A 56,091-nucleotide genomic window follows, 5' to 3' on the forward strand; every position below is an offset into this window, starting at 1 on the left:
ACCGGTCCTGCACCTCGAGGATGCTCTCCGGGGTGGCCTCGCCGAGGCGGATGCGCTGGAGGTGGCGGAAGTACTCGAAGCGCTCGATGCCCGGGGTGAAGACGATGAGGATGTCCGCGGTGGCCTCCGGGACGGCGGCGAAGGCGTGCGGCTTTTCCGGCGGGACGATGACGAGATCGCCGCGCTCGGCGGTGACGATGTCGTCGCCGGAGAGGATCTCTGCGCACCCGTCGAGCAGGTAGAACATCTCTGCCCCGTTGTGGTGGAGGTGGGGCCGTGCGCCGTCGGCACCCTCCGCCAGGGTGACGCGCACGGTGGACAACGCCCCTCCGGTCGCGCTGTGGTCGGCCAGCAGCTGGACGCCGACGGGGGTGCTCCCGACCACCTCGGCCTCGGCGCCGCGGACGATCACGGAGTCGTCGAACTTCGGCACGAACAGTGACATGGCTTCTCCCTCTGTGGTGTCGTCAGACCGCGAAGAGCAGTCCGGCGCTGATCAGGACGACGACTGCCGTGGCGAAGTGAATCCCGAAGGCCACGGCCTTGGCGCCACCGTGACGCAGCACTATCAACGTGTCTCCGAGCGGTACGAGTGCCACGGCGAGCATGAACCACGCCTCGGCCTGCGCCCCGGCGAAGGCCAGCAGCGCCAGACCTATAAGGCCGAGGGTGCCGTCGCGCACCCCCTTGATGGACAGATAGGCGCCGGCGTCGCCGCCGGGGTCGGCGGGGACGCCGTAGCCGGCCGCAGCGGGGCCGGGCTGGAACCAGAACCGGTAGCCGAGGAACACGCACAACAAGTCGAGCAGGACGGCGAGCGTGTACGCGGTGACAGTCATGCCGAGAACTCCTTGCTAGCAGCGCTAGTGACAAGAGCGAAGCTAGCAGAGCATCGACAAGACGTCTAGCACTGCTAGGATTTCGAGCATGTCGATCCAGAGGCGCCGGGAGCGCGAACGGGCGGAACGCGAGCGGCTGATCGTCACGGCCGCACGTGAGCTGGCCGAGGCGGAGGGCTGGGACGCGGTGACCACGCGCCGGCTGGCCGCCGAGATCGAGTACAGCCAGCCGGTCCTGTACAGCCACTTCAAGGGCAAGGGCGCGATCATGGCGGCGGTCGCGATCGAGGGCTGCGCCGAGCTGGCGGCCGAGCTGCGCGTGGCGCGCACGTCGGCACGGGGAACGCGGGAGGCCCTGGCGGCGGTGGGCGAGGCGTATACGGTCTTCGCGCGGCGCAGGCCCGCCCTGTACGACGCGGTGTTCACCCACCCGGTGGACCTGCCGTTCGCCACGCCGGAGGCTCCGGCGCCCCTGCGCGAGGCGTTCGGCGAGCTGTTCCAGGCGGTCGAGCCGATCGCGGCCGAGGACGACGACCCGGGGCTCCTCACCGAGACCTACTGGGCCGGCCTGCACGGCCTGGTCACCCTGCTGCGCAGCGGCCGCCTCCCGGAACACGCCCACGAAACCCGCCTGGCCCTGCTGATCGACCACTTCACGGCGGACACAACCTGAGCCGAGCACAGCCGCAGCCGCCAACGGTGATCAGCCCCCACGAGAAACGCCACGCAACAGACGGCCCGCAGCCGCCGACGACGAACAGCCCCCACGGCAAAGGGCCACCACTCGGCGGAGTCGCACGGGCGGGCCGGTGGGAAAGCGCCGCGCGACAGACGACCCGCAGCCGCCGACGGTGAACACCCCCCACGGGAAACGTCCACCCTCCAGCGGAGCCGCACGGGCGGGCGGGTGGGAAAGCTGATCGGCGGCAGACTTACTCGGCGGCCGGAAGCGCGGCCCGCGGCCGCTGCCACCCGCGCGACCCCCGCGCCGCCAGCCACGCCGTCGTCTCCTCGGGCGGCATCGCGGCGGCCACCAGCCACCCCTGCACCGCGTCGCACCCGAGATCCCGCAGCCGCTCCCAGGTCTCGTCGTCCTCCACACCCTCGGCGACGACCACCAGCCCCAGCGAGTGCGCCAGATCCACGGTGCACCGCACGATCTCCGCGTCCTCGGCGTCCACCGCCAGCCGCGCCACGAAGGACCGGTCGATCTTCAGCTCGCTCACCGGCAGCCGCCGCAGGTGCACCAGGGACGAGTAGCCCGTGCCGAAGTCGTCCAGGGACATCTTCACGCCGTGCCCGGTGAGCCCGGCGAGTGTGTCGGCGGCCCGCTGCGGGTCCTCCAGGAGCACGTGCTCGGTTATCTCCAGTTGGAGCGCTCCCGCGGGAACTCCGTGCCGGGCCAGCCGCGCGGCGACGGAGCCCGCGAAACCGGGCGTGTGGACGTCGCGCGGGGAGACGTTGACGGCCACCGGCACCCGCAGCCCCTGGGCCCGCCACCGGGCGACCTGCCCGAGCGCGGTCTCCAGCACGTACTCCGTCAGATGGGGCATCAGCCCCGAGGACTCGGCTATCGCTATGAACTCGTCCGGCGGCACCTTCCCCCGCTCGGGATGCACCCACCGCACCAGCGCCTCGAGCCCGGCCACCTGCCCGTCGAAGCGGACCTTCGGCTGGTAGTGCAGCTGCACCTCGTGCGCGTCCAGCGCCCGCCGCAGGTCGCCCAGCAGGCCCAGCCGGTCCGGGGTGTTGGAGTCCCGCTTGGACTCGTAGACCTCCACGCCCGTACGGTCCCGCTTGGCCTGGTACATCGCCACGTCCGCGCGCCGCAGCAGCCCCTCGGCGTCCAGGGCGTGGTCCGGGAAGACGGCGACGCCCGCGCTGGCCTCCAGGACGAGGGTGAGCCCGTCGAGGTCGAGCGGGGAGCTGAGGGCGGCGACGAGGCCGCGGGCGACCCGCGTGGCCGACGTGGTGGAGTCGGCGACGGGCAGTAAGACGGCGAACTCGTCACCGCCGAGCCGGGCGGCCTCCGCTCCGCGCGGCAGGGCGAGCCGGAGCCGGTCGGCGATCTGCAGCAGTAGCCGGTCACCGGCGAGATGACCGAGGGTGTCGTTCACCGACCGGAAGCGGTCGAGGTCGATCAGCATGAGGGCGGAGCGCGCGCCGATGCGCTCGGCGTCGTCGAGGGCGGTCCAGATCCGCTCCAGCAGCCACTGCCGGTTGGGCAGTCCGGTCAGCGGGTCGCGCAGCTGCTCCTCCGCGCGGGCCCGGGCCATCCACAGGGTGGAGTCGAGGGCGACCAGCGGGACGGCGAACAGCGGGAGCAGGACCGGCTGGGCGTCGGCGACCACGCACACCAGGGGCGCGATGCCGAGCAGCGCCGCGGCGACCAGGCCCTGTCGGACCAGGGCGGTGCGGGCGACGGTGGGCAGTCCGCCGGCGCGCGGCGCATGCAGGTACCACAGCAGGCCGCGGCTGACCGCGAGATAGGCGCCCGCGGCGAACACCACGGCGGGCGCGGTGCCGATGCTCCACGTGTCGGGCCGCCAGGGCTCCTCGACGCTCGGTACGCGGCCGAAGGCGCCGAGGACCAGCGCGCCGGCGCCGATGCCGAGGATGTCCACCGCGCCGTGCAGCACTCCTTGGCGCCAGCGGTGGCGCCTGGCTATGCCGACCAGGACGACGACGGTGAGGCTGACCATGCCGGCCGGCACCCACCCGTACAGCAGCAGCACGGCGAGGGTGAGGGCGGCGCCGGAGCCGGTGCCGCCCCACCAGCGGGCGCGGCCGAGCATGACGAGGTGGCCGACGATGACGCCGGTGAGCAGGGCCAGTGACCAGCCGACCGTGCCGGAGGGGAAGAGCGCGTGGTCGCCGGCGAAGGCGCGGTAGAAGCCGACCCCGAGGGCCAGTCCGGCGGCGGCCACGACGCCCGCGGGCAGGGCGGGCCAGGACAGGTTCCGTTCGGGCTCGGTGCCGGGCAGACCGCGGGCGGGCTCGATGGCCAGGGGGACGGTGGTGGGTGCCTCGGTCGCGGTGCCCGGTGCGGCCTGACGGGCGTGGAGGCCTGTGAGTTCGGCCACCCGGCCGGTCCACCGGTTCCCCCGCCACGCGACCGTGCGGCGGCGCAGACGCAGCCGTGAGTCCGGGGGGGGCGCTCTCGGTCGGTTCCATTCCCGTCCCTCTCACAGCCGGCGGTGCCCGCGCCACGCGGCCCGATGCCCGACAACCATCAGCGGCTCCGCGTCGATTTGCCCTTCCCCGCCCCGTTTTGCGGGCACGGGGATGCCCCAGCCGCAGCTGGGCACGGCAGGTGCACACCTCAACAGTAGGCCGCGGAAGGCTTCCTCGGGCAGCGGTCGTCGACGGTTGCCCGAATACGCCCGGGCCACCCCTATGCAACTGATATGCGCCGATCGGGTGGCCTTCAACCGCTACTCCCCGGTCGGAAGCGCGACTTCGGCCGCCGCCTCGGGGCCCTGCTCCAGGAGGACGCCGAATCCGTCCTCGTTCAGCACCGGAACCTTGAGTTGCATCGCCTTGTCGTACTTCGATCCGGGGTTTTCACCCACGACCACGAACGAGGTCTTCTTCGACACCGAACCGGTCACCTTGGCACCCCGGCTCTGGAGCGCCTCCTTGGCGCCGTCCCGGGTGTGGTTCTCCAGGGTGCCGGTGACGACGACGGTGAGCCCCTCCAGCGGGCGCGGGCCCTCGTCCTCGCCGGTCGACTCCTCCTCCAGCGGGACTCCGGCCGCCTTCCACTTGGCGACGATCTCGCGGTGCCACTCCTCGGCGAACCAGTCCTTGAGCGCGGCGGCGATGATGGGCCCCACGCCGTCGGTGTTCGACAGCTCTTCCTGACTGGCCTGTTCGATGCGGTCGATCGAGCGGAACTCGCGCGCGAGGGCCTGCGCCGCGACCGGGCCGACGTGCCGGATGGACAGGCCGTTGAGGAACCGGGCGAGCGGGCGCCGCTTGGCCGCCTCGATGTTCTCCAGCAGGGCGAGGGTGTTCTTCTTCGGCTCGCCCTTCTGGTTGGCGAAGACCGTGACGACCTTCTCCTCGCCGGTCTTCGGGTCCCGCTTGGGCAGACCGCTGTCCGGGTCGAGGACGTAGGCCTTGATGGGCAGCAGCTTCTCCACCGTCAGGTCGAACAGGTCGCCCTCGTCCACCAGCGGCGGGTCGGCCGGCTCCAGCGGGCGGGTGAGCGCGGCGGCGGCCACCGCGCCGAAGTGCTCGATGTCCAGGCACTCGCGCCCGGCGAGGTAGGAGACACGCTCCCGCAACTGGGCCGGGCAGGTGCGCGCGTTCGGGCAGCGGAGGTCGATGTCGCCCTCCTTCATGGGCCGCAGCGGCGTCCCGCACTCGGGGCACTCGCTCGGCATCACGAACTCCCGCTCGGTGCCGTCGCGCAGGTCGACCACCGCGCCGAGGATCTCCGGGATGACGTCACCGGCCTTGCGGATGACCACGGTGTCGCCGATGAGCACGCCCTTGGCCTTGACGACCTCCTGGTTGTGCAGGGTGGCGAACTCGACCTCGCTGCCCGCGACCGTGACCGGCTCGACCTGGGCGTACGGCGTGACACGGCCGGTGCGGCCGACGCCCACCTTGATGTCGATGAGCTTGGTGTTGACCTCTTCCGGCGCGTACTTGTAGGCGATCGCCCAGCGCGGGGCACGGGCGGTGGAACCGAGGCGGCCCTGCAGGCGGATCTCGTCCAGCTTGACCACGACGCCGTCGATCTCGTGCTCCACGGAGTGGCGGTTCTCGCCGAAGTGGGCGATGAACGCGCGCACGCCGTCGAGGTCGTCGACCACCTTGTTGTGCCGGGAGGTGGGCAGGCCCCAGGTCTTGAGCAGGTCGTACGCCTGGGAGAGGCGGGTCATGCCCTTGTAGCCCTCCAGGGCGCCGATGCCGTGGACGACCATGTGCAGGGGGCGGGTGGCGGTGACGCGCGGGTCCTTCTGGCGCAGCGAGCCGGCGGCGGCGTTGCGGGGGTTGGCGAAGGGCTTGTCGCCGGCCGCGACCAGACGGGCGTTCAGCTCCTCGAACTTCTCCATCGGGAAGTAGACCTCGCCGCGGATCTCCACGAGGTCGGGGACGCCGTCGCCCTGGAGGCGGTCCGGGATCTCCGCGATCGTACGGACGTTCGGAGTGATGTCCTCGCCGGTGCGGCCGTCGCCCCGGGTCGCCGCGCGCGTGAGGCGACCGCGTTCGTAGGTGAGGTTGACGGCCAGGCCGTCCACCTTCAGCTCGCAGAGGAAGTGGTACTCCTGGTCGCCCAGTTCGCGCGCGATGCGGTCGGCCCAGGCGGCGAGTTCGTCGTCGTTGAAGGTGTTGTCCAGGGACATCATCCGCTGACGGTGCTCGACCGCCGTGAACTCCGTCTCGTACGACCCCGCGACCTTCTGGGTCGGCGAGTCCGGGGTGCGCAGCTCCGGATACTGCTCCTCCAGCGCCTCCAGCGACTTCAGGAGCTTGTCGAACTCCGCGTCACTGATGACCGGAGCGTCCTTCACGTAGTACCGGAAGCGGTGCTCCTCGACCTGCTCCGCCAGCCGGGCGTGCTTCTCCCGTGCCTCGGCGGGCACCGCCGTCTGTGCCTGCTGCTTGTCGCCGGCCACCGTGTCGTCCTCCCGTTACTCTGGGTTGTCCGCGAGGGATCTCGCCGCCCGGACGCAGTGGGCGAGCACCTGGCGTGCGTAGGCGGGGGAAGCGCCCGCGAGACCGCACGCCGGGGTGACCGTGACCGCCTCCGCGAGCAGTCCGGGATGCAGCCCCAGCCTGCGCCACAGCGTCCTGACACCCATGACGCTACCGGCAGGGTCTGACAATGGGCCGTCCGTGCCCGGCACGACACCGGCGAACAGGCGGGTGCCGCCCTCGACGGCCTCGCCGAGGGTGTCGTCGTCACGTTCGGTGAGGAGCGAGAAGTCGAAGGAGACGGCCGCGGCGCCGGCTCGGCGCAGCAGGGCGAAGGGGACGTCGGGGGCGCAGGAGTGGACCACGACGGGTCCGCCGCCGTGCACCCCGATGACGTCCCGCAGGGTGGCCTCCACGGCCTGCCGGTCCACGGCGCGGTGCGTGCGGTAGCCGCTGGCGGTCTTCACCTGGCCGCGGAGCACGGCGGTGAGGGAGGGCTCGTCGAGCTGCAGGACGAGCCGGGCGCCCGGGGTCCGGCGCCGTACCTCGGCGAGGTGCAGGCGCAGCCCCTCCCCCAGCGAGGCGGCGAGGTCGCGGCGGGCACCGGGGTCCGAGAGGGCGGCCTCGCCGTTCTTCAGCTCCAGGGCGGCGGCCAGCGTCCACGGCCCGACCGCCTGCACCTTCAGATCGCCCTCGTACCCCTGGGTGAACTCCTCGAGGGCGTCGAGGTCCTCCCCCAGCCAGGACCGCGCCCGTCGGGTGTCCCGGCCGGGCCGGTCGCCGATCCGCCAGCCGCTGGGCTCCACGCGCGCGTACAGCTCGACGAGCATCCCCGCGGTGCGGCCGATCATGTCGGCGCCGGGCCCGCGAGCGGGCAGCTCGGCGAGGTACGGGAAGTCCTCGAAACTCCCGGTGACGGTCTTGGCGGCCTCCCGGGCGTCCGTACCCGGCATGGACCCGACCCCGGTGGCCCCCGGAAACCTGAACACGCTGATTTCGCTCACTCAGGCAGGGTACGGAACGCCGGCGGACGCCCTCACAACCAGTGGGCGCCGTACTGGTGCAGGAGGGCACACAGGCCCTCCGGGTCAGCCACCGCGAGGTTGTTGCGGAAACGGCCACGTTCCCAGGCGACGTCGGTACGGCCGTGGAGGCTGCCGGCGCCGGTGAACTCGCCGTCGACGTCCAGCAGGGCCACCGTCAGGCCGCCGTGGCATCGGCAGATGTCGCCGGTGAACTCGCCGGAGGTGGTGAGCGCGCGCAGCCGCGTGAGGTCGGCCGGGGCGAACAGCTCGCCGAGGACGGGCCGGTCGGCGAGCGGGCCGCCCGCGTCCCCGCCCGCCAGGATCAGCGCGGCCTCGGTGCGGGACCAGACCTCCTCGAGCCAGGCGCGGATCTCGTCGCCGCTCGCCCCGTTCCTGCCGAGTGTCACCGGCCCGGCCGGACCGTCAGGTCGTTGATCTCGGCGTCTCGCGGGAGGTCGAGGGCCGTGAGGATGGTCGTGGCGACCGACTCCGGGTCGATCCACCGCGCGGGGTCGTAGTCCTTGCCCTCCTGCTGGTGGACCTTGGCCTGCATGGGGCTGGCGGTGCGGCCGGGGTAGACGGAGGTGACGCGGACGCCGTTGCCGTGTTCCTCCTGGCGGAGGGCGTCGGCGAGGGCCTTCAGCCCGTGCTTGGAGGCGGCGTACGCGGCCCAGCCGGCGTGCGCGCTGAGCCCCGCCCCGGAGTTGACGAAGATCACGTGCCCGCGCGCCGCACGCAGCTGGGGCAGGAAGTGCCGGGTCAGCTCGGCGGGCGCGATCAGGTTGACGTTGAGCTGGTGGTGCCAGGACTTGGGGGTCAGCTCGCCGACCTCGCCGAGGTCCACCACACCGGCGATGTGCAGCAGGGAGTCGACCCGGTCCGGCAGCGTCTGGTGGGAGAACGCCCAGGACAGCCGGTCGGGGTCGGCGAGGTCGCCCACCAGCGTCCGCGCCCCGGGGAACTCGGCCGCCAGCTCCTTCGCCCGGCCCGCGTCGCGCGCGTGCAGCACGACTTCGTCCCCGCGCGCGTGCAGACGGCGGGCGACGGCCGCGCCGATGCCGGAACCGGCCCCGGTGATCACATGAGTAGCCATGCCCGCCATGCTCGCATCACCGTGCGCGCAGTGAGTCCTCCAGGTAGGCCAGTGCGCCGACCGGCTCGTCGGCGAAGAACACCAGCTCGGACAGCGGACGCGGCAGGAAGCCCTCCGCCTCCATGCGGCGGAACTGCTCCTTGAGGCCGTCGTAGAAGCCGGCCGTGTTCAGCAGCACCACCGGCTTCTCGGTGCGCCCGTGCTTCTTGAGCTCCAGGATCTCGGTGGCCTCGTCGAGCGTGCCGGTGCCGCCCACCATGATCACCACGGCGTCGGCCTTCTCCAGCAGCAGCTTCTTGCGCTCGGCGAGGTCGGCCGCGACGAGCATCTCGTCGGCCCCGGGCCGCGCCTTCAGCGCGAGGAACTCCACGGAGACGCCCAGCAGCCTGCCGCCCGCCTCCGCCACCCCGTCGGCGACCACCTTCATCAGACCGACGTCGGAGCCGCCCCACACCAGGGTGTGCCCTCCCTTGCCGATCAGTTCCGCGAACTCGCGCGCGGGGCGCGTGTAACGCTCGTCGAGGTCGGCGGCGGAGAGGAAGACGCAGATGTTCATCCCCCCACCGTACGCGGGAAGAATCACGCGCCATCGAGTGCTGTCCCGGTATGAGCGACGGACACACGATCACCATCGAGAAGAGCGAGCGGCACGTGCGCGTGGTCCGCGGCGACCAGGTGCTCGCGGAGAGCGACCGTTCCCTGGTGCTGCGGGAGACGGGCTGTCCCCCGCGCTACTACATCCCCGCCGAGGACGTGCGCCTCGACCTGCTCACGCCCTCGGACACGCACACCGTCTGCCCCTTCAAGGGCACCGCGTCCTACTGGTCGCTGCCGGACGCGCCCGATCTGGTCTGGGCGTACCCGGACCCGAAGCCGGGCGTGGCGGAGATCAAGGACCACTACTGCTTCTACGACACCGACGTGTCGTAGAACGAGACGTGTCGTAGAACGATGACTCCGCCGACGTGCGGCAGTCTGCACGGACATGGACAAGAAGACGACTTCCCGTGACGGCACGTCTCTGGCTTACCAAGTGACCGGCCAGGGGCCGACGGTGATCCTGGTCTGCGGCGCCATGTCCACCGGCGGCACCGTGGCGCCCCTGGCGCAGCGGCTCGCGGACCGCTGCACGGCCGTCGTCTACGACCGCCGGGGGCGCGGCGCGAGCGGTGACACGCCGCCGTACGCGGTGGAGCGCGAGGTCGAGGATCTGGCGGCGCTGATCGACGCGGTGGGCGGCGACGCGGCGCTCTTCGGGGTGTCCTCGGGCGGCGCGCTGGTGCTGGAGGCGGCGGCGAGCGGGCTGCCGATCCGTCAGGTGGCCGTTTACGAGGTCCCGTTCGCCGACTTCCTGGAGGGCGGCGCCGCGCGCGAGGCCGCGTACAAGGAGAACCTGAACAAGGCGCTCGCGGAGGGCCGCCGCGGGGACGCCGTCGAGCTGTTCCTGCGGCTGGCGGGTCTCGGCGAGCAGACGATCCAGGCCGCCCGCGAGTCCCCGATGTGGGCCGGCATGGAGGCCGTCGCACCGAGTCTCGCGTACGACGACGCGGTCATGGGCGACGGCCTGCTGCCCCGGGAGCGGCTGGCCGCCATCACCGTGCCCGTGCTGAGCGTCGCGGGCGGGGCGAGCCCGGAGTGGATGCACCGGGCGGGCCAGGCGGTCGCGGAGGCGGCACCGCAGGGCATCTACCGCGTCCTGGAGGGGCAGACGCACATGGTCGAGCCCGACGTGCTCGGCCCCGTGCTCGTCGAGTTCCTCACCGGGTGACCCCGGCTCGGCCGGTCAGACCGCCGCGGCCGCCGCGCGCGTGGTGGACGCGATGGTGGCCGAGCCGACCACGCGCGTGCCGTCGTACAGCACGATCGCCTGGCCGGGGGCGACCCCGCGGACCGGCTCGGTGAAGGTGACGCGCAGTTCGCCGTCGACCGGTTCGGCGGTCACCTCGGTCTCGCCGCCGTGGGCGCGCAGCTGCGCGGTGTAGGTGCCGGGGCCGGTGGGGGCGGTGCCGCACCAGCGGGGCTTGATCGCGGTCAGCGCGGTGACGTCGAGGGAGGCGGCGGGGCCGACGGTCACCGTGTTGGTCACCGGGGAGATGTCGAGGACGTAGCGCGGCTTGCCGTCGGCGGCCGGGGTGCCGATCCGCAGGCCCTTGCGCTGGCCGATGGTGAAGCCGTAGGCGCCCTCGTGGGTGCCCACCTTGGCGCCGTCCTCGTCGACGATGTCGCCCTCGGCCTTGCCCAGCCGCTGGGCCAGGAAGCCCTGGGTGTCGCCGTCGGCGATGAAGCAGATGTCGTGCGAGTCGGGCTTCTTGGCGACGGCCAGGCCCCGGCGCTCGGCCTCCGCGCGGATCTCGTCCTTGGTGGTGACCGTGTCGCCGAGCGGGAACATGGCGTGGGCGAGCTGCTTCTCGTCCAGGACGCCGAGCACGTACGACTGGTCCTTGGCCATGTCGGAGGCGCGGTGCAGCTCGCGGGTGCCGTCCTCGCTCACGATCACCTTCGCGTAGTGACCGGTGCAGACCGCGTCGAAGCCGAGGGCCAGCGCCTTGTCGAGCAGCGCGGCGAACTTGATCTTCTCGTTGCAGCGCAGGCAGGGGTTCGGGGTGCGGCCGGCCTCGTACTCGGCGATGAAGTCCTCGACGACGTCCTCGCGGAACCGGTCGGCGAGGTCCCAGACGTAGAACGGGATGCCGATGACGTCGGCGGCGCGGCGGGCGTCGCGCGAGTCCTCGATGGTGCAACAGCCCCGTGCGCCGGTGCGGAAGGACTGCGGGTTCGCGGAGAGCGCGAGGTGGACGCCGGTCACGTCGTGCCCGGCTTCCGCGGCGCGCGCGGCGGCGACGGCGGAGTCGACGCCGCCGGACATGGCGGCGAGGACACGGAGGGGGCGCTGCGGGGTCTCAGTCATAGCCCTTCCAGAGTACGGGGCGGCGGGAACCGGAGCCGCCGGATATGCGTTGACGATCACGAAGGGCGGGCGCGGGGGGCGGGGTGGGGTGAGCATGAGCGACTCGGATCGGCGGCTGGGGCGGCGGGCGCTGCTCGTCGGCGGGGCCGCGGCCGCCGTGGGCACGGCGGCGCTGGCCCGGGAGGAGCTGTCCCATCTGTGGTGGCGGCTGCCCGGGGTGGAGAAGTCGCGGGTGGCGGGGGCGGTGGACTTCCGGGGCGCGCGCTGGGTGGCGGCGTCGCCCGCGAACTACCGGCGGGCGGACCGGCCGGACGACTATGCGGTGGACCGGATCGTCATCCATGTCACGCAGGGCGACTACGCGTCGGCGGTGAAGGTCTTCCAGGACCCGGCGCACCGGGCGGCGGCCCACTACATCGTGCGCAGGGACGGGCGGATCACCCAGCTGATCCGGGAGCTGGACGTGGCCTTCCACGCGGGCGACCGGGGGTACAACGAGCGCAGTGTCGGCATCGAGCACGAGGGGTTCGTGGAGGACGCCGACTCCTTCACGGACGCCATGTACACGGCCTCGGCGCGGCTGACGGCCGCGATCTGCGGGCGGTACGGCATACCCGCCGACCGGCGGCATGTCATCGGGCATGTGGAGGTCCCCGGCACGGACCACACGGACCCGGGGCCGCACTGGGACTGGGAGCGGTACATGGGGCTGGTGCGGCGGGCGCGGACGGTCAGCGAGAATCCGTCCAAAGAATCATGAATAGGGGGTTGTGTCCCATATGAGGTGTTCTATCCTAGTAATAGGCCTACGAGGCGAGTGAGGGAGTCCGAGCGGAGTAGCCGACTTCAGCGAGACGCGCAAGCATCCGCTGATGCCGACGTCGACGGTCGGACTGAGAGGTCAGAAGGTTGCAAGTACTGGACCTGATGACGACCCCTAGTCACCTGATCCGGGTCATACCGGCGAAGGGAACCCGTCTCGTAGGTCGCTTTCGTGCCCGCGCCAGGTCGTCGCGGCTCAGGTGAGCCCGGCCGCGCGGGCCCTTTCGACCGCGGGACCGATCACCTTGGCGACCGCTTCGACGTCCGCCTCCGTGGAGGTGTGGCCGAGGGAGAAGCGCAGGGTGCCGCGGGCCAGGTCCGGGTCGGTGCCGGTGGCGAGCAGCACGTGGCTGGGCTGGGCGACGCCCGCGGTGCAGGCGGAGCCCGTGGAGCATTCGATGCCCTGGGCGTCCAGCAGCAGGAGCAGGGAGTCGCCCTCGCAGCCGGGGAACGTGAAGTGGGCGTTGGCCGGGAGGCGGCCGCCGGGCGCCGGGTCGCCGCCGAGGATCACGTCCGGGACCGCCGTACGGACGGCGTCGATCAACTGGTCGCGCAGGGCGCCGATCTCGCGGGCGAACCACTCCTGCTGCTCGGCGGCGAGACGGCCGGCCACCGCGAACGAGGCGATGGCGGGGACGTCGAGGGTGCCCGAGCGGACATGGCGCTCCTGGCCGCCGCCGTGCAGGACGGGGACGGGGGTGTACTCGCGGCCGAGGATCAGGGCGCCGATGCCGTAGGGGCCGCCGATCTTGTGGCCCGAGACGGTCATCGCGGCGAGGCCGGAGGCGGCGAAGTCGACCGGGACCTGACCGAAGGCCTGGACGGCGTCCGCGTGCAGCGGCACGCCGAACTCGTTTGCGACGTCCGCGAGTTCACGGACCGGCATCACGGTGCCGATCTCGTTGTTGGCCCACATCACGGTGGCCAGGGCGACGTCGTCGGGGTTGCGGGCGATGGCCTCGCGCAGGGCGTCCGGGTGGACGCGGCCGTGGCTGTCGACGGGGAGGTACTCGACGGTGGCGCCCTCGTGTTCGCCCAGCCAGTGGACGGCGTCCAGGACGGCGTGGTGCTCGACGGGGCTGGCCAGGACGCGGGTACGGGACGGGTCGGCGTCGCGGCAGGACCAGTACAGGCCCTTGACCGCGAGGTTGTCGGCCTCGGTTCCGCCCGAGGTGAAGACGACCTCGCTGGGGCGGGCGCCGAGCGCTTCCGCGAGGGTTTCGCGGGACTCCTCGACCGTACGGCGGGCCCGGCGGCCGGAGGCGTGCAGGGAGGACGCGTTGCCGATGATGCTCAGCTGGGCGGTCAGTGCCTCTGCCGCCTCGGGGAGCATGGGGGTCGTGGCAGCGTGGTCGAGGTAAGCCATGGTAAGCCGATTCTACGGGCCTCTTTCGGCCGAACCTCGGCTGGGAGTGGCTCGGGTTGACCAGCTGCGGCGGTCGTGGTGACCGCGCCCCGTCGTCCTCGGGGCCCTGGCGGGGGTCAGGCCGGGGTCGGCCCGGTCAGAGGCTCCACGAGACCGTGTTGGAGAGCTGCATCGCGACGACCAGGACCACCAGGTCGGCCACGCCCAGGGCGAGGCCGAGGTAGGCGCGGGGGCGGCGGGTGGTGCCGCGCCAGAGGGCCACGGCGGCCAGGGCGATGGCGATGGGGCCGAGGAAGATGTTGAGGACGAGGAGGCCGAGAAGGCCGAGGATGAAGGACGCGACGGCCATGCCGTCGGCGTCGCGCGGGCGGGTGTCGGTGTGACCCGCGGCCGGTGCGGTGAGATGCATGGTGCTCAGCTCCTGGATGTCGTTCGGACGGTCAGTTGGCCGAGTTGTGGCGACGGCGGCCATGGCGCTCGCGGATCGCGAAGATGCCGAGCCAGGCGGCGATGACGACGGCGGCGACGGCGCTGACGGTCAGCGGCGCGTGGGCCACCGTGCCGAGCAGGACGCCCAGCAGCATGAGTGCGGCGACGAGGAACAGCATGGGTTCAGGTCCCCCCTCCGGGATGCCTCGTGACATTGCCTCGCGTGGAGGCTGCTTGTGAAGTTTGGGTGAACAGTTGTAGTAACAGTTGTTCACTGACTTCGAGTCTAGCGCCTCCCGCGGCTTTTAAATTCCAGAGAACAGTTGTTAACTGGATGACATGAGTCACACCCTCGGCATCCGGCAGGCCCAGAAGCAGAAGACCCGGCAGGCGTTCCTGGACGCGGCCCTCGCGCTGCTGGAGGAGCAGAGCCTGAGCAGCCTGGGACTGCGCGAGGTCACCCGGGCCGTCGGCGTCGCCCCGACCGCCTTCTACCGGCACTTCCGGTCCACCGCCGACCTCGGCGTGGCCCTGGTCGACGAGGCGCTGGGCAGCCTGCACCCGACGGTGCGGACGATCGTGGCGACGACGGAGGACAACGAGGAGCGCATCCGCCGTGCCGTCGAGCTGATCGCCCATCACGTGGACACCCATCCCGCCCACGTCCGCTTCATCGCCCGTGAGCGGCACGGCGGGGTCCAGCCGGTGCGCGAGGCGATCCAGGCCCAACTGGCCCGGTTCGCCGAGGAGGTGAAGGCCGAGCTGGCCAAGGACCCGGGGGCCGAGGGCTGGAACGACGAGGACCTGCTGATGCTCGCGCACCTCTACGTCGACCAGATGCTCATCACCGCCTCCCTGTTCCTGGAGGCGCTGGACGCCCCGCAGGACGAGCGGGACCGCGTCACCCTGCGCGCCACCCGGCAGCTGCGGCTCATCAGCATGGGCCGCCGGCACTGGCTGGACTGAACCGGCGGCTCAGCGCGACTCCCCCTTGAACCGACGGCTCAGCGCGGCTCCCCCTCGTACAGCGCCGAGACCGACCGCACCCCCCGCAGCAGTTCCGCCCGCGCCTCGGGCGGTTCGAGGATCTCCACGGTGTCGGAGAACGCGAGGAGTTGGCGCACCGCGCGCAGGACCGGGTAGGACAGCCGGGCGGTGACCCACTCGCTCTCGCCGTCGTCGTCGGGGAGTTCGGTGAGCTGGGCGGCGGCCATCCGCTGGAACATGTCGAGCCGCTCGCGCCGCACCCGGACGGTGACGTCGATCCCGTCCTCCGGCCGCTCCTCGACCTGGCGGCGCAACACCTCCCAGACGTCGGCGAGTTCGACACCGGCCCGGCGCCGCACCGGTTCGTCCAGCAGGCGTGCCGAGCGAACCCGGTCGGCGCGGAAGAGCCGGGGCCGGGCGCGCCGGTCGGCCACCAGGTACCAGACCCCGGCCTTGGCGACCAGGCCGTACGGGTCGACGGTGTACGTCCGCGGCTCCCGCTCGCCGCTGTGGCGGTAGCGCACCCGCAGCCGCCGGTCGAGGAACACCGCGTCCTGGAGCACCTCCAGGTCGACGGCCTGCCGCGGACCGCTCCTCCAGCGGGTGGCGTCGACCAGGATGCGGCGGCTGGTGACCTCGGCGGCGGGCCGGTGCGGGGCGGGCAGGGCGGCCATCACCTTGCGCAGGGCCGAGCCGAGCGCCGCGTCCAGGCCGAGCGCGGCGTGGGCGCCCTGGGCGGCGAGGATGAACAGCGCGCGGGACTCGTCGGCGGTGAGTCCGGTGACGTCGGTGCGGAATCCGGCGAGGAGTTCGATGCCGCCGTGCCGGCCGCGCTCGGCGTAGACCGGGACGCCGGAGGCGGACAGCGCCTCGATGTCCCGGTAGATGGTGCGGACCGACACCTCCAGCCGGCCGGCGAGTTCGTGCGCCGGGACGCGGCCCCGGGTCTGCAGGAGCAGCAGGATCGACAGCAGCCGGTCGGACTTCACGCGCCCAGGATTCCGTCCCGTCCGGGCCGCGCGCAAATGTTGACGGATTCTGTCAGGTTATCCACGCATCCTCTTCTCCGTACCGACCGACGGAGAGGGACACATCATGACCACCACCGGCTACACCGACCCCCGCCCCTTCTACATCCGCGCCACCGAACAGGCGGCCGCGCTCATCAAGACGGTGCGTCCCGAACAGCTCGACCGTCCGACGCCCTGTACGGAGTTCGACGTGCGGGGCCTGCTGAGCCACGTCGTCGGCGGCACCCGGCGCATCGCGGTGGTCGGCGAGGGCGGCGACGGGCTCGCGCTGGAGCCGGTCGCCGAGGGTGTCGCGGACGACGGCTGGCCGGCGGCCTACGACGAGGTACGCGTCCGGGTCCTGAAGGCCTGGGAGGCCGACGAGCGCATGACGACCGCGGTGCGGGTGCCGTGGGGCGAGGTGCCCGGCCACGCGGCGCTCTCGGGCTATGTGATGGAGATCGTGACGCACACCTGGGACCTCGCCGAGTCGCTCGGCCACCCGCTCGAACTCGACCCGGAACTCGCCGAGTTCGCGCTCGCCACCGCCCGCCGGGTGCTGCCCGACTCCCGCCCACGCGACGAGGAGACCCCGTTCGACGCCCGCCGGGAGGCGGCCGAAGGGGCCGGTGCCTACGAGCAGCTGGCCGCCTGGCTGGGACGGACACCGCTCGGCCGCGTCTGACGCGACCGGCGAACCGTCAGCCGAGCCTGACGCGGGCCAGTTGCCGGGACTGGGCGACCAGGCGGTCCTCGCTGTCCCAGACCTCGGCGTCCTCCTCCAGGAAGCCGCCGGCCAGGTTGCGGGTGGTGATCGACACCCGCAGCGGGCCGGGGGCCGGGCGGTGCCGGACGTGGACGGTGAGTTCGACCGTCGGGACCCAGCCCTTCAGCCCGATCTCGAAGGCGGTGGGCGGCAGGGCGTCCACCGCGAGCAGCAGCGACAGCGGGTCGGCGTCGCGGCCGTCGGCGAGCCCGAACCAGGCACGCATCTCGCCCTTGCCGGAGGGCGCGCCGAGCGCCCAACCGAGGGTCGCCGGGTCCAGCTTGATCATCAGCCGGTCGGCGATGGCCGAGCTGCCGTCGACCGGCGCGGGGCCGTCCTGGGGGCCGAAGCACTGATCCATCGGCGGGATCGCGGGCGGGGTGGCCGTCGTACGGACGTCGTCCGGGAGGTCGGCGAGGTCGCCGTAGGAGGCGAGGACGCGGATGCGCTCGACCTCGTTGCCCTCGTCGTCGTACTGGAGCAGCGAGGCCTGGCCGGTGGAGAGGGTGCGGCCGGTGCGGACGGTCTGCGTACGGACGACCGCGGGGCCCGGCTGGGAGGCGGTCAGGTAGTGCGCGGAGATGGTGAAGGGGTCCGGGTGCGGCAGGGTGTCACCGAGGGCCCGGCCGAGGACGGCCAGCAGATAGCCGCCGTTGACGGCGTTGATGATGGTCCAGCCGGCCGAGAGGTCGATGTCGTAGACGCCGGGCTCGCGCCGGGTGACCGCGGTGTCGCGGTCGAACTCGCTGTCGCCGATCACGGCCCGCGACGGGGCAGGTGCGGAAGCTGCTTCTGGCATGCCTGAACGGTACAACAACAAATTACTAAGCGGTAGCTTTGGGCCTGGCCGGAGCGGGTCGGCCCGTTGACCGGATCACACGCCCGAGTGAGGTTCCGGCAATTTCTCGGTAAGTGTCCGGACACGTCCACAACCTGGAGCTCTCGATCGCCCTCTATGGGGACATGAGCCTCACCGGGACTCCATTTCTCTACACGACGATCGTGCTGTCCGTCGTCGCCGTCATCCTGCCACTCGTGCTCTGGTCACGGCTGCGGGGGCCGAAGCCCCTGCGCGCCGCGGCCCGGGTGCTGATGCTGCTGTTCGCCCAGGGCACGGCCGTCACCCTCGTCTTCGTACTGGTCAACAACCAGAACAACCTGTACGACAACTGGGCCGACCTGCTCGGCACCGGCGACCACGTCCAGCAGGCCGCCGACCTCGGCAAGGACGGCACGGGCGGGATAGCGGTGAAGAAGCTCCCCAAGGTCAGACAGGCCTTCAAGCCCGCCGACGGGCCGGGGATGCGGGCGGCCGGCGGGGTGCGCGTCACCCAGCTCAAGGGCCGGGTGTCGGGGGTGAACGCCGAGGTCTACGTCTGGCTGCCGCCGCAGTACGACGAGCCGGCCTACCGGCACCGGAAGTTCCCGGTGGTGGAGCTGCTGCCGGGCTATCCCGGCTCGGCGAAGGCCTGGTTCGGCTCGCTGAAGGCGCACGAGCAACTGCTGCCGCTGATGCGGAGCGGCCGGGTGGCGCCCTTCATCCTGGTCGCCCCGCGCACCAACCTGCTGGCCGGCGTGGACACCGGCTGCGCCAACATCCCCGGCCAGGTCAACGCCGACAGCTGGCTCAGCCTCGACGTGCCGAAGATGGTCACGGACAACTTCCGCGCCGAGCCGGCGCCGCGGGGCTGGGCCGTCGCCGGGTACTCGGCCGGCGCGCACTGCGCGCTCAAGCTGGCCGTCGCTCACCCGGACCGCTACCGGGCCGCGGTGAGCATGTCCGGCTACAACGACCCGATCGGCGAGCGCAACTCCCTGGCCGCGCAGAGCCCCGCCCTGCGCGCCGCCAACAATCCCTATCTGCTGCTCAAGAAGCGGACCGTGCCGCCCCGGATCGCGCTGTACGTCTCCGGCGAGTCCGGCGACGGCTACCAGGCGGGTGTGGCGCTGGAGTCCGTCGCGAAGGCGCCGACGACCGTGCGCGTGGTGTTCCTGCCGCGCAGCGCGGGCGGTCACACCATGGCGCTGTGGCGGCCGCAGGTGCCCGCGGTGTTCCGCTGGCTGACCCTGCAGATGGGCCAGAGCCGGGCCAGGGGCACGGACGGCTCCCTCCCGGGAGGCACCGGCTCTACTCCTCTCGCACGGTCGACCGCCGGTTCCACGCACGCGGCGCTCGCCAGTGGAACCTCATCGCCAGCAGGCGCAGCACGAAGGCGGTGACGACGGCGAGTCCGCTGGTGAACGGGGTCAGGGCGTCGTAGTGGATGCACAGCACGACCATGGTGGCGCCGACGATCGCCGGGACCGCGTACAGGTCGCGGTCCCAGCGCAGCAGCGAGGGAACCTCGTTGGCGAGCACGTCCCTGAGCACGCCCCCGCCGACCGCGGTGGCGAGGCCGAGGGTCGCGGACGCGGTCAGGTTGAGGCCGTAGGAGTACGCCTTCGTCGTGCCGGTGACCGAGAACAGGCCGAGGCCGGCCGCGTCGAAGACGAGCACCGCCGACTGGATGCGCTCCACGTGCGGATGCAGGAAGAAGACCACGAGCGCGGCGAGCATCGGGGTGAGGAAGTAACCGAGGTCCGTGAAGGCGGCCGGGGGGACGGCCCCGATGATCACATCGCGGAACAGTCCTCCGCCCAGTGCGGTGACCTCGGCGAGGACGGCGATGCCGAACACGTCGAAGTTCTTCCGGACGGCCAGCAGCGCGCCGGAGATCGCGAACACGAAGATGCCGATGACATCGAGCGTGTGCTGGACGGAGGGACTGAAGAGTTGCTGCAGCTGCACCCTGACATTCTCACCTGTCAGGAGGCGTGAACCTTACAAAGCCAGGCCAGCCGGGTCTGCCGGGCTTACAGAGTCGGCTTGCCGGTCGTGAACAGCCAGGTGTCGAAGAGATCGTCCAACTGCTGTCCGCTGATCCGCTCGGCGAAGCGGACGAAGTCGTCCGTGTCCGCGTTGCCGTACCGGTGGAGCCGGGTCCAGGCGGGCAGCAGCCTGAAGAACGCCTCGTCGCCGATCCGCTCCCTGAGCATCTGGAGGGTCATCGCGCCGCGCTGGTAGACGGCGGAGGCGAACATCGTGTCGCGCTGCGGGTCGGCCACCTCGATCTGCCAGAAGGCCGACGAGGCCGGGCGGGCGTCGTAGGCGGCGAGGAAGGAGTCGTGGGCCGAGCGGGTGCCCTGGTGCTCCGCCCACAGCCACTGGGCGTAGGTGGCGAAGCCCTCGTTGAGCCAGATGTCCTTCCACCGCGCCACGCTCACCGAGTCGCCGAACCACTGGTGGGCCAGCTCGTGCACGATGGTCGACTCGCTGCGCACGGCCGAGTAGGCGGGCTTGCTCTGCACCTCCAGCGAGAAGCCGGCCTGGGGCATGTCGTCGACGATCGCGCCGGTCTCCTCGAACGGGTAGGGCCCGAAGACCTGCGACCAGTAGTCGGTGGCGGCGGCGGTGACGGCGTACACGTCGACGTTGTTGCTGTTCTTCAGCACCGGGTCGATGGCGACGTAGATCGGGGTGCCGGCCGGGGTGCGGCCGGTGCGCACGTCGAACGTCCCGATGGTGGCGGTGGCGAGGTAGGTGGCCATGGGCCGGCTCTCGCGCCAGTGCGTGTACGTCGAGCCGCCCTTGTCGTACGTCGACACGAGCCGGCCGTTGGAGACGCCGGTCAGGCCCTTCGGCGCCTTGATCCGGATGTCGTAGGTGGCCTTGTCGGCGGGGTGGTCGCTCGACGGGAACCAGGTGGAGGCGGCGTTGGGCTCGCAGGCGACGAAGACTCCGTCGGTCGTCTTCATCCAGCCGTAGTCGGAGCCGAAGACGATGGGGCCGTTGAGGGGCTGGGGTATGCCGCCGTAGGTGACGGAGACGGTGAAGTCCCGGCCGCCCGGGAGGGTGCCGCGCGGGGTGACGCGCAGTTCGTCGCCGTCGCGCGTGAAGCCGGCCCGTCTGCCGTTCACCTCGACGCGGGTGACCTCCAGTTTCTGCAGGTCCAGGTCGAAGGAGGAGAGGTTCTGGGTGGCGCGGGCGGTGAGCGTCGTACGGCCGTCGAGGCGGCCGGTGCCGGGGTCGTAGGCGACGTCGAGGTCGTAGTGGCGGGCGTCGAAGCCGCCGTTGCCGAGCCGCGGGAAGTAGGTGTCGCCGATGCCGTCCGCGCCGGGGGTGGGGGCGGCGGAGGCGGCGATGACGAAGAAAGCAGCCGCCGCGGTCGCGACGGCTGCTAAGCGTGCCGAACGGGAGAGATTCATGAGTCGTCCCTTCGAGCGTGTGCCGAATCATTCGGACACGGACGACTCTGAACTCTCCCGCTCAGGCATGTACATGACTTTGCCCAGTCGTCATGTGCTACTTGTCGGTTGACTCCTGGGACTTGGGGGCCGGAGCCTCGGATTCCGCGGCCTCGGCCGACGCCTCCTCAGCCTCGGCCTCGGCCGACGCCTCCTCAGCCTCGGGCTCAGCCGGTGCCTCCTCGGCCTCCGCCTCGGCCGACGCCTCCTGAGCCGACGCCTCGTCAGCCGCATCCTCGGCCGCCTCGGCCGGCTCCGCCGACGCCTCGTGAGCCGAGCCCTCCAGGACCGCCTCACCGACCAGCTCGGAGGCCTCCTTCGCCGCCGTCAGCAGGACCGTGTCCTGCGGAGCCTGGTCGGCGAAGTTCTCCGGGTGGTGGCAGGCGACCCGCTGACCGGGCTTCAGCTCCACCAGCTGCGGCTCGGTCGTCTTGCAGATCTGCGTCGCCTTCCAGCACCGGGTGTGGAAACGGCAGCCGGAGGGCGGCGCGATCGGCGACGGGACGTCACCGCGCAGCAGGATGCGCTCGCTCTTGGTGCCCCGCCGCTTCGGGTCCGGGATCGGCACGGCCGACATCAGCGCCTTGGTGTACGGGTGCATCGGCGCCTCGTACAGCGAGTTGCGGTCGGCCAGCTCGACGATCTTGCCGAGGTACATCACCGCGATCCGGTCCGAGACGTGCCGGACGACGGACAGGTCGTGCGCGATGATCACGTACGTCAGGCCCAGCTCCTCCTGGAGGTCGTCCATGAGGTTGACGACCTGGGCCTGGATCGACACGTCCAGCGCGGACACCGGCTCGTCGGCGACGACCAGCTTCGGCTTCAGGGCGAGCGCGCGGGCGATGCCGATGCGCTGGCGCTGACCGCCGGAGAACTCGTGCGGATAGCGGTTGTAGTGCTCGGGGTTGAGGCCGACCAGCTCCAGGAGCCGCTGGACCTCCTTCTTCACCCCGCCCTCGGGCTCGACGCCCTGGAGCCGGAAGGGCGCCGAGACGATCGAGCCGATGGTGTGCCGGGGGTTCAGGGAGCCGTACGGGTCCTGGAAGATCATCTGCATGTCGCGGCGCATCGGGCGCATCTGCCCGGTGCTCAGCCGCGTGATGTCCCGGCCCTCGAACTCGATCGTGCCGCCGGTCGGGTCCTGGAGGCGGGTGATGACCCGGCCCATGGTCGACTTGCCGCAGCCCGACTCGCCGACGACGCCCAGGGTTTCGCCCTTGCGCACCTCGAAGTCGATGCCGTCGACCGCCTTCACGGCGCCGACCTGGCGCTGCAGGAGGCCCTTCTTGATCGGGAAGTGCTTCGTCAGGCCCTTGACCCGGAGCAGCACCTCCCGGTCGGCGGAGCCGCCCTCGGGAGCCGACGCCTGCTGCGGGACCGCGGCCTTGCCGGCGGCGTCCTCGACGGTGTCTGTCTTCTTCGTCTCACTCACAGCTTCGGCGCAATCTCTTCGGTCCAGATCCGCGTACGGTCCTCGGCCGAGAGGTGGCAGGCGGACCAGTGGCCGCCCTCCGCCAGCTCCAGCTCGGGGCGCACCGTGCGGGTGACGTTCCCCTTGGGGAGGTCCGCGTACGGGCAGCGCGGGTGGAAGGCACAGCCCGAGGGGACGTTGATGAGGCTCGGCGGTTGGCCCTTGACCGGGGTGAGCCGGTCGGCGGTGTCGCGGTCGATGCGCGGCATCGAGCCGAGCAGGCCCCAGGTGTACGGGTGCTGCGGCTTCTCGAAGATCTCCCCGACCGGTCCGCGCTCCACGCACCGGCCGCCGTACATCACCAGGACGTCGTCGGCGATCTCGGCGACCACGCCGAGGTCGTGCGTGATCATGATGACCGCGGAGCCGAACTCCTTCTGCAGGTCCCGGATCAGGTCGAGGATCTGCGCCTGGACGGTCACGTCGAGGGCGGTGGTCGGCTCGTCCGCGATGAGCAGTTCGGGGTTGTTGACCAGCGCCATCGCGATCATGGCGCGCTGGCGCATACCGCCGGAGAACTCGTGCGGGTAGCCGTCGATGCGCTTGGCGGGCTCGGGGATGCCGACCCGGTCGAGCATCTCGATGGCACGCGTGCGGGCCACCTTCTTGCTGACCTTGTGGTGGACCCGGTAGGCCTCGATGATCTGGTCCCCGACCTTGTAGTAGGGGTGCATCGCGGACAGCGGGTCCTGGAAGATCATCGCCATCTTGCGGCCGCGCAGCCGGCGGACCTCGTCCGGGTCGGCGCCGATCAGCTCCTGCCCGTCCAGCCACACCTCGCCGGAGACCTTGGCGTTCACCGCGCGGTGCAGGCCCATGACGCCGAGGGACGTCACGGACTTGCCGGAGCCCGACTCGCCCACGATGCCGAGCGTCTGACCGCGCCGGACGTCGAAGCTGACGCCGTCCACGGACTTGACCAGACCGTCGTCGGTGTTGAAGTGGATGCGCAGATCGCGAACGGAGAGGAACGCGTCTTGGGCGTCGGAAGGGGCGGCGACGTCCGTGGCCGGTTCGCCCAGTGCCGCCTTTTCGAGCTTGCTCACGAGTACCTCACGCGGGGGTCGATGGCTGCGTACACCAGGTCGACGACGAGATTTGCGAAGACGATGAAGAACGCCGCTACCAGGGTCACGGCCATCACGATGGGCAGGTCGTTGTCCTTGATGGCCTGGATCGAGTACGCACCGATCCCCTGGAGCGAGAAGACCGTCTCGGTGAGCACCGCGGTACCGATGAGGGTGCCGAAGTCGATGCCGAAGATGGTCACGATCGGGGTGAGGGTGGCGCGCAGGCCGTGCTTGGTGACGACCGTGCGCTCCTTGAGGCCCTTGGCCCGGGCCGTCCGGATGTAGTCCTCGCTCATCGTCTCGAGCATGCCCGCCCGGGTGAGCCGGGCGTAGGTCGCGGAGAAGAGGAACGCGAGGCTGATCCAGGGCAGCAGCAGGTGCCAGGCCCACTCACCCGGGTTCTCGGTGAAGGGCACGTAGTCGGTGCTGTCCCAGATGGGCCACTGGTAGATGAACAGCGCGTTGATGACCTGGCCGGTGAAGAAGATCGGGAGCGAGACGCCGGCGAGCGCGATGAACATCGAGATGCGGTCGACGGGCTTGCCCTTGCGCAGCGCCGAGATGACGCCGGTGGTGACACCGAAGATCAGCCAGATCACGGCCGCGCCGACGGCCAGCGAGAAGGAGACCGGGATGCGCTGCGTGAGCTGCGGCCACACCTCGATGTGACTCTTGAAGGAGTACCCGAAGCAGGGGGCGCTGCAGTGCGTGGCGTCCGGACCGAACTTGTAGTCGGCGCCTACGAACAGGCCCTTGATGTAGTCCCAGTACTGGATGTAGATGGGCTGGTCGAAGCCCAGGTTCTTCTTGATCGCGGCGATGGACTCGGGGTTGGCGTCCTTGCCGACGTACTGGGTGGCCAGCTGGGTGGCCGTCTGGCCGCCCAGGCGGGGGACCAGGAAGAAGATTGCGAAGGTGACTGCGCTGACCACCAGCAGCAGCACCACGGCGCCGAAGACGCGTCGGATGATGTACGCAGCCACAGCTGTGCGGCTCCGGGGGGCCGGGACGGAGTGTGTCCGTCCCGGCCGCCCGGCGCCTTCACCTGCCTTTCAGGGGTATCCGGCCTGCTGTTACTTCGAGGAGCCCAGCAGCGTGTAGTCGTACATGCCGAGGTACGCCTGCGTGACCGTGACGTTGGTCGCGGACGTAGGCCTGATCAGCAGGTTCTTGCGGTAGATCAGCGGGACGACCGAGGCGTTGTCCATGACCATCTTGTCGATGTCGCCCCAGGCCTTGGTACGGGCCGCGGAGTCGGTGTTGGCGATGGCGTCGGACAGAGCCTTGTTGATCTTCGGGTCGTTCAGCTCCATCAGGTTGTTGCCGCCCGAGGGCTTGATGGCCGAACCGTCGATGATCTGGTCGAGGAAGCCGTAGCCGGTCGGCCAGTCGGCGCCCCACGCCATCATCATCATGCCGAGCTTGTGCTGGTGGACGTAGCTCGGGACACCGGCGAAGTTGGAGAAGTACTTGCCGGAGGGGAACTGCTTGATGTCGACCTTGATGCCGGCGGCCTTCAGCGAGTTCTGGATGGCCGTGGCGGCCGCGACCTCGGCGGGGCGGTCGGCGCGGGCGGTCAGCGTGGTGGAGAAGCCGCTCGGCTTGCCGCACTGCTTCAGCTCGTCCTTGGCCTTGGCCACGTCACCCTTGTGACCCGCCGTGGCGTAGGTGTCGAACTTGGTGTAGCCGTTGACCGACGGCGGCAGCAGCGTGGTGGCCACGTCGCCCTTCGGCGCGCCACCCATGGCGTCGATGACCGACTGCTTGTCGAGGGCCCACTGGACGGCCTTGCGGCAGTGGACGTTGTCGAACGGGGCGACGTGCAGGTTCAGGGCCATGTAGCCCGTGGCGCCCGCGTAGGAGTTGTCCGTCTGCTTGGCGTACTTGCCGTTCAGGATCTTCGGCTGGGTCTGCGGCTGCACGCCGGCGCCGGTGATGTCAGCCGTGATCTTGTCGGCGAGCAGGTCGTTGTCGACCGTGACCGGGTTGACCTTGAACTTGACGTTGATCTTGTCCGGCAGCGCCTTGCGGATCGGGTCCGACTTCGGGTCCCAGTTCGGGTTACGGACGAGGGAGGCGCTGGCGCCCTCCTCGTACGAGGCGAACTTGTAGGGGCCGGAGGACACGATGTGCTGGACGTACTTCGCGCCGTCGTCCTTCGCCTGCGGCACGGGGGCCGTCTGGGAGAAGGTCGCCAGGTAGTCGAAGTCGGCGAAAGGCTTGGCCAGGTGGAAGACGATCGTCTGGTCGTCCGGGGTCTCGATGGAGTCGAGGCCCTTCTTGTCCTTGTAGGGGCCCTTGTACTTCTCGCCGCCCTTCAGGTACGCCTTGAAGTACGTCGGGCCGTTGGACAGGGCCTCGGGCGCGAAGTTGGAGCGCTCGATCGCGTACTTGACGTCCTTGGACGTGATCGGCGTGCCGTCCTCGAACTTCAGGCCGGAACGCAGGTGGTACGTCCAGGTCTTGGCGTCCGGGCTGGCCTTGCCGAGGGAGTCGGCGAGGTCCGGGACGACCGTGAGGCCGTCCTTGCCGGCGGCCGGCTTGAACGTGACCAGCGTACGGGCGTACAGACGCGAGAAGTTCTGCACGAAGCCGTAGTACGTGTTGCCCGGGTCCAGGGAGTCGGGAACGTCGGAGTCCTCGAGGTTGACCGTCCCCCCCTTCTTGCTCGACGCGTTGACGATGGAGTCCAGCGCCGCGTCCTTCGCGGCGCTACCGCCACCGCTGCCGTTGTTCTTGCTGTCGTTACCGCCGCCGCACGCGGCAGCGCCGAGCGAGACCGCCAGGACCGTGGCCACGGCCGCGGTAACCCTTCTCGTCTTCACGTGAGGAATGCCCCCTCGATCGATGTGGATCACTTGCTGCGAGGGTCGAGCGCGTCACGCAGCCCGTCACCCAGCAGGTTGAATGCCAGGACGGTGATGAAGATCGCCAGTCCGGGCACGAACATGAACTGCGGATCCGCTGTGTAGAGATCCACGGCGTTGCTGAGCATTCCGCCCCAAGAGGCCTGCGGCGGTGCGATACCGACTCCGAGGAAGCTCAGCGCGGCCTCGAAGAGGATGTTCGTCGGGATGATCAGCGTCGAGTAGACGAGGATCGGCGCGACGAGGTTGGGGAGCAGTTCGCGGAACAGGATGTACGGGCCGCGGGCGCCCAGGCTGGTGGCGGCCTCCACGAACTCGCGCCGCGCGAGGCTCATCGTCTGGGCGCGCACGATACGGCCGATGTACGGCCAGCTGAAGAAGCCGATCACGAAGATCAGTACGCCGATCCGTAGCGGCAGCCCGTTGAATCCGAAGAAACCGTCCTGCACCGAGGCCGAGATGGCGATGGCGAACAGCAGCAGCGGGAACGCCAGGAAGGTGTCCATCAGCCGGCTGATGGCGCTGTCGACCCAGCCGCCGTAGTAGCCGGCGACGACGCCGAGCACGGTGCCGATGACCACGGACAGCAGGGTGGCGCCGCCGGCGACCAGCAGCGAGACCCAGGAGCCCTCGATGATGCGGGCGAGCATGTCACGGCCGTACTGCGGCTCCACGCCCAGCGGGTGGTCCCAGCTCATCCCGCCCCAGCTGCCCTTGGGGGCCAGCAGGGCCGGGTCGATGAGGTTCTGGTGGAACTCGTTGGGGTCCAGCCCGAAAGCCCACTCGATCGGCTTGGCGAGCACCGCCATCAGCACGAGCAGGATGACGACGACGCCACCCGCAACGGCCAGCTTGTCCCGCTTGAACCGGGTCCAGGCGATCTGTGAGAGCGAACGCCCTTCGATCTGGGATTTCTTGACCCCGGCGAGCACAGCCTCGGGCGGGGTCTCGGCCTCTGCCCCGGTGGTCTCGATCGGTGCGGTCACTGGTAACCCGACCCCTCTAGCCGGTTGTTGCCCGGCCCGCGTCTGCCGCGAAGGTTTGCGGCTTTGTCGACTTGCACAAGAGCACGAGGTGAGCACCTCGTGTGTCTTGAGTGGGGAGTCTTCAGCGTGGCTGCGATCACCCGCCAGAGTCCAAGGCGAAAGTATGCGTAACCGTGATACGGCGATGGGGGTTCCGTTATCCGAACGGCCGGAACCGACCCCCGGACGCGCCGGTCACACCCGGTGACCACCCGCCCGTCGCCCTCAACCCCGCGCACACACGCCCAGGTCGGGACACCCCCTCACATGTGACGGACATCACGATGGACGGGGACGGGCGGGGAAGGCCTCGTCGGGCCCGCGGTGCGCGGCTCAGTAGGCGCCGTGCACGGGCGGATAGCCGTAACCGGCGGCCGGGGCCCCTTCCTGGGGCTGGGGGCCGGCCGCATGGGCGTCACGGTCGTAGAACGGGCGGGAGTTGGCGCGCATCCACATCACGACCGGGTCGTAGTCGTCACTCATCGCGACCGTGGAGACCGGCAGGCCCTCAGGTACGGCGCCGACGGACTGCTGCATCATCGCCCGCACCGAGTCGACCGCCGCCGGGGAGGTGTCGTACACGTCCAGGCCGAGGACGAGGTACGGCGCCCCGAGCGCGGGCTGCACCCAGGCGCGGCGCAGGGAGCGCAGCGCGGGGGTGCGGTGGGCGTTCTGGGCGAGCAGGGCGTAGAACTGCGGGATGTCGATGCCGGGTTCGGACACGCGCAGAGGCCCGGCCGGCTGGCGGTCCAGACCGGTGGCGATGCGGCGCAGGTCCAGCCAGGGGATGCCGACACCGCCGCCCGGGGCGTGCGGGTTGAGCCAGAGGCCGTAGTGGTCGGGATAGAGGGTGCGGGCCACGTCGAGGCCGTCGACCACCTCGTAGGAACGGTTCCAGCCGCTCGCCGAGAGCTCCTGCGCGGAGGTCACGCACGGGGCGTAGCTGAAGCCGCCGACCTCCATGTTCCCGTACTGGGCGTCCGGGGAGCCGGCCTGGCCGTGCCACAGGAGCATCCAGATCTGACCGGAGGAGGGGGTGGCGAGGGCGCGCAGCAGTGCTTCGTAGGCGTCGTAGCGGCCGGGGGTGACCTGGCGCAGCATGTGCTCGACGCTGCCGCTGTGGCTCGCGCTCACCTGTCGTGCCCTTCTCTTTTCAGTGCCCCTCGTTTGGGGACAGCTTAAGCGCCTGGGCGCTCCGCTGGACGTGCCGCGAAATGCCGTCGGTCGTCTGCGGCTTCATCGTGGGTTGTCGCGCCCACGCGGCGGAGCCGCATATCGGGCACAGCCCCGCGCCCCTGGGCCGGCTGCCCCTGGGGTCGGCCTCTAGTGGCCGTACTCGTAGAAGGGTCGGACGTTCGTCCTGAGCCATTCGGCCACCGGGTCGTCCGTCACGTCCAGGAGGACCAGGTTGACCGGCCACTGGACGGGGACGGTGCCGAGGGCGCGGCCCAGGGCTTCCAGGGGGAGGGCCCGGATGTCGCCCTCGTACTGGGTGAGCTCGACGCCGACGAACATCACGGGGTCGTCCGTCTCGATGGCGGCCAGGCAGCGACGGGCGGTGAGGACCACGCCGGTCGCGGCGAACTCGGCGGAGGCGGCGGAGAGGAAGTCGACCGGGTCGTCCTGCCAGTCGGGCTCGAAGAGCCGGACCCGGCCGCCGGTGGCGGGGCCGTCCAGCGGGGTGCGGCCCGCGCGGCAGAGTTCGGCGACCGCCTCGGGCGGCAGGGGGAGGCCGACCACGCCGTCCGGGTTGACCGCCATGCCCACCTGCGGGGGCAGACCGCGGGCGAACTCGACGGCGGGGGCGACGGTGAACGACATGTGGGGGCCGGCCACGTGGCGCAGCTGCTCCTCGGAGCTGAAGACCGGCACGTACGCCTGGCCGTCGAGGTCCAGGGTGGGCAGGTCCAGCGTGCCACTGTCCGGGCCGCCGCCATTGGGCAGCGGGACCCAGACGAAGCTGCGGCCGAGGACCTCGACGATCCGACCGCCCGCGGAGGGGATGCCCAGGGAGGCCGACAGCACCTCCTCCAGCTCGTTGCCGGGCCAACCGCCGTGCGGGTGGGGATGCGCCTGTGCCGGGAAGTCCGCGGGAACGTCCGCCGGGAAGTCCATGTGCCTACCGCCTGCTGGGAACCATGCTGTGGGGCCAAAGGCTATCCGGTGGCGGTGGCAACCCCTCAGCCCGTGAACACGATCCGCTGCAGGGCGTCCGCCGCCGCGCGGTCCAGCAGCACCGCGGAGCCGCAGCCGGCGGGCAGCTCGCCCCGCTGCACCCCGCGCAGCAGCCGGGCGGTCGTGCGGCGGTGACGGCCGAAGGCGTACCGGGAGACGCCCCGGCCGCGCTCGCGCTGGCCCTCCCGGGCGGTGGCGGGGGTGACGTCGAGGAGGAGCAGGTGCAGGGTGCCGCCGCGGCGGCGGGCCTCGCGGGCCATCCAGGAGCGCACCCAGGCCTGGGTGCCGCAGTCGTGCACGACCACTCCCTCCCCGGTGGCGAGGGCGCGGCGCAGCCCGGCGTAGTGGGCGAGGCGGACCAGGGGGCGGTAGAGCGCGTAGGGGAGGAAGCGGGGCGCACGGGCGTCCCAGCGCTCGCGGGTGTCCTGGGAGTCGACGCGCCGGCCGGGGACCGCGCGGCGCATCAGGGTGGACTTCCCGCTGCCGGGCAGGCCGGTGATCACCACCAGGTCCTGCGGGCCGAAGCACAGGGCGCGGGGGCCCTGGCCGGCGCGGTCGCGCAGGTCGCGGACGACCGGGGCCGGACGGTCGGCGCGGCGCGCGCGGGCGCCGGTGCGGGCGGGGGCGGAGGGCTGCTGCGGCACCGCGATGCCGGTGGTGGTGGCGTACGCCGTGGTCCTGTTCACCGTGATCGTCCTCCCCTGGGGGCCTCGGGGGATCCCTTGCCCTTTGAATGTAAAGAGAAGGTAATGCGCGCTGTCCAGTGGTTGGGTGCGCGTACTGCCACAGCTCGGTTACAGATGCGGCCCTGACGGGTGGGGGCGCGGCGTGCAATGATGTGCCCGCCAACTGCATACCGGCCGCTTGAATCCGCGCGGGAGAGTTCCCAGCAGCCTTCGCTGGGACGCCGAAGGAGCAAGTCCCTCCCTTGAATCTCTCAGGCCCCGTTACCGCGCGGGCGAGGCACATCTGAAAAGCGGGCCGCTGTGTCAGTGGCTCCACCCAAGGTGCAAGCCGTGACCTGCGACTTTTTCCAAGTCGGTGGTCATGGCGAACCTCTCAGGTTCCGATGACAGATGGGGAGGAAAGACCTCGCCCGTCATTGCCTTGGGAGACGACCGTCCGATGAGCAGTACCGAACCCACTGAGCTGCGTCACACCGCGCTGGACGCGCTGCATCGCTCGCTCGGAGCGACGATGACCGACTTCGCCGGCTGGGACATGCCGCTGCGCTACGGCTCCGAGCGCGACGAGCACCTCGCCGTGCGCACCAAGGCCGGGCTCTTCGACCTCTCGCACATGGGTGAGATCACGGTCACCGGCCCGCAGGCCGCCGCCTTCCTGAACTTCGCCCTCGTCGGCAACATCGCCTCCGTCGGCGTCGGCCGCGCCCGCTACACCATGATCTGCCAGGCCGACGGCGGCATCCTGGACGACCTGATCGTCTACCGGCTGGCCGAGACCGAGTACATGGTCGTCGCCAACGCCTCCAACGCCCAGGTCGTCCTCGACGCGCTGACCGAGCGCGCCGAGGGCTTCGACGCCGAGGTGCGTGACGACCGTGACGCGTACGCGCTGATCGCGGTCCAGGGCCCCGAGTCCCCTGGCATCCTGAAGTCCCTCACGGACGCCGACCTGGACGGCCTGAAGTACTACGCGGGCCTGCCCGGCACCGTCGCCGGTGTCCCGGCGCTGATCGCCCGCACCGGCTACACCGGCGAGGACGGCTTCGAGCTGTTCGTGAAGCCCGAGCACGCCGTGGAGCTGTGGCAGGCGCTGACCAAGGCCGGCGAGGGCGTCGGCCTGGTGCCGTGCGGCCTGTCCTGCCGGGACACCCTGCGCCTGGAGGCGGGCATGCCGCTGTACGGGCACGAGCTGACCACCTCGCTGACCCCGTTCGACGCCGGGCTCGGCCGCGTGGTGAAGTTCGAGAAGGAGGGCGACTTCGTCGGCCGCGAGGCGCTCACCGAGGCCGCCGCCCGGGCCGAGCAGAACCCGCCGCGCGTCCTGGTCGGCCTGATCGCCGAGGGCCGCCGGGTGCCGCGCGCCGGGTACTCCGTCGTCGCGGGCGGCGAGGTGATCGGCGAGGTCACCTCCGGCGCCCCCTCCCCCACCCTGGGCAAGCCGATCGCCATGGCCTACGTCGACGCCGCGCACGCGGCGCCGGGCACCGAGGGCGTCGGTGTGGACATCCGGGGCAGCCATGAGCCGTACGAGGTCGTGGCGCTGCCCTTCTACAAGCGTCAGAAGTAGACACTTCTACAGGCGTCAGAAGTAGACACTGATCACAGCGCCGGCAGGCCGGGGCGGCCCGGTCCGTGACGATCACGTGACCCTGCCCACATATCGCCTGCTCACCAGCAGTTTCAGCACTCCCCCGTCGATCAGCACTTTCCCGCGTACAGGAGAATTCAGGCCATGAGCAACCCGCAGCAGCTGCGCTACAGCAAGGAGCACGAGTGGCTGTCGGCCGCCGACGAGAACGGCGTCGCGACGGTCGGCATCACCGAGTTCGCGGCCAACGCGCTCGGTGACGTCGTCTACGCCCAGCTCCCCGAGGTCGGTGACACGGTGACCGCGGGCGAGACCTGCGGCGAGCTGGAGTCGACCAAGTCCGTCTCCGACCTGTACTCGCCGGTCACCGGCGAGGTCGTCGAGGCCAACCAGGACGTCGTCGACGACCCGGCGCTGGTGAACTCCGCCCCCTTCGAGGGCGGCTGGCTGTTCAAGGTGCGTGTCGCGGAGGAGCCGAAGGACCTGCTCTCCGCCGACGAGTACACCGCCGAGATCGCCGGCTGAGGAGTCGTAGCCGTATGACTGTCCTGAACACCCCCCTGCACGAGCTGGACCCGGAGGTCGCCGCCGCGGTCGACGCCGAGCTGGTCCGCCAGCAGTCGACGCTGGAGATGATCGCCTCCGAGAACTTCGCGCCGCTCGCGGTGATGGAGGCCCAGGGTTCGGTCCTGACCAACAAGTACGCCGAGGGCTACCCGGGCCGCCGCTACTACGGCGGCTGCGAGCACGTCGACGTCGCCGAGCAGATCGCCATCGACCGGATCAAGGAGCTGTTCGGCGCCGAGTACGCCAACGTGCAGCCCCACTCCGGCGCCTCCGCCAACCAGGCGGCGCTGTTCGCGCTGGCCCAGCCCGGGGACACCATCCTCGGCCTGGACCTGGCGCACGGCGGCCACCTGACCCACGGGATGCGGCTGAACTTCTCCGGCAAGCAGTTCAACGTGGTCGCCTACCACGTGGACTCCGAGACCGGCCTGGTCGACATGGCCGAGGTCGAGCGCCTCGCCAAGGAGCACCGCCCCAAGGTGATCATCGCGGGCTGGTCGGCGTACCCGCGGCAGCTGGACTTCGCCGAGTTCCGCCGGATCGCCGACGAGGTCGAGGCGTACCTGTGGGTCGACATGGCGCACTTCGCCGGCCTGGTCGCCGCCGGTCTCCACCCGAACCCGGTCGAGCACGCGGACGTGGTCACCTCCACGACCCACAAGACCCTCGGCGGCCCGCGCGGCGGCATCATCCTCGCCAAGAAGGACTTCGCGAAGAAGCTGAACTCGTCCGTGTTCCCGGGCTTCCAGGGCGGCCCCCTGGAGCACGTGATCGCGGCGAAGGCGGTCTCCTTCAAGGTCGCGGCGAGCGAGGACTTCAAGGAGCGCCAGCGCCGCACGGTCGAGGGCGCGCGGATCCTCGCCGAGCGCCTGACGGCGGCCGACGCCCGTGAGGCCGGGGTGAACGTCCTGTCCGGCGGGACGGACGTCCACCTGATCCTGGTCGACCTGCGCGCGTCCGAGCTGGACGGCCAGCAGGCCGAGGACCGCCTCCACGAGGTCGGCATCACCGTCAACCGCAACGCGGTCCCGAACGACCCGCGCCCGCCGATGGTGACCTCCGGCCTGCGGATCGGCACCCCGGCCCTCGCGACCCGCGGCTTCACGGCCGAGGACTTCGCCGAGGTCGCGGACGTGATCGCCGAGGCGCTGAAGCCCTCGTACGACGCGGAAGGCCTGAAGGCCCGGGTCAAGGCCCTGGCCGACAAGCACCCGCTGTACCCGGGCCTGAACAAGTAAGTCGGGCCTGAACAAGTAAGTCCCGGCACGACCCGTTTCACCCGGCACCGCGCACACTGGAAGGACACCGGAAGGTGTGCGCGGTGCCGACCCGCTGCACCACCCCGTATTGAGGAGTCACCCGTGGCCATCTCGGTCTTCGACCTGTTCTCGATCGGCATCGGCCCGTCCAGCTCCCACACGGTCGGCCCGATGCGCGCGGCACGCATGTTCGCCCGCCGGCTCCGCAACGAGGGCCTGCTCGGCTCCGTCGCGTCCGTGCGCTGCGAGCTGTACGGCTCGCTCGGCGCGACCGGCCACGGCCACGGCACCCCGAAGGCGGTCCTGCTCGGCCTGGAGGGCGCCTCGCCGCGCACGGTCGACGTGGAGACCGCCGACGAGCGGGTGCAGGCGATCAAGGACGCCGGCCGCATCAGCCTCCTCGGCGAGCACGAGATCCCGTTCTCCTTCGACGACGACCTCGTCCTGCACCGCCGCAAGGCGCTCCCGTACCACGCCAACGGCATGACGGTCTGGGCGTACGACGCCGCGGGCACGGAGCTGTCCACGAAGACGTACTACTCGGTCGGCGGCGGCTTCGTCGTGGACGAGGACGCGGTCGGCGCGGACCGGATCGTGCTGGACGACACGGTCCTGAAGTACCCCTTCCGCACCGGCGACGAGCTGCTCCGCCTCACGAAGGAGACCGGTCTGTCGATCTCCTCCCTGATGCTGGAGAACGAGCGGGCCTGGCGCACCGAGGAGGAGATCCGGGCCGGCCTGCTGGAGATCTGGCGCGTGATGCGCGAGTGCGTGAGCCGCGGCATCTCCCGCGAGGGCATCCTGCCCGGCGGCCTCAAGGTCCGCCGCCGCGCGGCCGTCTCCGCCCGCCAGCTGCGCGCCGAGGGCGACCCGTTGGCGCACGCCATGGAGTGGATCACGCTCTACGCGATGGCGGTGAACGAGGAGAACGCGGCCGGCGGCCGGGTCGTCACCGCCCCCACGAACGGCGCGGCCGGCATCATCCCCGCGGTCCTGCACTACTACATCAACTTCGTGCCCGGCGCCGACGAGGACGGCGTGGTCCGCTTCCTGCTGGCCGCCGGCGCGATCGGCATGCTCTTCAAGGAGAACGCCTCCATCTCCGGCGCCGAGGTCGGCTGCCAGGGCGAGGTCGGCTCCGCCTGCTCCATGGCCGCGGGCGCCCTGGCCGAGGTCCTGGGCGGCAGCCCGGAGCAGGTCGAGAACGCCGCCGAGATCGGCATGGAGCACAACCTCGGCCTCACCTGCGACCCGGTCGGCGGCCTCGTCCAGATCCCGTGCATCGAGCGCAACGGCATGGCCGCGGTGAAGGCCGTCACGGCCGCGAAGATGGCCATGCGCGGCGACGGCTCCCACAAGGTGTCCCTCGACAAGGTCATCAAGACCATGAAGGACACGGGCGCGGACATGAGCGTCAAGTACAAGGAGACGGCCCGGGGCGGGCTTGCGGTGAACATCATCGAGTGCTGAGGGAACTGGCCCTGACCAGCGCGTTCGTGTCTTTCAGCGCTGTCTGGGCCTTCCCTGCTTACGCGGCGGAAAGTCCCCGGAATGTCCATGAGACCCCGGCTCCCGGCGAAGGGCCCGTCCGCCCGGTCTCCGTCTCGCTCCACGAAGGCACCATCACAGCCCTCAGAGCACGTACCGGCAAGCGAGGCATGTCCGCCTACGTCGAAGCCCTGATCCAGCGCCAGCTGGAGCGCGACCGGCTGCGCGAACTCATCGAAGACGCGGAAGCCGAACACGGCCCCGTGGACCAGGCAGCGGTCGAGGCGAAGCGAGCCGTCTTGCGCGGTGACAACGCAGGCTCGGCGGACGCCGCGTGAGCGGCACTCTCGTCCTGGACTGCGAGGGCCTGTCCAAACTTGTACGACGCACATCCGAACTCACCGAGTGGCTGGCCGCCGCCGAGGCGGAGGACATCCGCGTCGTCACCAGCTCCGTCACTCTCGTCGAAGCCCGCGACCCCAAGATCAACCAGGCCCGCTTCGACTACGCCTTCTCACGCGTGAACATCATCCCGCCCACCGAAGTCATCGCCCGCCACGCCGGCAACTCCTCGCCGCAGCCGGACTACACGGCCACAAATACGCCCTTGACGCCATTGTCGCCGCCGCCGCACTCTCCTCACCCGCCCCAGCGACCGTCCTGACCTCGGATCCGGAGGACCTCCGCACGCTGTGCGGTACCGGCATCCATGTGATCAAGGTCTGAGGCAGTGCGAGCCGGGCTGACATCGGCTGCAGGCGATGTGAATCCGGAAACGGGTTACGGCACGCGTGTCCTGGTGAAGACGAGCCTCACCGTGCACTCCGCAGCGTCGTGCCCAGCCTTGGGCCGTCAGTCCTCGATGACCGGGCGGCACGGTGACAGGAACGGGTCGAGCCGTTCCTGTACTTCGCCCCTGGCCATGACGCGGACGCGGAAGGCGCCGGGGCCCGGCGGGTGGTCCATGTCGGCGGAGCGTTCGTAGAGCAGGCCCCAGGAGCCGGGGAAACGGCGGGCGATGAAATGGATCAGGGCGTCCAGTTCCTCGGCCTCGTCGCGGCGCCGGTTCACCAGACCGTCGGTGCGCACGAAGTATTCGCCGTTGTGGACGTTCAGCGTCACCTCGCCGGTCGCCCAGTCGATGCGGTCAATGGCCGCCTGCAGTTCGGCCAGGCCCTCCTCAAGGGTTCCCGCATCTGCCTCTTCGGTGGACTCGGCGATGCCGAACCAGCCATGGAACTCGTACATGTGCCTCTCACAGGGGTTTCGTGTCGATCACGGGCTCGATCCCGTATCGCCTGCCATACTCCTGGAGCTTCGCGATCACTCCCGGCCCCGGCTCGCCATCGAAGTGGAAGTAGGGGGTGCGGCCGGACTGTATCGCGTACTCGAATGTGGCTTTTGCCTGGTTTCTGAGGGCGCTGCCCATCTGCATACCCCCTGGTTTTGACTGAGCCACATAGTCGTCGCTGATCGCATCGATCTCCCGCCCCTTCGGGTCGTGCTCGAACTTGACCCGGGACTCGCCGCCGAGCCGCTCGGCCAGGGCGTCGGCGGCGGGGTCGGGCTTGTTGACCTTGACGAGACTGCCTAGGCCACCGTTGTTCTCGTACGGCGCGAGGCCGAGTGGGTCGCTGGTGGTGTGCGGGTTGTGCACGTAGCCAGCCGGGTCGGGGGCCGGCGCCAGACCGAGTGGGTCGGGGGTGACGTAGCGCGCGGTGTACGGGTCGTAGTAGCGGTGGTGGTTGTAGTGGAGGCCGGTCTCGGGGTCGAAGTACTGGCCGGGGAAGCGCAGGGGGGTGTACGCGGTCGCGTTCGCGTTCCACGTGGTGACGCCCCACAACGTGGTGCGACTGTGCCAGGCGATGCGGCCTTGTTCGTCGATGAGTTCGGTGGGTGTGCCGATCAGGTCGGTGGCAACGGCGAAGAAGCGGGCGTCGATCTCGTCCTGCGTGGCCGCGTCGATGAGCCGCTCGGTCTGGGCGACGGGCGCCAGACCGTCGTAGTCCCAAGTGAGGGTGGTGCGGTGGGGCACCTGTCCGGTGGCAGCCGTGGACTGCTCGGCCAGGACAGGGCCGTCCCAGACGAACTCCGTGCGCTCGACGACCCGATCGCCCTCGGCTGACAGCCTCTCCTTTGAGGTGCGGCGGCCCAGCGGGTCGTAGCGGTACCGCCAGACTGTGCCGTCGGGCGTGGTGACGGAAGTCAGCCGGTCTTCGGCGTCGTAGGTGTAGTGCCACGTGTCGGGCTTGCGGGACAGCCTGGTCCGCGTGCGGCGGACCAGCCGTCCCGCCTGGTCGTAGAAGTACCGGTTGGCACCGGCACCCATGACCCGGGTGCCCTCGTACACCCGCTCCCCTTGTGCGTCGGCACCCGCGTGCACGTCGGGCCAGCGCGCCTCCGTCGTCCCGCCGCCCGCGCGGCCGTAGGCGTACGTCTCGCTCCACTGCTCGGCGGCGACAGCGGTGACCCTGCCGACCAGGTCGAGAGCGAAGCGGCGAGGGCCGCGCAGGGTGTCGTCCATGCCGACCAAGTGGCCGCTGCCGTCGTAGGTGTACCTGCGGCGGCTGACACTCCGGTCACCGTGGGCGACCTCCTGCCCGGTGATCCTCCCCGCCTCGTCCCAGCTCGAGCGGAGTGTGAGCGCCTCGCCGAAGTTACGGGACAGCTCCTGACCGGCCACGTCGCGGGTGAACGTGACCTTGTGTCCGCCTGTCGTCAGTAGGGCGGTGCGTCCGGCGGCGTCGTGCGCGTACTCGGTCACCTGCCCGCCGGGGGTGACCCTCCGAGTGCGGCGACCGGCCGCGTCGTACGCGAACGTGAGGGGACGGCCGTCGGACAGCTCCGTCTTCACGCGACCGGACCGGTCGTACTGGTAGGTGAGTTCCCCGTCAGGGCCGAGGGCCTGCAGGAGACGTCCGGCCGGGTCGTACGTGTAGGAGGTGACGGCGCCCGCCGCGTCCTTGGCAACCACCCTGCCCATCACATCCCGCTCGTAGCGGATGGTCGCCCCCAGCGGCGTGGTCCGTGAGGAGACGTTGCCGAGCGGGTCGACCTCGTAGCGGGTGGTACGCCCGTCGAAGTCGGTCTCCTCGACCAGTCGGCCCGCCGCATCGTACTGGTAGCCCCAACGCAGACCACAGGAGTTGGTGACCGAGGTCAGGCGCAGCTCGGTGTCGTGGGCGAATTCGTGGCGGGTGCCATCGGGGTCGGTGCGGGCGGTGAGCAGGTCGAAGTGGGTGTACTCGAAACGGGTGGTGGCGTCCATGGCGTCGGTGTGGGAGAGACAGTTGCCCTCCCCGTCGTACGTCCACTGCTCGGTGCTGCCGTCGGGGTGGGTGACGCGGGTGGGGTGGCCCTCGGGTGTCCAGTCGTAGTACGTGGAGTCGTCGCCGGGGCCGGTGCGTTCGACTATGCGGCCCAAGACGTCACGGCGGTAGGCCGTCACCCCACCGACCGGATCCCTGCGTTCCAGCAGGAGCCCCGCCGCGTCGTAGCGCAGGTGGGTGACGGCTCCCATGGGATCGGTCACCGAGGCGAGGTGGCCTCGCTCGTCGTACGTATACCGAGTGGTGCGGCCCGCCGGGTCGGTGACCGAGGTACGCCGACCGCACTCGTCGAACTCCTGGCGCCAGCGGACGCCACCCGGCAGGTCGAGCTCGACCGGCATACCCAGGCCGTCGTACGACGCCCGCTGCACGCTGCCGTCGGGGCGGGTGATGCTCACGAGCCGGCCCGCGTCGTCGTATGCGAACTCCGTACGCGCGCCGAGGGGGCCAGTGCGCGACAGCACACGGTTGTAGCGGTCCTGAGCGGTGCGGGTCGTCGCACCTGTGGGATCGGTCTCGGCGATCACCTGGAGGCGGTGATTGACGGTGTAACGCCAGGTGTGGCCGAGGGAGTCGGTGACGGTGGTGGTGCGCAGGCCGGTGTCGGGGTGCGGTTCGCTGTAGTGGAACTCGGAGGCCAGGTGCCCTTCGACGCCGGTCTGGCTGACGCATCGGTCCTGGTCGTCGTAGACAAACGTGTAGCGCGAACCGTTGGTGTCGGTCCAGGCGAGAACACGGCCCTCGGTGTCGTACTCGAACCGGGTGGGTACGCCGGAGGACTTGATCACCTCGGCGAGGTGGCCGTCCTGGTAGCGATAGCGGACCAGGTCCGTACCAGCGACGCGCAGAGCCGTGATCCGGTGGTTCTCCACCGTGAACTCGATGCGGTGGCCACCGGATCGGGTGAGGGCGAGCGGGATGCCCTGCTCGTCGTACTCAGCCGTGATGGTACGGCCGCAACGGTCGGTGATCTCGGCGAGCGGGGCCGTGCCGTCGCCCCCCGGTTCGGCGCCGGGCGGGGCGAGGAAGTGGCGGACCAGACCGGCTTCCGGATCGGTGAGGGCGTAACCGCCGTCCGCGTGACGCTCCAACGGGAGACGCGGGCCCGCCTCCGGCAGGACCGGAACGCCGGGCGCCGGGTGCGGGTAGGACAGCAGCAGGTTGTCCTCACCGTGGAAGACGACGCCGATCGCGTCCACTGTCAGCCGCTGGTCGATCGTCGAGGACCAGGTGGGCCCGAACCAGTGGCCGGCCCGATAGGAGGACTCGAAGTCGCGTCGGAAGTCCAGTGGCAGTGAGCCGGGCAAGGAGACGTCCACCTGCGGCAGGAACATGCGGCCCGTGGCGAAGTCGACCGGCTCACGGCCGGAGCACTTGACCTTCGGTGGGCGGCTCGGCTCGGCAGGGTTCTCCGCGCGTCGCGCCCCGGACCCGGCGTCCTCCAGCCCTTCGGCGCGTCGGGCCGCGTTGGCCGCGTCGGCCAGCTCCTCGGCGGCCCGCGCGCCCTTCACGCCGGCGCCCGCGCCTCCGGTGGCAACGGTGAGGGCGACGTCGGGCATCAGTCGGCCGAATCCCTCGGCGGGGTCCTTCATGAAGTCGCTCAGCATCTGCTTGCCGGCGCCCCAGGGGTCGTTGGCCACCTGAACGATGCCCGCCGCCGTGCTGTTGAGCGACATCGCGTACTCGGCCGGGTGGGTGAGGTTGTACGGGTCCATGGGGTCGAGGCCCCTGACGAAGTTGACGATCCCTGCGGTGCCCTTGATGATGCCGCCGCCGAAGTGCGTCTTCATGATTTCCAGCTCGTCCAGGCCGTCGCCGGCCTGTTCGGCGTAGGACGGTTTCGGCGGGGCGGCGTCGCGGGCGTGCGTGATGGAGGAGCGGGCGGTCTCGGCGGCGCCGTTGCGCTGTCGGCGTGCCTCGGTGAGGATGTCCTGCGCTTCCTTGCGCAGGCTCTCGCCGGGATCCGGAAACGTCTGGCCCGGTTTCGGAGGCAGCTGCGAGGGGTCGCGCTTGTCGGCGGGCTGCGCGTTGTACCGGTCGACGGCCTTGTTGTAGTCGTCGACCTTCTTCTTGTGCGCGTCGGCGGCGTCCTCCGACGCCTTCGTGCCCTCCTTCCACTTGTCGATGGCCTGCTGCGCCTGTCCTTGCGCCCAGGTGACGGTATCGGCGAACGCCTCCAGCGCCTTGGCGGCGTCCTCGAAGGCGTCTGCGCCCTTGTACCACTTGGGCGGCTGAACCTTCACCGCTCCTCGGAAGGCGTCCGCCGCCCGGCCCTTCAACGAGTCCGAGTCCAGGCCCTCCAGGCCGAGGCCGACGTCGTTGAACGCCTTCTGGAAAGCCCGCAGATGGGTGGCGGTCGAGCGGAGTTTGCCAGGGCTGCCGTAGATCAGCTTCGTCTTGTCCTCGGTCTGCCCGAGGTCCATCTCGTCGACCTCGGCGCCCATGCGGTTGGCCACCGAGCGCGACTTCTCGCGCACCCAGTCCCCGCCGGACTCCCAGCCGACATCGTCGAGCCGGTCAGCGGTCCAGTTGCCGGCATCCTCGACGCGGTTGCCGACCCATTCGGTGGCGCCCTCGACCGCGTCCTCCACGGAGTCGGGCGTGATGTCGCTGATGAAGTCGCCGATTCCCACGGCTAGTTACCCCCGTTGTGCTCCTGCTGCTGGGCTGCGCGTTCCTCGGGTGAGGGCCCGAAGGTGTCGTCCACCGCCCGGTCGAAGTCCTTCTGGTCGACACCAAGCCAGTCGTTGAGCATCCGGGCCTGTTGCCCACCGCGACCCTCGGTCACCAGGGCGCGCCCGGTGTCCTTCCACGTCTGCTCGACGTTGTCACCGGCCCGTTGGAAGGATTCCGGGCTGTAGTCCGGGTGGATCCAGTCAGGGGTGAACACATCGCCCCAGCTCTGCTGTCCGATCTCCTCCTCGGAGGCGTGCGGATTGCCGCCGGCCAGGGCGTTCACGCCGACCTTCAGGGCGGTCCCGACGTACTGGTCCTCCTCCCACAGCACACCGGCCGCCAGCCCAAGCTTCGCGGCGATGGCGTTGGCGTCCTGAATGAGCGCCCGGACGCCCCACTCCCACCGCTCGCAGTAGTCTTCGAAGTCAACGGACAGACCATGATGGCCGGCCTCCATACCGGTCATCGCCAAGTCGGAGAACCCCTTGCCGAGGACGGCGCCCGTGGCGGAGCCCACGTCCTTGAGTTCCCCGACGGCGTCACGCAACCCCTGAGTGAGCCGGCGCACGCTGAACTCGTCGACGTGCAGATCCTTGGCGCTGTCGCCCATCAGTGCACACCCCTCCCTGCGTGGGGAACCCCCGTGACCGCGGGCGGCGCGGCGCCCGCCCCCGGCCCTTCGGCCTCGGCGTCCACCGCTACGGCTTCGGGCACGATTCCCACGACAGGCGGGAAGAGCATCGACCCGTCCTCGTCAGCCACGTCGACAGCGATGCCGGCCGGCTCCGCCATCGCCGGCACGATCTCGTCGAGCAACCTGGCCCCCAGCAGTTCGGCGTATTCCCACTCCCGGCCGCCAGGGCCATGTCGACTCACGAACCGGGCGAGCGAATTCTCGTTGGTGAAGGCACAGATCCAGCGGACCCCGCCGAAGTGCGCCGTCGACAGGCCGCCACCGTCGAGCGGCACGAGCAGCAACGCCCGCCGCAACACACCCACCAGCGCCCGTGGATCCCCCGTCCCGGCCCGCCTCTCGGCGATACGCTCCACAAGCGTGGCCTCGTTACCCACCACGATCTCCGCCCCGTCGATGCCCTGATGCTCCCCAGCACCGTAGGACAACACGCGTTCGAGGGACAGGCGCTTCCCGGTCCTGGTGCCCTCGCAAGGCCACGTGGAGTGTGCCGTCGGATATCTTGCAGGTAGCCGTCGCCAAGAAGTCCCTCAAAAGTCCCCGCCCTGGCGAAAGTCGCGTCTGCCGTACCAAGTTCGCAGGTCAGAGCCGTGATCAAAAGCAGCCGACATATCCGTGAAGTACAAGGAGACGGCGCGCGGCGGGCTGGCGGTCAACATCATCGAATGCTGAGCCGGCGGGCCCGGTACCGCATGGCGGAGGTTCCGGGTGTGTCCCCAGGGGGCACAACTTCCCCATGCTGCATGGCATCGACGTAAGCGCGTACCAGTCGTCCTCCTACGACACGGACGGCCTGTCCTTCGTCTTCATCAAGGCGACGGAGGGCCGTTCGTACGTCAACTCCAGACTCGCGGCGCAGACGAAGAGAGCCCGTGACGCCGGCCTGGTCGTGGGTTTCTACCACTTCCTCTGGCCGGGCCATCTCACCGGCCAGGCCGAGTACTTCCTCCAGCACGCCCCCGACCGGCCGGGCGACATCCTCGCCGTCGACTGGGAGACGACCAGTGAGGGCACCCACGCGAGCAACGCGGAGAAGGACCTGTTCATCCGCAAGCTGAAGGATCTCCGCCCGGACAACCAGGTCATTCTGTATGCGAACCGGGACTACTGGCTCAACGTCGACACCACCTCGTACGCCGGAGACGGCCTCTGGATCGCCGACTACGTCACCGCGGGCAAGCCGCGTATCAAGGCGAAGTGGCTGTTCCACCAGTACTCCAGCGAACCCCATGACAAGGACGTGGCCCACTTCGCGGACGAGGACGCCCTGCGAGCGTGGGCCACGCGGTAGTTCCGCCGGGCGCACCTACCCCCGGAAGTCCGCCGGGCGCTCAGGGGACGCCTCCGTCAGGGCCTGCTGGACGGCCTTGAGGCCTGCCTGAAGGCCGTAGACGGGGGTGCCGGGCTGCTGGCGCCAGGAGTCGTCGATGCCGCCGGCGTCCACGGTGTCGAAGCCGAGCTCGTCGATGAGGGCGCGGACCTTCGCCTTGGCGGCGGGGTCGTCGCCGGCGACGGGCAGGGCCATGCGGTCGGGGTCGCCGGCCGGGCGGGGGCGGTCCAGGATGTCCTGGGCGTAGGTGCCGTTGAACGCCTTGATGACGGGGTGGCCGAGGTGCCGTTCGGTCCAGCGGCTCTCGGTGAGCCCCTCGTCCTCGATGCCCGCGATCCGGCCGTCCCGCTGCTGCGGGTAGTAGTTGCCGGTGTCGATCACGGCGGCGCCCTCGGCCGCACCGTCGAGGAGGCCGGCGGGGAGGTCCGGGACCGCCTTCAGCGGGACGGTGACCACGACGACCTCGGCGCCGTTCGCGGCCTCCTCGGCCCGTACGGGCGTCGCGCCGGTCTCCTCGGCCAGCGCCTTGAGCGTCTCGGGGCCACGGGAGTTGGCCACGAAGACGTCGTGGCCGAGGGCGGTGAGCCGCCGGGTGAGGTTGCCGCCGATGTTGCCCGCGCCGATGATGCCGATCTTCATGAGGGCTTCGCCTCCAGGTCAATGCATGCGCATACGTCTGTCGTCCCGTGACAACCCTGGGGCGCGGTGGCCTATTCCGGCCGGTGCGGCGAACGGGCGAACGGGCGGCAGTCCTCGTGACCGGCCCCGGACCCGCCTCAGACCCGTACGACGATCTTGCCCGTGTGCCGGTTCGACTCCATCAGGCGGTGGGCGTCCGGCATCCGGTCGAGGCCGTCGAAGACCTCGCCGACGACCGGGCGCAGGGTGCCGTCGGCGAGGCCGGAGAAGACGTAGTGGGCGGCGCGGTGGCGGCCCTCGGGCGTGCCGGTGACGACGAAGTTGGCGTAGCCGTGGACGGTGAGCGGCCACTGGCGGGGCAGCAGGATGGGGCGGTCGTCGAGCCAGCCGTAGGAGACCAGGGTGCCGTCCTCGACGATCGCGCCGCCCAGTTCGGCGAAGCCGGCGCCGCCGATCGCGTCGAGGACGATGTCCACGCCCCGCCCGCCGGTCAGCCGCCGGGCCTCCTTGACCACGTCCTCGTCGGCGCTGACGATCACGTGTTCCGCGCCGAGGTCGAGGAGTTGCCGCCGTTTCGCTTCGGTGCGGGTGGTGACGATCGGGACGGCACCGGCCCGGCGGGCGACCTGGATCGCCGCGGTGCCGACCCCGCTGGACGCGCCGGTGATCAGCACCCGGTGTCCGGGGACCAGACCGGCCCGCTCGACGAGCGCGCCGTACGCCGTCGTGTAGGTCAGCCAGACGGCCGCCCCGGTGACCGCGTCCACGTCGGCGGGACGCGGGACGAGCGCGCTCTCGGGCAGGAGGGCTCGGTCCGCGTAGACGCCGTGGGCGCTGAGTTCGAAGTTGGCGGCGGCCAGGACGGTGTCGCCGGGCGCGAAGGCGGTGACGCCCTCGCCGACCGCCTCGACCCGGCCTGCCGCCTCGTAGCCGTTGCGGGAGGCGGGCAGGGTGGGCTGGTAGTAGTAGGTGCCCGCGCGGAAGAGGGCCTCGGCGCGGTTGAGGCCCAGGGCCTCGATGTTCACCAGGACCTCGCCGGGGCGGGGGGCCGTCAGTTCGGTGTCCTCGATCGTGAACACGTCGGGGCCGCCGAGCTCGTGGAACAGGACTGTGCGTGCGGAGTTCGTCATGCCGTCGACGCTAGGCGCGGGATGAGAGACGATCCATGTCCTCAGCTCTCCCTTTCATGTCCGTACGTCTTCCGTGCCCGGACGCGCCGGTTAGGCTGGCGGCATGGACGTACTCAGTGACGTCGTCGCGGCGATGCGCACCGGCCGCCCGCACTCCGCGCGCCGGTACAAGTACGCGCCCTGGGGCCTGCGGTTCGCCGCCGCCGACGAGGCCGGGTTCCATGTGGTGCTGCGCGGCTCGGCCTGGCTGATCCCGGACGGCGGTGAGCCGGTGGCGCTGGCCCCCGGGGACGTCGTGTTCCTCGCGCACGGGCACGGGCACGCGCTGGCCAGTGGTCCGGACGTGCCGCTGCAGGAGGTACGGATGCTGCCCGACGGCACCTGGACCTCCCCGCCGGCCGGCGAGCCGCGGGCGGGCTGCCCGGACACGGTCACCCTGTGCGGGACCTACCGGCTCGACCGGGTCCGCGCGCACCGGCTGCTGGCCGAGCTGCCCGAGGTCGTGCACCTGCCGGCGCAGGTGGGCGCCCATCGCTCGCTGCGGGCGGCCGTGGAGCTGCTGGGCATGGAGCTGGAGGAGAGCCGGCCGGGGACGGACGCGATCGTCACCTCGCTGCTGGACACCCTGCTGCTGTACATCCTGCGCGCATGGTGGGAGGGCGAGCGGGCGGCGGGCCGGGCGCGCGGCTGGGCGGTGGCGCTGGCCGATCCGGCGGTCGCGGCGGCGCTGCGGGCGATCCACGGGGACCCGGGCCGGGCCTGGACGGTGGCCGAACTCGGCGCGGCCGGCGGTCTGTCCCGGGCGGCGTTCGCGCGTCGGTTCGCGGCACTGGTGGGTGAGCCGCCGCTGACGTATCTGACCTGGTGGCGCATGACGACCGCGGGCCGGCTGCTGCGCGACGACGATCTGTCGCTGCGCCAGGTGGCCCAACGCACGGGTTACGCCTCGGAGTTCGCCTTCGCCAAGGCGTTCAAGCGGGAGTACGGGGTGGCGCCGGGGCGGTATCGGCGGCGTACCGCGTCCTGACCGCCCCGGCGCTCCTGACTCACTTGCTCAGGTAGGCCCAGAACTCGTCGAACGACAGGACCTTGTCGCCGTTGAGGTCACGGGTCTTGATGATGGCCTCGGCGACCGCCTCGGTGACGTTCCAGTCGCCCTCCTGCGCCAGGGCGTGCTTGAACTCCGCCGCGGTGATGAATCCGTCACCGTCCGCGTCGATCCGCTGGAACTGCTTGCGTGCTTCCTCGATGTCCGCCACCGATCCGCCCCTTTTGTTCGTGTTTCTCGTGCCGTGCAGGCGTACTGACGCTGGTCAGATTAACGGCCCTCGTGGGCACGGAGTGCGGCGACCACCCTGCACGGTCCTCCGCGTGCGGCGGCACCCGCCGGTTCACGACGGCGATCGGTTCGCGGCAGCGGGCGACCCGCTCGTCGAAGCCGGCCGTCATACGGTCCGGGGCCGCGTTCGGGCCGGTGTCCCCGAACGGTTCCACCGGCAGCCGCCCGGCCGCGCGGCGCGTCGGGCGCCCGGTCGTCGGCGGCGCTGCACTCGACCGCCCGGCGCAGCCGCGCCCGGACCCCCGGGTCCTGGAGCATCTCGGCCAGTTCCACCCACGCGTCGACCTGTTCGGGTGCCGAATCGTCCACGAGGTCGGCGGCGAGCGCGCGCATCCGTTCCCGGATGCCGGGGTCGCCGGGGTCGCCGGTGGCGAGGCCGTGCAGCGTCTCGGCCACGAACTCCGTCATGATCCGCTGCCGCTCGGCGGCGGACAGCCGGGCGAGCCTGTTCAGCAGGGTCATCTCCTCCGCGGTGGAACCGCGCCGGGCCACGCTCGACAGCACCGCCCTCGTCATCTTCAGCGACCGGATCTGCGCGTCCACCAGCTCGCGCAGGGTGCGGATCAGTTCGAGGCGGGCCACGGACGCGGCGTCGTAGAGCCCGTAGCCGCCCGCCGACCGGGCCACCGGGGGCAGGACGCCCTCGTCGGACCAGTAGCGGATGGTGCGGACCGTCAGGCCGGTGGCCCCTGCCAGTCGGCCGATGGTGACAAGTCCGGTGCCGTCGTCGGTCATGGCTGGGAGTCTGGGCCTTCCAGTGGGTGGAGACTCAAGGAGCACGAAGGGGTCCGGTGTGGAGACCTTGCGGGACATTCTCGATGCGGCGGCGGCCGGTGTGTACCCGCCGGCGGACGGCGGTACGACGGTCCTGCCGCAGCCCTCGGAGCGGGACGCCGGGGTGCTGGCGTTCACCGCGCACTCGGTGGTCTTCACCGACGAGGATCCGGACTGGGTGTACGCGGCCCTGCGCGCCGCCGAGCGGGAGTGCGACGCGCTGGCCGCCACGATGAACGCGCGCTTCCTGACCGCCCTGATGGACCGCACGGGGCGCCGGACGGACACGATCGACGTGATGCTCGCCGGGTCCCCGCTGCCGGGCCGCCCGGCGCTCGCGCTGCGGGAGATCGCGGACCCGTCCCATCCGCGGGTGCTCAGCTCGCGCCGACGCCGCGACGACGTCCGGGTGTGGGCCGCGGACGGCGGCGTGCTGGTGCTGGGGCGCGGGGTGGCGGGCCGGCTGGAGGTGGCGGTCGAGGTGGACGACGGGGTACGGCACCGGGGGCTGGGCCGGGCGCTGGTGACGGCGGCGCGGCAGCTGGCCGGGGAGCCGGTGTGGGCCCAGGTGTCGGCGGGGAACGCCCGCAGCATGCGGGCGTTCCAGTCGGCCGGGTACCGTCCGGTGGGCTCGGAGGCGCTGCTCCGGCGTGCCTCAGCGGAAGATGCCGGTGTGGCCCAGTGAGTAGCGGCCGGGCTGCGGGTAGACGGCGAGGCCGTGCGGGCCCTTGCCGACCTTGATGCGGGCGAGCAGGGTGCCGTCGCGGGTGTCGATGGCGTAGACCTCGGCGTTGTAGCGGCCGGACAGCCACAGCACCTTGCCGTCGGCCGAGACGCCGCCCATGTCGGGGCTGCCGCCGCCGGGCAGCCGCCACTTCCCGGTGAGCCGGTTGCGGGTGAAGTCGAAGAGGGAGATGGTGCCTTCGCCCCGGTTGGAGATGTACATCACGCGGGAGTCCCGGCTGATGTACAGCCCGTGGGCGCCCTTGCCGGTGTCGAGGAACGTCGGCTTGGCGAAGGTGTCGCCGTTCAGGACCCACACACCGTTGGCGACCATGTCGGCGATGTAGAACAGCTTGCCGTCCGGGGAGATCTTGACGTCCTGCGGCATGGCGCCGCGGGTCGGCAGCCGCTGCTGGCCGACGACCTTCATCTTCGCGGTGTCGACCTTCAGCAGCTCGCCGCTGAACTCGCAGGAGACGATGAAGTAGCGGCCGTCGGCGGAGAAGTCGGCGTGGTTGACGCCGTAGCAGCTGACCGGCACGGCCTTGACGGTCTTCATGGTGTGCGCGTCGCGGAAGACGAGCTGGCGGTCCATGGAGGCCATGACGACGGCGTACTTGCCGTCGGGCGTGAAGTACAGGTTGTACGGGTCGTGCACGGGGACCGGCTTGCCCGCCTTGCCGGACCTCGGGTCGATCGGGGTGAGGCTGTTGCCGAGGTCGTTGTTGACCCACAGGGTCTTCAGGTCCCAGGACGGCACGACGTGCTGGGGCTGGCGGCCGACCTTGACGGTCTCGATGATCTTGTAGGTCTTCGGGTCGATGACGTCGACCGTGTCGGAGTTGGTGTTGGGGACGTACACCCGGGACGGGAAGTCCTTGACGACCGGGGAGAGCCGGCCGGGGCGGTCGGCCGCGTAGAGGTCGGCCGGGTCCTGGACCGGGGGCATCCCGGGCAACACGTTCACCTGCGGCTTCTTCGCCTTCGGCGGCTGGACCGGGGCCGGCGCCCTGCTGCCGAGGGCCTCGTTCTCCTGGTGCTGGGTGCCGCCGCCGCACGCGGACAGCAGGGCCAGGGCGGTGAGGGCGGCTCCGGCGGCCAGGAGGCGGGCGGCGTTCGTGGTTCGCATCAGCTCAGCAGCTCCGTGGTGGTGACCGCGCGCAGTCCGCGGCGGCCGAGTTCGTGGAGGACGGCGGGGAGGGCGGCGACCGTGTCCGGATACCCGAAGTGCAGGCTCACCACCGATCCGCCGCGCACCTCGGCGAGCACCTTGCGGGTGACGGCATCGGCGCCGGGGCGGGTGTAGTCGAGCGAGTCGACGTCGTACGACAGCACGTGCGGGTAGCCCGCGACCCGGGCCAGCCGGGCGACCTGAGGGGAGGCGGTCGGTGCGCGGGAGGGGCGGAACCAGGTGCCGATGGATCCGGTGAGCCGCTTCAGCCGGTCCGCGCAGTCGGTGATCTCCTTGCGGGCCTCGGTCTCGGACAGGGCGTTGACGGCGATGTGCCGCTGGGTGTGGTTGCCGAGGTCGTGGCCGCCGTCGAGGACGCGGCGGGCGAGGCCGGGGTGTTCGTCCAGCCAGGTGCCGACGGCGAGCACGGTGAGCCGGGCGCCGCGCTGTTCGGCCGCGTCGAGCAGGGAGGTGGCGAGGGCGGGGTCGCCCTGGCCGTGGAAGGTGAGGGCGACGTTCGGCCGGGTGCGCGGGCCGTGGGAGATCTGGGCGGGCTGCCCGGGAAAGGCCCGGGGCGCGGGTGCGGCCCTCGGGGTGGCCGCGGGGTGGCCGGCCGCGCGGGTGGGCGGGGCGGCGCCGGAGGTCGCGGTGACACTCGGTGCGGCCGGGGCGGTGCCGCATCCGGCGGCGAGCGCGCCTCCGGCGACGAGCCCGGCGCCCGCGCGCAGCATCCCGCGTCGGTTGGTCGTGGTCACCCGCACCATTTAAGGGGCGAGAGGTAAGAAAACCCCCGATTAGCCCGAATTGGGGATGCTTTCGGGTCGCGCTGACGTCGTCGGCCTCAGCGGTCGGCGACCCTCATCTCGAACCATGTCGTCTTGCCTCGCGGCAGCAGATCGACGCCCCACCGGTCGGACAGCTTGTCCACCAGGAACAGGCCGCGGCCACTGACGTCCATCTCCTGAACCGGCATCAGACAGGGCAGCCCGCGCGAGGGGTCACGGACCTCGACGCGGATCCAGCCGCGGCGGCGCCGCATCCGCAGACCGAAGACGCGGGCGCCGGTGTGCCGTACGGCGTTGCCCACGAGTTCGGAGACGAGTAAGACCGCGTCCTCGGTCATCTTGGGGGTCAGTCCCCAGTGGCGCAGGACGACGATCTGGGCGAGCCGGCGCGCGGTGGCCGCGGACTCCGGGCGGGACGGCAGCGGGACCTCCGCCTCCGTCGGGTTGCCGAACAGTTCGATCGCTTTGAGCGCATGTTCGTCCTCGACCGCCGGCGACCAGCGCGCCGCGGCCGCACGGCTGTGTCCCCGCGGCTGTTCGATGCCCTCCAGCCCCGCCATGCCCCCCATGATGGCCGCCCCGAGCCGTCTCCGTGGCCGTTCCGGAGGAATACGCCCCCTGTACGCCCCTGTTCCGCGCCGTTCGATCGGCATATGCCGACGGCATGCCATGGTCCGGTGCGGCCGGGTTGACCTGCGGCGACGGCCCCCTTCGGGGCAATCGTCAGGCTCCCTCGACGAGGCAGACTTAAGGTTGCCTTAAGGCTCCCATAAACCGCCCCAACGAGGGACCCGGATCAGACCCCACGTCAACTGCAAGGGCAGAAGGGTGAGTTGCCCCACCCCTTCGGCCCCTGGACGGTCAGAGGAACTTCGCCTTGCCCGGTCCCTCTTCCACGAAGCTGCGCATGCCCCGCTCGCGGTCCTCGGTGGCGAACAGCCCTGCGAACCAGTTCCGTTCCACCGCGAGCCCGGTGTCGATGTCGGTCTCCAGACCGGTGTCGATGGACTCCTTCGCCGCGCGCAGCGCGATCGCCGGGCCCTGGGCGAGCCTGGCGGCCCAGGCGTGCGCCTGCTCGTACACCTCGGCGGCCGGCACGACCCGGTCCACCAGACCGATGGCGAGGGCCTCGTCGGCCTTCACCTGACGGCCCGTGAAGATGAGGTCCTTCGCCTTGGAGGGGCCGACCAGCCGGGGCAGCCGCTGGGTGCCGCCGGCGCCCGGGATCAGGCCGAGCAGGATCTCGGGCTGGCCGAGCTTGGCGTTGTCGGCGGCGATGCGGTAGTCGGCGCACAGGGCGAGTTCGCAGCCGCCGCCGAGCGCGTAGCCGGTGATGGCCGCGACGACGGGCTTGGGGATGCGGGCCACGGCGGTGAAGGAGTCCTGCAGGGCGCGGGCGCGCAGGACCATCGCGGTGTGGTCCATGTCCTGCATCTCCTTGATGTCCGCGCCCGCCGCGAACACCCGCTCGCCGCCGTAGATCACCACGGCGCGCACGTCCTCGCGGCGCGTGGCCTCCTCGGCGAGCTCCTTCAGGCGGTCCTGCGTGGCCACGTCCAGCGCGTTCATCGGCGGCCGGTCCAGGCGCAGGGTTCCGACACCTTCGGCGACTTCGAGATTCACGGTCATGCGGAGCAGGTTAACGGGGATTAACGGCAGGTGCTCGGGTGCGGTCGCTCACACCCGGCCGGGGGTCTAGGGGCCGCGCGGCGGTAGCCGCAAATCAACGCGGCCCAGGCAGGCACAGCACGGCCACTGACGACGACGGGCCCGGTGCCGTAGGTCACAGCGCCGGGCCCGTCGGTCAGCCGGGGGTCACTTCGTCCAGTCGGCCCACGACATGTTCCAGCCGTTGAGGCCGTTGGCGGGGTCGACCGTGCGGTCGTGGGAGTTCTTGACGATCACCACGTCGCCGCTCATCGAGTGGTTGAAGAACCAGGCGGCCGGGGTGTTCTTGTCGTAGCCGCCGCGCACGTCGCGCAGGCCGACGCAGCCGTGGCTGGCGTTGTAGTTGCCGAAGGCGCCGCCGCCCCAGTAGTTGCCGTGGATGAAGGTGCCGGAGTCGGTGAGGCGGATGGCGTGCGGCACGTCCTTGATGTCGTACTCGCCGCCATAGCCGACGGTCTCGCCGTTCATGCGGGTCACGACGAGCTTCTCCCGCATGACCATCTGGCCGTTCCAGGTGTCGTAGCCGGGCTTGCCTGTGGTGACCGGGATGGTCCTGACGACCTTGCCGTCCTGGGTGACCTTCATCGTGTGCTTCTTGGCGTCCACGATGGAGACCTGGTTGCGCCCGATGGTGAACTTCACGGTCTTGTGCTGCTTGCCGTAGACGCCGTCCCGGCCCTCGACGCCGTCGAGGTTGAGGTCGACGGTGACCTTCGTGCCTTCCTTCCAGTACTTCTCCGGACGGAAGTCGAGGCGGTCGTTGCCGAACCAGTGGCCCTGGACGTCGACGGCCGGCTCGGTCTTGATCTTGATGGCCTTCTCGACGTCGTCGGGGTTGGTGATGCCCCGGGTGAAGCGGACGGAGAACGGCATGCCGACGCCGACGGTCGAGCCGTCCTCGGGAGTGAAGTAGCCGACGAAGGTGTTCTGCGGCGTGAGCGTGGTGAAGCTGGAGTCCTCGGCGGCCTCGCGGCCCTCCGAGTCCTTCGCAACCGCGTGCACCGTGTACTTGGTACCGCCCGCCAGATGGGTCGACGGCGTCCAGGACGCGCCCCCGGCGGCGATGGTGCCCTCGATCTTCGTGCCCTTGGCGTCCTTGACGGTGACCTCGGTCAGCTTGCCCTTGGCGACGCCGACCTTGAGGGCGCCGCTGGTGTCGACGTCCGTGGCACCGGACTTGGGCGAGATGCTGACGGCGGCCGTGGACTGCCCGCCGGCCTGCTCGGTCGCGTCCTTGTCCTTGCCCTCCCCCGGTCCGGACCCCGAGTCGCCGCCCCCGCCGCAGGCGGCGAGGGACAGCACCAGGGCGCCGGATATGAGCCCGAGCCTCTTACGACCTCTACGCCGACTCCCCTTCGACGCCCCCGATATCGGCCGCACGTTCAAGTTGTTCTCCCCTCCAAGGCCTGGTCACAGGCCCACACCCCGGCGCGCCCCGCGCGCTCATCGGTGCATGGTAGCCGCCGGGTTTTGAGCAGCGTGTCAGTCGAATGTCACCGTTCCGTCGCAACTTCGACCGGCCCCGCCCACCCCCGAACCCGGCGGCTCACCTGGCTACTTGACCAAGCTGCCCGCTTTCCACTCCTTCCACGCCATGTTCCACCCTCCTAGGCCATTGTCGGGTGCGACGGTTTTGTCCTTGCTGTTCACGACCTCGATGACGTCCCCGACCAGGCTGCGGTCGAAGAACCAGCCCGCCGGGGTGTCCGAGCTGCCGCCCTTCACGTCCATCAGACCCACGCAGCCGTGGCTGACGTTGGCCTGGCCGGGGGCGTCCGGCGCCCAGTAGTTGCCGTGCAGGAAGGTGCCGGAGTCGGTGAGCTTCATGGCGTGCGGGACGTCGGGGATGTCGTACTCCCCGCCGAAGCCGACCGTCTGGCTGTTCATCCGGGTCACCTCGAGCATGTCCATCACCACCATCTTCCCGTTGTAGGTGGGGTGTTTGGGGGCGCCCGCGGTGATCGGCACCGTGGCGAGCAGCTGCCCGTCGCGCCGTACCTGCATCGTGTGCTTGGCCGCGTCGACCAGGGAGACCTGGCTGCGGCCGACGGTGAAGGTGAACGTCTTGTACTGCAGCCCGTAGACCCCGCGGGCGCCCTCGACGTCCCGCAGCGCGAGGTCGACGGTGACCTCGGTGCCGGGCTTCCAGTAGTGCTCGGGGCGGAAGTCCAGGCGGTTCTTGCCGAACCAGTGCGGGCGGATCTCCACGGACGGCTTCGCGGTGACGCTGACGGCGCGTTCGACGGCGGCGCGGTCGGTGATGTCCCGGCTGAAGGCGAGGGAAACGATCATTCCGGTGCCGACCGTGGAGCGGTTCTCGGGGGTGACGTAGGCGATGAACCGCTGGTCGGGGACGTACGTCGTGAACGTGGTGTGCCGGGCCGAGCGGCGGCCGCGGCTGTCCAGCGCCACCGCGTCGACGGTGTACTGGGCGGCCAGGGCCAGCCGCTGGTCGTCGGGCTCCCAGGTCAGCCCGTCGCGGCTGATGCGCCCGGGGACCGGGGAGACCTGTGCGTCCTGCGACTTGACGACGGTGACCTTCTCCAGACGGCCGCCGGGCACCCGTACCCGCAGCCGCTCCGCCGGCCGGATGCCCTTGCTGCCGTCGGCCGGGCTCACCCGGATGACGTCCTCGGGGCGCGGGGGTTTGCCCGGCGCCCCGCCGATGCCCAGCGGGCCGGAGCCGTCCGAGGAACAGCCGGCGGCCCCCGCCAGCAGTCCCACCCATGTCAGTGCCGCGGCCAGCGCGGCCACCGCGCGCCGTGCGCGTCCTTGTACGTGCCTCACGCAGGACACAACGACCGGGCCCGCTCCGGGGAAACGTGAGTGCGACGCCCACGCTGGGCAGAACAGTGAAGAGGACGACGCGAAGGGGAGCCGCCGCGCCCGCGAAAGAGCCGTCGGGGCGCAGCCGTACCGGGCGGCCGGGCGTGGCCTGGGCCGAGGAGCCCGGGGCACGCCCGGCCCTTCGGCGCGGTCGGCCGCGCCCCGGGCCGAGCCACTGAGATGAGGGGCGACTGGTGACGAGCGCAGCCGAGCAGCGGGCACGGGCCGAGGAACAGGCCGCGGACAGCGGCCATCCGGCCGCCGTGGTGAACGGCGCCCGCCGCGCCGTGCCGCCCGCGCCGCCCGTGTGGCCAGGTGCGTCGACACCGCTGGGGGCCCGGTTCCGGGTCGGCCCGGACGGGGTCGCGGGCACCAACTTCGCGCTGTGGGCAGCCGGGGCGGAGGCGGTGCGGCTGTGCCTGTTCGACGAGCGGGGGCGGGAGACACGCGTTCCGCTGACCGAACTGACGCACGAGATCTGGCACGGCTTCGTGCCGGGTGTGATGCCGGGTCAGCGCTACGGCTACCGGGTGGAGGGCCGCTGGGACCCGTGGACCGGCGCCCGCTGGAACCCGGCCAAGCTGCTGCTGGACCCCTACGCGCGCGCGGTGGACGGGGAGTTCGGGCTGCCGCCGGAGGTGTACGGGCACGTCCGGGACTGGCCGGACCAGCAGGTCGCCGACACCGTCCGCGACGAGCGGGACTCGGCGCCGTACGTGCCCAAGGGCGTCGTCGTGCACGATGACGACGACTGGTCCGACGACCGCCGCCCCAAGACGCCGTGGGCGGACTCGGTGATCTACGAGCTGCACGTCAAGGGCTTCACCCAGCTGCACCCGGACATCCCGGAGGAACTGCGCGGCACCTACGCGGGGCTGGCGCACCCGGCCGCCGTCGAGCACCTGGTGAAGCTGGGTGTCACGGCCGTGGAGCTGCTCCCCGTGCACCAGTTCGCGCACGAGGACCATCTGCTGCGCCGGGGCCTGCGCAACTACTGGGGCTACAACTCCATCGGCTACTTCGCCCCGCACGCCGCCTACGCGGCCTCCGGTACGACGGGACAGCAGGTCGGCGAGTTCAAGCGGATGGTCCGCGCACTGCACGCGGCCGGCATCGAAGTCGTCCTCGACGTGGTCTACAACCACACGGCGGAGGCGGGCGAACTGGGCCCGACGCTGTCCCTGAAGGGCATCGACAACCGCGGCTACTACCGCCTCCAGAACGACGCCCGTCGGTACGCCGACTACACCGGCTGCGGCAACACCCTGCACGTGGTCCAGCCGCAGGTGCTGCGGCTGATCACGGACTCGCTGCGGTACTGGGTCACCGAGATGGGCGTGGACGGCTTCCGCTTCGACCTCGCGGCCGCCCTGGCCCGCTCGATGCACGACGTCGACATGCTCTCCCCCTTTCTGGCGGTCATCGCCCAGGACCCGGTGCTGCGCCGCGTCAAGCTCATCGCCGAGCCGTGGGACATCGGCTCGGGCGGCTACCAGGTGGGCGCGTTCCCGCCGCTGTGGACGGAGTGGAACGACCGCTACCGGGGCGCCGTCCGCGACTTCTGGCGGCACGCCCTGCCCGACGTACGGGAGATCGGCTACCGCCTGTCCGGCTCCAGCGACCTGTACGC

52 protein-coding genes, 3 pseudogenes and 2 riboswitches (2 of these 57 only partly in view) are annotated in these 56,091 nt (G+C 70.9%); of the genes and pseudogenes, 17 read left to right on the top strand and 38 right to left on the bottom strand.

The annotated features are described in order from the left end of the window. Window positions 1-445, bottom strand: partial view of a cupin domain-containing protein gene (locus ABZ865_RS26690; protein WP_361235241.1) — the 5' portion only. It extends 50 nt beyond the left edge of the window; the window shows 445 of its 495 coding nt (coding positions 1-445); it begins with the start codon at window positions 443-445; the stop codon falls past the left edge of the window. 22 nt (window positions 446-467) lie between these two features. Further along, window positions 468-839 (bottom strand): DUF4267 domain-containing protein, encoded by a 372-nt coding sequence (locus ABZ865_RS26695; RefSeq protein ID WP_361235244.1) that lies wholly within the window; start codon window positions 837-839, stop codon window positions 468-470. 88 nt (window positions 840-927) lie between these two features. Between ABZ865_RS26695 and ABZ865_RS26700 the strand changes: the two genes are divergently transcribed. Then, the gene (locus ABZ865_RS26700; protein ID WP_361235247.1) at window positions 928-1,512 is read left to right on the top strand and encodes a TetR/AcrR family transcriptional regulator; all 585 of its coding nucleotides are present in this window, start codon (window positions 928-930) and stop codon (window positions 1,510-1,512) included. A 259-nt stretch (window positions 1,513-1,771) separates the two neighbouring features. On the opposite strand, the pseudogene ABZ865_RS26705 reads toward ABZ865_RS26700, so the two are convergent. The 6 genes and pseudogenes from ABZ865_RS26705 to ABZ865_RS26730 all read right to left on the bottom strand — a co-directional run bounded on the left by ABZ865_RS26705 (window position 1,772) and on the right by ABZ865_RS26730 (window position 9,162). Next, window positions 1,772-4,013, bottom strand: a pseudogene (locus tag ABZ865_RS26705) (bifunctional diguanylate cyclase/phosphodiesterase). Window positions 4,014-4,273: 260 nt separating this feature from the next. Next, the gene (gene ligA / locus ABZ865_RS26710) at window positions 4,274-6,469 is read right to left on the bottom strand and encodes an NAD-dependent DNA ligase LigA (protein ID WP_361235250.1); all 2,196 of its coding nucleotides are present in this window, start codon (window positions 6,467-6,469) and stop codon (window positions 4,274-4,276) included. 15 nt (window positions 6,470-6,484) lie between these two features. Further along, window positions 6,485-7,492, bottom strand: a complete 1,008-nt coding sequence (locus tag ABZ865_RS26715) for a methionine synthase (protein WP_361235253.1) — start codon at window positions 7,490-7,492, stop codon at window positions 6,485-6,487. Between the two features lie 32 nt (window positions 7,493-7,524). Next, complete coding sequence (locus tag ABZ865_RS26720) at window positions 7,525-7,920, bottom strand: hypothetical protein (protein WP_361235256.1); 396 nt, start codon at window positions 7,918-7,920, stop codon at window positions 7,525-7,527. Further along, window positions 7,917-8,615 carry an SDR family oxidoreductase gene (locus ABZ865_RS26725; RefSeq protein WP_361235259.1) on the bottom strand — a complete coding sequence of 233 codons (699 nt, stop codon included), beginning with the start codon at window positions 8,613-8,615 and terminating at the stop codon, window positions 7,917-7,919. The genes ABZ865_RS26720 and ABZ865_RS26725 overlap by 4 nt, the downstream gene beginning before the upstream one ends. 7 nt (window positions 8,616-8,622) lie before the next feature. After that, on the bottom strand, window positions 8,623-9,162 hold the full coding sequence (locus tag ABZ865_RS26730; protein WP_361235262.1) for a TIGR00730 family Rossman fold protein: 540 nt from the start codon (window positions 9,160-9,162) through the stop codon (window positions 8,623-8,625). 50 nt (window positions 9,163-9,212) lie between these two features. Here ABZ865_RS26730 and ABZ865_RS26735 point away from each other — a divergent pair, with 50 nt between their 5' ends. Beyond that, a complete protein-coding gene (locus tag ABZ865_RS26735; RefSeq protein WP_361235265.1) occupies window positions 9,213-9,536 on the top strand; it encodes a DUF427 domain-containing protein in 324 nt (107 codons plus the stop codon). Window positions 9,537-9,591: 55 nt separating this feature from the next. Continuing rightward, complete coding sequence (locus tag ABZ865_RS26740) at window positions 9,592-10,374, top strand: alpha/beta hydrolase (protein ID WP_361235268.1); 783 nt, start codon at window positions 9,592-9,594, stop codon at window positions 10,372-10,374. A gap of 15 nt (window positions 10,375-10,389) precedes the next feature. Here the strand turns inward: ABZ865_RS26740 and mnmA are convergent, their stop codons facing one another. After that, entirely contained in the window at window positions 10,390-11,514 is a 1,125-nt protein-coding gene (mnmA, locus tag ABZ865_RS26745) for a tRNA 2-thiouridine(34) synthase MnmA (protein WP_361235271.1), read from the bottom strand. 94 nt (window positions 11,515-11,608) lie between these two features. Here mnmA and ABZ865_RS26750 point away from each other — a divergent pair, with 94 nt between their 5' ends. Further along, the gene (locus ABZ865_RS26750) at window positions 11,609-12,274 is read left to right on the top strand and encodes an N-acetylmuramoyl-L-alanine amidase (RefSeq protein ID WP_361235274.1); all 666 of its coding nucleotides are present in this window, start codon (window positions 11,609-11,611) and stop codon (window positions 12,272-12,274) included. 49 nt (window positions 12,275-12,323) lie between these two features. Further along, a riboswitch (TPP riboswitch) is annotated at window positions 12,324-12,503 on the top strand. A gap of 29 nt (window positions 12,504-12,532) precedes the next feature. Here ABZ865_RS26750 and ABZ865_RS26755 read toward each other — a convergent pair. The 3 genes from ABZ865_RS26755 to ABZ865_RS26765 all read right to left on the bottom strand — a co-directional run bounded on the left by ABZ865_RS26755 (window position 12,533) and on the right by ABZ865_RS26765 (window position 14,310). Beyond that, on the bottom strand, window positions 12,533-13,702 hold the full coding sequence (locus ABZ865_RS26755; protein WP_361235277.1) for a cysteine desulfurase family protein: 1,170 nt from the start codon (window positions 13,700-13,702) through the stop codon (window positions 12,533-12,535). A 136-nt stretch (window positions 13,703-13,838) separates the two neighbouring features. Beyond that, on the bottom strand, window positions 13,839-14,111 hold the full coding sequence (locus tag ABZ865_RS26760; RefSeq protein ID WP_361235280.1) for a DUF4190 domain-containing protein: 273 nt from the start codon (window positions 14,109-14,111) through the stop codon (window positions 13,839-13,841). A 31-nt stretch (window positions 14,112-14,142) separates the two neighbouring features. Further along, a complete protein-coding gene (locus tag ABZ865_RS26765) occupies window positions 14,143-14,310 on the bottom strand; it encodes a hypothetical protein (protein ID WP_361235283.1) in 168 nt (55 codons plus the stop codon). A 160-nt stretch (window positions 14,311-14,470) separates the two neighbouring features. Here ABZ865_RS26765 and ABZ865_RS26770 point away from each other — a divergent pair, with 160 nt between their 5' ends. Then, window positions 14,471-15,097, top strand: a complete 627-nt coding sequence (locus ABZ865_RS26770; RefSeq protein WP_361235286.1) for a TetR family transcriptional regulator — start codon at window positions 14,471-14,473, stop codon at window positions 15,095-15,097. A 38-nt stretch (window positions 15,098-15,135) separates the two neighbouring features. Here ABZ865_RS26770 and ABZ865_RS26775 read toward each other — a convergent pair whose 3' ends face one another. After that, on the bottom strand, window positions 15,136-16,107 hold the full coding sequence (locus ABZ865_RS26775) for a YafY family protein (protein ID WP_361235289.1): 972 nt from the start codon (window positions 16,105-16,107) through the stop codon (window positions 15,136-15,138). A gap of 106 nt (window positions 16,108-16,213) precedes the next feature. On the opposite strand from ABZ865_RS26775, the gene ABZ865_RS26780 reads away from it, so the two are divergent. After that, window positions 16,214-16,813, top strand: coding sequence for a TIGR03086 family metal-binding protein (locus tag ABZ865_RS26780; protein ID WP_361235292.1), 600 nt, complete (start codon window positions 16,214-16,216; stop codon window positions 16,811-16,813). A gap of 16 nt (window positions 16,814-16,829) precedes the next feature. Here the strand turns inward: ABZ865_RS26780 and ABZ865_RS26785 are convergent, their stop codons facing one another. Beyond that, entirely contained in the window at window positions 16,830-17,693 is an 864-nt protein-coding gene (locus ABZ865_RS26785) for a thioesterase family protein (RefSeq protein WP_361235295.1), read from the bottom strand. Between the two features lie 164 nt (window positions 17,694-17,857). On the opposite strand from ABZ865_RS26785, the gene ABZ865_RS26790 reads away from it, so the two are divergent. After that, window positions 17,858-19,114 (top strand): alpha/beta hydrolase-fold protein, encoded by a 1,257-nt coding sequence (locus tag ABZ865_RS26790; protein ID WP_361235463.1) that lies wholly within the window; start codon window positions 17,858-17,860, stop codon window positions 19,112-19,114. Here ABZ865_RS26790 and ABZ865_RS26795 read toward each other — a convergent pair. The 10 genes from ABZ865_RS26795 to ABZ865_RS26840 all read right to left on the bottom strand — a co-directional run bounded on the left by ABZ865_RS26795 (window position 19,023) and on the right by ABZ865_RS26840 (window position 30,481). Further along, the gene (locus ABZ865_RS26795) at window positions 19,023-19,682 is read right to left on the bottom strand and encodes a trimeric intracellular cation channel family protein (protein WP_361235298.1); all 660 of its coding nucleotides are present in this window, start codon (window positions 19,680-19,682) and stop codon (window positions 19,023-19,025) included. The two genes, ABZ865_RS26790 and ABZ865_RS26795, sit on opposite strands and share 92 nt — an antisense overlap. 65 nt (window positions 19,683-19,747) lie before the next feature. Beyond that, window positions 19,748-21,139, bottom strand: a complete 1,392-nt coding sequence (locus ABZ865_RS26800) for a M1 family metallopeptidase (protein ID WP_361235302.1) — start codon at window positions 21,137-21,139, stop codon at window positions 19,748-19,750. Window positions 21,140-21,236: 97 nt separating this feature from the next. Beyond that, window positions 21,237-22,613 (bottom strand): dipeptide ABC transporter ATP-binding protein, encoded by a 1,377-nt coding sequence (locus ABZ865_RS26805; RefSeq protein WP_361235305.1) that lies wholly within the window; start codon window positions 22,611-22,613, stop codon window positions 21,237-21,239. Further along, entirely contained in the window at window positions 22,610-23,698 is a 1,089-nt protein-coding gene (locus ABZ865_RS26810) for an ABC transporter ATP-binding protein (protein ID WP_361235308.1), read from the bottom strand. The genes ABZ865_RS26805 and ABZ865_RS26810 overlap by 4 nt, the downstream gene beginning before the upstream one ends. Beyond that, window positions 23,695-24,705, bottom strand: a complete 1,011-nt coding sequence (locus tag ABZ865_RS26815; protein WP_361235311.1) for an ABC transporter permease — start codon at window positions 24,703-24,705, stop codon at window positions 23,695-23,697. The genes ABZ865_RS26810 and ABZ865_RS26815 overlap by 4 nt, the downstream gene beginning before the upstream one ends. A gap of 90 nt (window positions 24,706-24,795) precedes the next feature. Continuing rightward, complete coding sequence (locus tag ABZ865_RS26820) at window positions 24,796-26,547, bottom strand: ABC transporter substrate-binding protein (RefSeq protein WP_361235313.1); 1,752 nt, start codon at window positions 26,545-26,547, stop codon at window positions 24,796-24,798. Between the two features lie 29 nt (window positions 26,548-26,576). Next, entirely contained in the window at window positions 26,577-27,575 is a 999-nt protein-coding gene (locus tag ABZ865_RS26825) for an ABC transporter permease (protein WP_361235315.1), read from the bottom strand. Between the two features lie 372 nt (window positions 27,576-27,947). Beyond that, complete coding sequence (locus ABZ865_RS26830; protein ID WP_361235318.1) at window positions 27,948-28,748, bottom strand: enhanced serine sensitivity protein SseB C-terminal domain-containing protein; 801 nt, start codon at window positions 28,746-28,748, stop codon at window positions 27,948-27,950. Between the two features lie 189 nt (window positions 28,749-28,937). Beyond that, window positions 28,938-29,729, bottom strand: coding sequence for an enhanced serine sensitivity protein SseB (locus tag ABZ865_RS26835; protein WP_361235321.1), 792 nt, complete (start codon window positions 29,727-29,729; stop codon window positions 28,938-28,940). 65 nt (window positions 29,730-29,794) lie between these two features. Further along, on the bottom strand, window positions 29,795-30,481 hold the full coding sequence (locus tag ABZ865_RS26840; protein ID WP_361235466.1) for an AAA family ATPase: 687 nt from the start codon (window positions 30,479-30,481) through the stop codon (window positions 29,795-29,797). 173 nt (window positions 30,482-30,654) lie between these two features. After that, a riboswitch (glycine riboswitch) is annotated at window positions 30,655-30,752 on the top strand. Window positions 30,753-30,914: 162 nt separating this feature from the next. Between ABZ865_RS26840 and gcvT the strand changes: the two genes are divergently transcribed. The 6 genes and pseudogenes from gcvT (at window position 30,915) to ABZ865_RS26870 (ending at window position 36,103) form a co-directional block, all read left to right on the top strand. Next, complete coding sequence (gene gcvT / locus ABZ865_RS26845; RefSeq protein ID WP_361235323.1) at window positions 30,915-32,042, top strand: glycine cleavage system aminomethyltransferase GcvT; 1,128 nt, start codon at window positions 30,915-30,917, stop codon at window positions 32,040-32,042. Between the two features lie 165 nt (window positions 32,043-32,207). Further along, window positions 32,208-32,588 (top strand): glycine cleavage system protein GcvH, encoded by a 381-nt coding sequence (gcvH, locus tag ABZ865_RS26850; protein ID WP_361235326.1) that lies wholly within the window; start codon window positions 32,208-32,210, stop codon window positions 32,586-32,588. A 14-nt stretch (window positions 32,589-32,602) separates the two neighbouring features. After that, window positions 32,603-33,868, top strand: a complete 1,266-nt coding sequence (glyA, locus tag ABZ865_RS26855; RefSeq protein ID WP_361235329.1) for a serine hydroxymethyltransferase — start codon at window positions 32,603-32,605, stop codon at window positions 33,866-33,868. Window positions 33,869-33,991: 123 nt separating this feature from the next. Next, window positions 33,992-35,359 carry an L-serine ammonia-lyase gene (locus ABZ865_RS26860; RefSeq protein WP_361235332.1) on the top strand — a complete coding sequence of 456 codons (1,368 nt, stop codon included), beginning with the start codon at window positions 33,992-33,994 and terminating at the stop codon, window positions 35,357-35,359. A 152-nt stretch (window positions 35,360-35,511) separates the two neighbouring features. Continuing rightward, window positions 35,512-35,715 (top strand): hypothetical protein, encoded by a 204-nt coding sequence (locus tag ABZ865_RS26865; protein ID WP_361235469.1) that lies wholly within the window; start codon window positions 35,512-35,514, stop codon window positions 35,713-35,715. Further along, window positions 35,712-36,103, top strand: a pseudogene (locus ABZ865_RS26870) (PIN domain-containing protein). The gene ABZ865_RS26865 and the pseudogene ABZ865_RS26870 overlap by 4 nt, the downstream one beginning before the upstream one ends. Before the next feature lie 126 nt (window positions 36,104-36,229). Here the strand turns inward: ABZ865_RS26870 and ABZ865_RS26875 are convergent. The 4 genes from ABZ865_RS26875 to ABZ865_RS26890 are packed head-to-tail and all read right to left on the bottom strand — an operon-like array spanning window position 36,230 to window position 42,453. Further along, window positions 36,230-36,625, bottom strand: a complete 396-nt coding sequence (locus ABZ865_RS26875) for an immunity 7 family protein (RefSeq protein ID WP_361235335.1) — start codon at window positions 36,623-36,625, stop codon at window positions 36,230-36,232. A 7-nt stretch (window positions 36,626-36,632) separates the two neighbouring features. Then, entirely contained in the window at window positions 36,633-41,339 is a 4,707-nt protein-coding gene (locus ABZ865_RS26880; RefSeq protein ID WP_361235338.1) for a putative T7SS-secreted protein, read from the bottom strand. A gap of 2 nt (window positions 41,340-41,341) precedes the next feature. Then, a complete protein-coding gene (locus tag ABZ865_RS26885; RefSeq protein WP_361235472.1) occupies window positions 41,342-41,995 on the bottom strand; it encodes a hypothetical protein in 654 nt (217 codons plus the stop codon). Next, complete coding sequence (locus tag ABZ865_RS26890; protein WP_361235475.1) at window positions 41,992-42,453, bottom strand: hypothetical protein; 462 nt, start codon at window positions 42,451-42,453, stop codon at window positions 41,992-41,994. The genes ABZ865_RS26885 and ABZ865_RS26890 overlap by 4 nt, the downstream gene beginning before the upstream one ends. 359 nt (window positions 42,454-42,812) lie before the next feature. Here ABZ865_RS26890 and ABZ865_RS26895 point away from each other — a divergent pair, with 359 nt between their 5' ends. Further along, complete coding sequence (locus ABZ865_RS26895; protein ID WP_361235341.1) at window positions 42,813-43,367, top strand: GH25 family lysozyme; 555 nt, start codon at window positions 42,813-42,815, stop codon at window positions 43,365-43,367. A 15-nt stretch (window positions 43,368-43,382) separates the two neighbouring features. Here the strand turns inward: ABZ865_RS26895 and ABZ865_RS26900 are convergent, their stop codons facing one another. Together ABZ865_RS26900 and ABZ865_RS26905 are read right to left on the bottom strand one after the other, a co-directional pair. Continuing rightward, window positions 43,383-44,045, bottom strand: a complete 663-nt coding sequence (locus tag ABZ865_RS26900) for an NAD(P)-binding domain-containing protein (protein ID WP_361235344.1) — start codon at window positions 44,043-44,045, stop codon at window positions 43,383-43,385. Between the two features lie 137 nt (window positions 44,046-44,182). Beyond that, window positions 44,183-45,175: a zinc-dependent alcohol dehydrogenase family protein gene (locus ABZ865_RS26905; RefSeq protein ID WP_361235347.1), complete on the bottom strand. Its 993-nt coding sequence runs from the start codon at window positions 45,173-45,175 to the stop codon at window positions 44,183-44,185. A 103-nt stretch (window positions 45,176-45,278) separates the two neighbouring features. Between ABZ865_RS26905 and ABZ865_RS26910 the strand changes: the two genes are divergently transcribed. After that, window positions 45,279-46,202 carry an AraC family transcriptional regulator gene (locus ABZ865_RS26910; RefSeq protein WP_361235350.1) on the top strand — a complete coding sequence of 308 codons (924 nt, stop codon included), beginning with the start codon at window positions 45,279-45,281 and terminating at the stop codon, window positions 46,200-46,202. A 19-nt stretch (window positions 46,203-46,221) separates the two neighbouring features. On the opposite strand, the gene ABZ865_RS26915 is transcribed toward ABZ865_RS26910, so the two are convergent. Both ABZ865_RS26915 and ABZ865_RS26920 read right to left on the bottom strand, forming a co-directional pair. Further along, window positions 46,222-46,434, bottom strand: a complete 213-nt coding sequence (locus ABZ865_RS26915; RefSeq protein ID WP_361235353.1) for an EF-hand domain-containing protein — start codon at window positions 46,432-46,434, stop codon at window positions 46,222-46,224. After that, a pseudogene (locus ABZ865_RS26920) lies at window positions 46,379-47,249 on the bottom strand (MerR family transcriptional regulator). The gene ABZ865_RS26915 and the pseudogene ABZ865_RS26920 overlap by 56 nt, the downstream one beginning before the upstream one ends. Window positions 47,250-47,307: 58 nt before the next feature. On the opposite strand from ABZ865_RS26920, the gene ABZ865_RS26925 reads away from it, so the two are divergent. Then, on the top strand, window positions 47,308-47,973 hold the full coding sequence (locus tag ABZ865_RS26925; protein WP_361235356.1) for a GNAT family N-acetyltransferase: 666 nt from the start codon (window positions 47,308-47,310) through the stop codon (window positions 47,971-47,973). Here ABZ865_RS26925 and ABZ865_RS26930 read toward each other — a convergent pair. The 6 genes from ABZ865_RS26930 to ABZ865_RS26955 form a co-directional block, all read right to left on the bottom strand. Further along, entirely contained in the window at window positions 47,944-49,140 is a 1,197-nt protein-coding gene (locus ABZ865_RS26930) for a hypothetical protein (protein ID WP_361235358.1), read from the bottom strand. The genes ABZ865_RS26925 and ABZ865_RS26930 overlap by 30 nt on opposite strands. Then, entirely contained in the window at window positions 49,140-49,946 is an 807-nt protein-coding gene (locus tag ABZ865_RS26935) for a polysaccharide deacetylase family protein (protein ID WP_361235361.1), read from the bottom strand. Before ABZ865_RS26935 ends, ABZ865_RS26930 begins: the two co-directional genes overlap by 1 nt. A 77-nt stretch (window positions 49,947-50,023) precedes the next feature. Continuing rightward, window positions 50,024-50,527 carry an ATP-binding protein gene (locus ABZ865_RS26940; RefSeq protein WP_361235364.1) on the bottom strand — a complete coding sequence of 168 codons (504 nt, stop codon included), beginning with the start codon at window positions 50,525-50,527 and terminating at the stop codon, window positions 50,024-50,026. A 301-nt stretch (window positions 50,528-50,828) separates the two neighbouring features. Next, complete coding sequence (locus ABZ865_RS26945; protein WP_361235367.1) at window positions 50,829-51,596, bottom strand: enoyl-CoA hydratase-related protein; 768 nt, start codon at window positions 51,594-51,596, stop codon at window positions 50,829-50,831. 186 nt (window positions 51,597-51,782) lie between these two features. Next, window positions 51,783-53,021 (bottom strand): Ig-like domain-containing protein, encoded by a 1,239-nt coding sequence (locus ABZ865_RS26950; protein WP_361235370.1) that lies wholly within the window; start codon window positions 53,019-53,021, stop codon window positions 51,783-51,785. Between the two features lie 168 nt (window positions 53,022-53,189). Beyond that, window positions 53,190-54,422, bottom strand: a complete 1,233-nt coding sequence (locus tag ABZ865_RS26955; protein WP_361235373.1) for an Ig-like domain-containing protein — start codon at window positions 54,420-54,422, stop codon at window positions 53,190-53,192. Window positions 54,423-54,655: 233 nt separating this feature from the next. Between ABZ865_RS26955 and glgX the strand changes: the two genes are divergently transcribed. After that, window positions 54,656-56,091: the 5' portion of a glycogen debranching protein GlgX gene (gene glgX, locus ABZ865_RS26960; protein WP_361235376.1), read on the top strand. It continues 811 nt past the right edge of the window; 1,436 of the gene's 2,247 nt are visible here — the first part of the coding sequence; the start codon lies at window positions 54,656-54,658; its stop codon lies off the right edge, out of view.

Source organism: Streptomyces sp. NPDC047085, from assembly GCF_040643735.1.
Classification (GTDB): Bacteria; Actinomycetota; Actinomycetes; order Streptomycetales; family Streptomycetaceae; genus Streptomyces.

What these genes read in the sequence shown, in the direction of transcription:
- ABZ865_RS26740 (WP_361235268.1), top strand. Translation starts at nt 9,592, where the DNA reads ATGGACAAGAAGACGACTTCCCGTGACGGCACGTCTCTGGCTTACCAA.
- ABZ865_RS26725 (WP_361235259.1), bottom strand. Translation starts at nt 8,615, where the DNA reads ATGGCGGGCATGGCTACTCATGTGATCACCGGGGCCGGTTCCGGCATC.
- gcvH (WP_361235326.1), top strand. Translation starts at nt 32,208, where the DNA reads ATGAGCAACCCGCAGCAGCTGCGCTACAGCAAGGAGCACGAGTGGCTG.
- ABZ865_RS26905 (WP_361235347.1), bottom strand. Translation starts at nt 45,175, where the DNA reads ATGACGAACTCCGCACGCACAGTCCTGTTCCACGAGCTCGGCGGCCCC.
- ABZ865_RS26780 (WP_361235292.1), top strand. Translation starts at nt 16,214, where the DNA reads ATGACCACCACCGGCTACACCGACCCCCGCCCCTTCTACATCCGCGCC.
- ABZ865_RS26765 (WP_361235283.1), bottom strand. Translation starts at nt 14,310, where the DNA reads ATGCTGTTCCTCGTCGCCGCACTCATGCTGCTGGGCGTCCTGCTCGGC.
- ABZ865_RS26900 (WP_361235344.1), bottom strand. Translation starts at nt 44,045, where the DNA reads ATGAAGATCGGCATCATCGGCGCGGGCAACATCGGCGGCAACCTCACC.
- ABZ865_RS26930 (WP_361235358.1), bottom strand. Translation starts at nt 49,140, where the DNA reads ATGCGAACCACGAACGCCGCCCGCCTCCTGGCCGCCGGAGCCGCCCTC.
- ABZ865_RS26875 (WP_361235335.1), bottom strand. Translation starts at nt 36,625, where the DNA reads ATGTACGAGTTCCATGGCTGGTTCGGCATCGCCGAGTCCACCGAAGAG.
- ABZ865_RS26700 (WP_361235247.1), top strand. Translation starts at nt 928, where the DNA reads ATGTCGATCCAGAGGCGCCGGGAGCGCGAACGGGCGGAACGCGAGCGG.
- ABZ865_RS26770 (WP_361235286.1), top strand. Translation starts at nt 14,471, where the DNA reads ATGAGTCACACCCTCGGCATCCGGCAGGCCCAGAAGCAGAAGACCCGG.
- glyA (WP_361235329.1), top strand. Translation starts at nt 32,603, where the DNA reads ATGACTGTCCTGAACACCCCCCTGCACGAGCTGGACCCGGAGGTCGCC.
- ABZ865_RS26835 (WP_361235321.1), bottom strand. Translation starts at nt 29,729, where the DNA reads ATGGACTTCCCGGCGGACGTTCCCGCGGACTTCCCGGCACAGGCGCAT.
- ABZ865_RS26785 (WP_361235295.1), bottom strand. Translation starts at nt 17,693, where the DNA reads ATGCCAGAAGCAGCTTCCGCACCTGCCCCGTCGCGGGCCGTGATCGGC.
- ABZ865_RS26935 (WP_361235361.1), bottom strand. Translation starts at nt 49,946, where the DNA reads ATGGTGCGGGTGACCACGACCAACCGACGCGGGATGCTGCGCGCGGGC.
- ABZ865_RS26760 (WP_361235280.1), bottom strand. Translation starts at nt 14,111, where the DNA reads ATGCATCTCACCGCACCGGCCGCGGGTCACACCGACACCCGCCCGCGC.
- ABZ865_RS26695 (WP_361235244.1), bottom strand. Translation starts at nt 839, where the DNA reads ATGACTGTCACCGCGTACACGCTCGCCGTCCTGCTCGACTTGTTGTGC.
- ABZ865_RS26750 (WP_361235274.1), top strand. Translation starts at nt 11,609, where the DNA reads ATGAGCGACTCGGATCGGCGGCTGGGGCGGCGGGCGCTGCTCGTCGGC.
- gcvT (WP_361235323.1), top strand. Translation starts at nt 30,915, where the DNA reads ATGAGCAGTACCGAACCCACTGAGCTGCGTCACACCGCGCTGGACGCG.
- ABZ865_RS26755 (WP_361235277.1), bottom strand. Translation starts at nt 13,702, where the DNA reads ATGGCTTACCTCGACCACGCTGCCACGACCCCCATGCTCCCCGAGGCG.
- ABZ865_RS26945 (WP_361235367.1), bottom strand. Translation starts at nt 51,596, where the DNA reads ATGACCGTGAATCTCGAAGTCGCCGAAGGTGTCGGAACCCTGCGCCTG.
- ABZ865_RS26800 (WP_361235302.1), bottom strand. Translation starts at nt 21,139, where the DNA reads ATGAATCTCTCCCGTTCGGCACGCTTAGCAGCCGTCGCGACCGCGGCG.
- ABZ865_RS26735 (WP_361235265.1), top strand. Translation starts at nt 9,213, where the DNA reads ATGAGCGACGGACACACGATCACCATCGAGAAGAGCGAGCGGCACGTG.
- ABZ865_RS26895 (WP_361235341.1), top strand. Translation starts at nt 42,813, where the DNA reads ATGCTGCATGGCATCGACGTAAGCGCGTACCAGTCGTCCTCCTACGAC.
- ABZ865_RS26730 (WP_361235262.1), bottom strand. Translation starts at nt 9,162, where the DNA reads ATGAACATCTGCGTCTTCCTCTCCGCCGCCGACCTCGACGAGCGTTAC.
- ABZ865_RS26910 (WP_361235350.1), top strand. Translation starts at nt 45,279, where the DNA reads ATGGACGTACTCAGTGACGTCGTCGCGGCGATGCGCACCGGCCGCCCG.
- ABZ865_RS26940 (WP_361235364.1), bottom strand. Translation starts at nt 50,527, where the DNA reads ATGGCGGGGCTGGAGGGCATCGAACAGCCGCGGGGACACAGCCGTGCG.
- ABZ865_RS26790 (WP_361235463.1), top strand. Translation starts at nt 17,858, where the DNA reads ATGAGCCTCACCGGGACTCCATTTCTCTACACGACGATCGTGCTGTCC.
- mnmA (WP_361235271.1), bottom strand. Translation starts at nt 11,514, where the DNA reads ATGACTGAGACCCCGCAGCGCCCCCTCCGTGTCCTCGCCGCCATGTCC.